The sequence below is a fragment of the Haloarcula sp. HT12 genome (assembly GCF_055271655.1).
The window spans coordinates 400,965-456,722 of the sequence record NZ_JBUXKW010000004.1 but is presented as its reverse complement, the minus strand read 5'-3'; the positions used below and the strand labels follow the sequence as shown (position 1 = coordinate 456,722).

Sequence of the window (55,758 nt, the reverse complement as noted above, 5' to 3'; positions counted from 1 at the left end):
CGGGTTTCTCGTACTGCGCGACTTTGAACGCTTTCCGAACCGACTCGTGAACGATGTCAGGGCTGTCGAGCTGGGTGTTCCACTTGGTCACGGCGCTGAACGTCCCGAGGACATCGATTGCCTGATGGCTCTCCTGGTGGAGCCGTTCGAGGCCGCCCTGTGCGGTTATCGCGACCAGCGGGCTCTTGTCGAGGTGCGCGTCGGCCACCCCGGTCAGGAGGTTCGTCGCGCCCGGGCCTAGCGTGGCGAGGCAGACCCCCGCGTTCCCGGTGAGTCTTCCGTGGACATCGGCCATGAACGCCGCCCCCTGTTCGTGACGGGTGGGAACGAACGTCACTGCCGAATCGCGTAGCGAGAACAGCAGATCCTCCATCTCCTCGCCCGGTAATCCGAAGACGTGATCGACACCCTCTCGTTCGAGACAGGTGACAAGAAGGTCGGAGACCTTCATCATTCTACCCACACCGTCTTGCGGTTCACGAACTCGCGGATACCGGCCCCGGCGAGTTCACGGCCATACCCCGAGTCACCGATGCCGCCGAACGGGACTCGCGGATCGGACTTGACGAGCTGGTTGACGTAGACACAGCCAGCGTCGATCCGGCTGGCGACGCGTTCGCCCCGGTCGCGGTCGTCAGTCCAGACGCTGGCACCCAGGCCGAACTCGGTGTCGTTTGCGAGTTCGACCGCGCTCGTTTCGTCGCTGACCTCGTACACCGCAGCGACGGGACCGAACGTCTCCTCGCTGTCGACCGGACAGCCGTCCGGAACGTCCGTCAGTATCGTCGGCGGGTAGAACGCGCCGTCGCGGTCGAGCGGTTCACCCCCAGTAACGAGCGTGGCGCCCGCGTCGACGCTGGCTGTGACCTGCTCGTGGAGGTCCGACAGCAATGCCGGACTCGCCTGCGGTCCGAGGTCTGAGTCCTCATTCATCGGGTCACCCACGACGAGCGACTCGAACTCGTCGACGAAGCGGTCGAGAAATTCGTCGTAAACGTCCGTATGGACGACGAAGCGCTTGGCCGCGATACAGGACTGGCCGCCGTTCTGGTTCCGTGCCCAGGCACCGGTTTCGGCCGCGGCGGCCACATCGGCGTCGTCGAGGACGACAAACGGGTCGCTGCCGCCGAGTTCGAGGACTGTCTTCTTGAGGTGCTCGCCGGCTGTGGCGGCGACCGCTCGACCCGCTGGCCCGCTTCCGGTCACTGTCGCCGCCCGAACGCGGTTGTCGGCGAGGACGGACTCGACACGGTCAGAGGGGATCAGCAACGACTGGAACGCGCCCTCGGGATAGCCTGCCTCACGAAATACCTCCTCGATGGCGAGAGCGCATCCCGGCACGTTAGACGCGTGTTTGAGCAATCCCACGTTGCCGGCCACCAGCGACGGCGCGGCGAACCGGAACACCTGCCAGAACGGGAAGTTCCAGGGCATGACTGCAAGCACCGGGCCGAGCGGCTCGTACACCGTCTTTGCGTCCGAACCTGGCGGACTGGGGTGGTGGTCGGCCCCCAGATACGCGCTCGCGTGTTCGGCGTAGTGGTCACAGCACCGCGCACACTTCTCTATTTCCGCGGCCGCCTGCGTGACCGGCTTCCCCATCTCCCGGGTCATCGTCTCGGCGTACTCCCGCTTGTTATCCCGGAGGACCTCGGCTGCGGATTCGAGGAGCCGTTCACGATCGCCCATCGGTCGCTCGCGCCAATCCTCAGAGGCTCTGCTGGCCAGTTCGAGGGCGTCGTCGACTTCCCGTTCGGTGTGTTCCTCGTAGGAATCGAGTTGCTCACCAGTCGCGGGATCGGTAGCGTCCATGATCCCGATACAGTACAACGACCTATAGTTAGGAGCAGAGTATTCGATCTGCCGGTGAGGACGGCGCTACCGAAACCCGTAGGGGCCAGATCTGCTTCCATGAATCCGTGCCGATTAAATAGCACCCGTCTGAACAGACAGACAGAATGATAGTTAGCGACCCCTCTCCGGGAGAAGGACAATTGTAGACATATCCGGTCATATCGCGTTCGGCCTGTTGTTCGCACTCCCGGCATGGTTCCGATGGGATGACAGACGCAGCGTCGGCTTCGTCGCCCTCGCCGTCGTCGCGTCGTTGATCCCCGATTTCGATCTGTGGCTGGTTGCGGCGTTCCCGAACGAGATCCATCACCACGGGGTGACACATACGGTTGTGTTCGTCCTGGGGACGAGCCTGGTCGGTGCAGCGCTAGTGACCGGTGTGTTTTCGGATCGGATCGACGAGTGGGTCGAAACTGAACGGTTCGAACCCAGTCAGGTGTTTTCGCTCGTGTTCTTCGCACTCTTCGCTGGTGGCCTGAGCCACGTTTTCGCCGACATGCTCTCGGCACCCGATATCTCTACGCCGATCGAACCGCTGTGGCCCCTTGTCGACGGGTCCTGGGGTATCGATGTCGTCTGGTACAACGCCTGGTGGATAAACTTCGGCTTCCTCGCGGCGATGGTGGTCGCACATATCGTCGCGGCGTACACGATGACGCCACCGGAGCGCCGCCATCTGCTAAAGCCGTTTTGAGACGGAACGGCCGAATCAATAGCGGGTGGGAAGCGACCGCTTGCGGAATCCGCCGTTCCGACACCCGTCAGTTGACCTCTGCTCTCCCGACTGGCGGTGCTAATCCGTCGAAAAACGTCGAACAAGCGTCGTTGAACGCCCCCGACTGGTCTTGGTTGACGAGGTGTCCGGAGTCCGGAATGGATTGAGCGGTCCCAGTCTGGACAGTTCGCGCGATTCGCTCGCCCTGTCGTTTGACGAGCGGTATCTCTTCGTCGCCGTACAGGACGAGCGTCGGCGTCGAAACGTGTGAGAGCGTCGGGGCCACGCGTTCGTAGAGCGCTGCAAATATCTTCTGGAACTCGGTTGCGGAAATCGATTCGACGGCGTCCATCGATTGCTTGCGGACCGTTTCGTCGAGCGAGAGCCAGTGGCCGCCGTTCGTCATCCGAATCGAGTCCAGCAGCGTCTTGAACGTCAATTTCGGCCCGACGGCAGTGAGAGTCCCCGAAAGCAGCGGGAGCGGTGAGAACAACTGCTTCGTTCCACGGGGCAGGGTGATCGGCGGCATCGTTTGCAGCGGTCCCCCGATGACCGCGCCGCGCGCCCGATCCGGATATCGGTCGAGATAGGTCTGCACCACCATCCCACCGGCGGAGATCCCGGCTAAAATCGGGTGCTCAACGTTCAGCGTCGAGATCAGTGCGTCGAGATCGTCCGCGAACAGATCCATAGAGTACCGTCGCGACTCGGTCGAGCCGGTCCGCCCGTGACCTCGAAGGTCGACCGTTATAACCCTGTACTCGTCCGCGAAGTGATCGACCTGTGACTGCCAGGACCGGTGATCCTGCCAGCCCCCGTGGAGGCAAATAAGCGGCGGCCCGGTTCCGGTCTCTTCGTACCAGAGGGAGCCGTCTTCGATCTGTACTGTTGGCATCGAGTGTGATTCGTGTCGCCCAACGGATAAGCCTTCGACCTGGATTGACAGGGGCCCGGCGAGAAACTCCTTTGTCCCTCGAACTGCCAACGAGGGTGAAAGTGGCGGGGAATGATATGCCTTCGTCTTGAACAGCAGGTATGGCACTCGCACAGGCAGCCACGGAAAGCGTGCTCACAGTACAGAACGTATTCCTACAGTTTAGCGGTGACCTCATCGGTCTCGCGGTACTGTTCTTGGTTCTCGCGCTCATCGCGGGAGTCCTGGGCGCGAGCGGCGTCGCCGGGCTCAGTATGGATATCGCGAAGTGGCTCGTCATCATCTTCGTCGTGCTGGCTGTCGTCAGCTTCCTGTTCTGATCCGACAGGAAGTGTCTACGGAGCTGGCTCGGTATCGAAGCAGCGGACGAAACGTTGGACCTCCGGTCGCGCGCTCGGGGACGACCGGGTAGGTATCCGAACGAACTGACGAGAGCGATACCAAGCCGCCACCGGAGTCACTTTCCGGTCTTGATGATCGGGCGGTTAGTATTGCGACCCAAGCCGGTGGGCGGCACAGACAACGCGACGCTCACCGATACCGGTGTATGTACCCATACCCCGCCTGAAGCGTCTTATCGAGGGGGGTACTTCGAAGGTCCGGGTCGACACGGCCAGCTTTGATGGCCGCGACCACGGTTTCGGGAGTTAGCTGTGAGGCCTCGATTCGAGTGAACGCGCGGCCGACTTCGAACGGATAGTGTGCGTCGCTCCCGCCGACAACAGGAAGCGACAGCGTCGCCGCGAGGTCCCGCACACGCTCAATATCCTCCGGATGCTTGCCGTTCACTTCGACGGCGTCGAAATCCGCGCCGCTCTCGCGGACAGCACTCCGGCGGAACGGATGGGCGATGATCGCAGCGCACCCGCGTTCGTGTGCCAGCGAGACGACGTCCGTCGGGGTAAGCTCACCCGGGGAGGTCCGCCGCGGCGGATCGGGACCGACGACCAGTACGTGACCCGCTGTCGTCGAGATCTCGATACCGGGGACGAACAGCGTCTGGGACGCCCCGCTCTCGAACCCGGGCGAGTAGTCGTGATTGGTCAGCGCCACACCGTCCAGGTCGTGCCATCGGCTGAAGAGTCCCAGGAGTCGCGCTCCGAGCGGATCGTAGGCGGTCGGCCTGCTCTCGAACCCGTGGAAGAAGCGCGTGTGCGTGTGGAGATCTACGGTGTACATGTACACTGTCGCGTTCGACGAGCAGTTGTATCCGACCGTTCTGTCGGATTCATTCCGGGTCCTGATCGTATCCGTCGCCCACTGCAACGGACAACGCAGTTGGACGAACACCGAGTGCGATCTCTCGGTGGCGGATGATCTCTCCGTCCAAACTGAACCTGATGGCCGATGGATCGTGGTTCGTAATCGTGAGTGCAGACGCCTTCGACCGGATGATATGCTCCGAGTCATTGCCGAGGAGACGTTCGGTGATCCGGTCGCTCATCAAATCCACTGCCGAGACGTCTTTGATCACCACGATATCGAGCAGGCCGTCTTCCATATCGGCCTGCTCACCCCCCGACGTGGTAAACCGCCGGCCGTTGCCGACGAGTACACAGATGGCGTCGCCGGCCCACGCTGGCGTCTGGTCCCCGTCGCCGGGGTCGATAGTAAGCCGGAGCGACTCGAAGTCGGACATCGACCGGAGGGCAGTGACGACGTACGCCAGGACCCCCAGTCGGTCCTTCATTGCGGGGGACGTTTCACCGCTGGATTCGGCGGTCAGTCCCGCGACACAGGAGTTGACGAAGGGTCGGTCACTGGCCCGCCCGAGATCGATCCGCCGCCGATCGCCGGCCACCAAGACCTCGAACGCCGTTTCGAGATCGGTGATCCCCAGCTGTTGTGCGAAGTTGTTTCCGGTCCCGAGTGGGAGAATCCCGAGCGTCACGTCGTCGAGTGCGCCCGCCTGGTCGATCCCCCGGACCACTTCGTTGACAGTCCCGTCACCGCCGGCTGCGACGACAGTGTCGTATCCCGCCTCGGTAGCCGCTTCCGCCATCGAAATCGCGTCGCCCGCTTCTTCGGTCTCTTTGATCTCGTACTCGTGTGCCGCCACCCGGTCCCGGACGGTGTCACCGTGATCACCGCTCCCGCTCCGAGGATTGTAAACCACGACTGTCCCGGCCATCCTCAAATCGCTCCTCTCGTGGCCGTACTGTGTAACGGTTGGAAGTCGGTATCGTGTCCATCACTGTCTGCTACGGTTCGACACATACCAACAGACAAAGTGTGATAGCTATTTTGTTAAGAGTCAAAAAATGTCGGCTCGCAGTTCTGTAGTGGCCTCAACCGAAGATAATATCAGCTTACTGTCATTGCGGTGGTCGGATGGAATCAGCGGCCGAGGGATGCCCCCGCCCAATTGAAAACCTAATCGCTGTGGGATGCCCATGTGACGGTGTCGAGTCTCCTAATCGAGGCGCAAGCAGCTCATCGAGCGTGCGTCGCGCAATCCGGGTTCCGCCCGTTGACTCACGACCAGTCTGTACCTCTCAAACACGCGAGGGCGTTACCGACTGCTGAGTATCCGAACAGCACTTCATCAGTCCTCGCGGACTTCGGAGAGCGCTTCCCTGGGAGCGTCACAACTCGGGCAGGCGGCAGGGATGCTGTCGTCGAGTTCGCCCATCTCTCCGCACTCCTCACACTGCCACATCAGATAGCCTTCACCGAACTCCTTCCCGGGGATCTCCTCTTGATCGACGCCGTCGCGGGCGTCTGTTTCGATCGTTTCGACCTCGAACCCGTCGGTAGTGACGCCGCTGACGCGTCCCACTAGTTCTCCGGCTTTCGTGTAGACGTATTCGCCCGGTTCGAGAGATTCATCGGCGGTCGATAGGTCACCATCCATGTCTAACTAGTTATCCGTATAACATATCAAACTATCGGCTGTAATTATCTTGCAACGATTTACATTCGAAAACATACACGCACTCGTAGTTGGTACTGGGTGCTGCACGGGCGAACAACCAACGTTCCATTTCTCCAGGGATACCACGGTGAGACGCTGTAGTAGCGAGAACGATCGTACGTTCACTACCGGGGACGCCCGCTACGCGATACAGCTATCATGACGGTCTAGCGCAGGCACCGATCCGGTATTGCCGGGATCCTCCAGGATGCTTTCTGCTCCCCGAATGGATCACCCACTCACTGAAGCGATCCTGCTAACGGTCCCGGCGTGCTTTTCGGCTCGACCGATGAGACTCTCGTAGTCACTCGCCGGTAGGCATACACAACATCGCCGGATCCGCTCATATCGTCGGTAGAGTGATGTAGCAATGGGTTTCCGACCAAGAGACCTCGACATGGGAGTCCTCGGCGCATGCCATCACCGGAACTTGTAGCTCCCGTAACATTCTTCGGGCTGGTCCCTGAAGAGAGTACATGGCAAACGATCAGTCCAATAGTAGTGAGACGGACGACTCACGGGAAATGGGCCTCGACTTCGGTTCCCTCGACGACGAACTGGCGGCCGAAACGTATCCTATTGAGCGGGAGACGCTACTCTCTGAGTACGGTGACTATGAAATAGAGACCGCTAGCGGCTCACAGTCGCTACGGTCGATTTTGGGGGGCCAAGAGGTGGAGACCGACAGTCACGAGTACGATTCCGCGGATGCGGTCCGTCAGGCCGTGCTCAACATGGTGGGATCCGGTGCGGTCGGCCGAGAGGAGTATTCCGACCGCGGCGGAACGAACCGGGATCAGGGCGACGAGGGGGAAACCCAGGACGAGCAGTCGCTTTGAGACCGGTCGGCGACGCTGTGCTGATTTGGCACTGACCGCGTACGGCACTGCTGTCAACACGTCCTTTTGTGGTGACCAGACACTCTGGTGAGGAACTCTCCGAATCACCCACTATTGTTACCCCGCCCGCAGTCCCTCCTGAGTGGTACTGACATCTTAGAGACCGGTAGTTCACAGAGTTATGGTTGCGAAAGTCTCCGCGACGGCGGCGGCTTATACAGTCGATACAATCCCTTATCAGTGGATTAATCGCCAGATATGCTGAGACAGGGTAGTAGTCACCTATGTCCGGGGCATTCCATGTATGAGTTTGAATCCCACGTCCGCAGCGGCCTCTGACGCGGTTGGTCTCCGAATATGGGGGGAGCTAAACAATAGTACGCTTGTTACTTCGGTTTTTGCTGGGGCTTACTTTAGAATATGGTTGGGGTAACAAGCCCCCCCGCTACATGGTGGACTCGATTTTTGGTCCATAGAGACTCTCACCATGACAATCTGCGATTCAGCCCACGGCAACAGGGCGAATCCGCCACAGACGGCGACGGACGTATTTAGTCAAAGAACCGCCTAGGGACACATCGTCCGGAACGTCACTGGTCCCGGATCCGTATATGTCAGGCCGCGTTTCACACCCACAGCTCGACTGGGGTCATTCGTGCCTGTCGACCCGCCGGTCCCGGTGTTATGACATATACCTCGTCCGGAAAATGAGTGTCTGACGCGTCAGTCGAGTGCTCAGCGACCAGCGTTACAGATACGAGCCATCCCACTCATCGGCGCGGTGGAGGTTCCCACAGTCGGCACATTCGATGCGGTCGAGTCCGTCGGCAGCGACGTCAGTACTGCCACAGCTCGAGCAGAAATACCCGTACGGGTCCGTATGATCCTCGCTCGCATAGGTGGGAAAGAAGGGAGCGTCTCGGCCAGGGATCGTCTCGTCCTGATCGATCGGGCGGTCAGCTCCATCGACCGTGACATACTGAGGGACCGACACTGATGGTTCGTTTGGGTTCTCAGTCCCCTGGCCCTCCGTAAACACCGCCACTGCGAACTCCTCGTTCCCGAAGCTCACCTGGGCATTCCCGTCGTTTTCGAGGCCGAAATCCTCGAGGAATTCGCCGCCCTCAACAGCATCTTCGAGCACTCTGGCAACGAGTGGCTTCCCGTCTTCTGTTGGGAGTCTGTCGAGCAGCGCGGTAGCGATGCCCTCGCCCCGTGCCTCGGGGTCGACGTGGAGCCAGCGGATCGTTCTCTCGCTTCCGACCGACACATCGACGAACCCCTGTACCTCCTCGGTGTCTCCGGCCGCGTGTTCGGCGACGAGCACCGTCGTGTCGGGGTCATCAATGCGGTCAGCCAGCGACTCGGCGTCGAATTCGTTTTCCATTATCGTATCGATCTGCTGTGGACTGAGCGCGTACGAATTCCGGAACGAATCCCGCGCGAGCGTTGCGACTCTTTGACGGTCTTCCGAGTCGGCAGGGCGAATCTCCATGTTCGATTTATTCAACGGAAGGGGATAAGTCATCGCACTGAACAGTAATGGTCGAGCCATCGTATCCACTGTCGCACGCGTCGGCGGATTACCCTCTTTCGCCTTGCCGGCCAACTACACCGGTATCGAGAGTACGTGTGGCGTGACAGGGCGCGCGACTTGGTTACCGGGACAGTACAGGCAAAATCGGATGTGCCATCGGAGGATCTGAACTGCTGAAACCGATGAGGGTGGCTGACCGAGCGTCGCTACTCTGTAGTCCGGGTTCCGAGCCACGCACCCAGTGTGATCCCGTAGAGAACGTGGCCGATGTGGAACGCGAACCAATCGTCAGGGTCGATATCGAGCACCGCCCCGAGGATGGCTTTCTCGCCGACTGCTGATAGGACCAGGCCATAAGCGAGGCCCAGGGCCGTCAGACGAACCTCACCGGAAGGGGACGGTGGACCCACGCCGGATTCCTCCTCGATGGGGTCACGTGACGGTAGTAAGAGCGCAAAGCCGATGCCGGCCAGGATACCGTACACGGCGTGCAATACGAGCGCGATCACAGGGTGATCGTACGGGTCGTCCCCGCTGACGAACGTCGACCAGAATTCGGCTGTCGGCGGGAGCGACCGGCTTACCGGAAGCCGGTAGGCGGTCATCACAAGCGTCGCGACCGCACCGCCCTCGGCCCCTCGTCGAATCCGGTCCCACTGTACACGCTCGGTCGGTTCGCTGGGGTTGGCCTCCGTCTCGTCGGCCGTTTCGATAGTGCTCATCTGGCTGCTCAACGGGTATGTTCACGGTCGGGTGTTAAAATGGTGGGGCACTGTTCGGTACTCCCATGTCTCGCCGATCACATGGCCGCAGGTCTCCGTCGCTCAGCCGGGAACCGACGGAGCAACGCGAATGCTGGCGGAAATTAACTGCGACATACTACGGGTAAGAGTGGAATATTCAGCGTATGTACGGAACGGGCGGGTGGTGCAGGCAACGAGAGATCACGTGGGCCACAGGGTAAACCAGCCGGCGAGGATTGCTGTGGAGCCGATAGTCGCCGCAGAGAGACTATCCGTCGACTCTGTCGTCGACCCGGTTCAGGATACCGCCACGATACTGCTAGCTGTGACCATCATCTACCTGACAGTCTACGGTGTGCCAGTCGGTCATCTCGACAGTGGCTGAGTCGCACTCTGCTATACGCCGCAGTTACTTAAATAACTCCAGTGTGTCCCGAACGGTATGGTTCCCGGTCTCCGGACGGCGAGTTCTGCGGGTAGACGTGACAAACTCCGCAATCGACTCAAAGAGTGGCTGTTCCTCGAGGGCAGCCGGCTTATCGTCGCTATCGGTATTATCGCGGTGTTCGTCGGTGCGCTGGGCACCCTCGTCTCGACCGATGTGATTGCTGTTGGGGCGGACAGTTCCGTCGCCAGTGTGTTCGCAAGCGGCATTATTTCCGGGGTCGTCACGCTCGTCACCATTGCCGCCTCAATAAACCAACTCGTCCTTTCACGAGTGTTCGGATCGCCTGGGAAATTACGCGACCGACTGGAGGGTTCAAGGGACCTTCGCGAGCGCGTCGAGCGGTTAGCCGGACAGTCGTCGAGCCCAAACGACCCTGCAGCCTTTCTATCGCTGCTCGCGACAACGTTGAGCGAACGCGCCACAGCGGCGCTATCGACGATAGAGCAGACCGCTGCAGATTCACCAGCAGCGGTCACCGATGCGCTGACAGACATTGCCGAGTACGGCCGGAGCATCAACACACAGGTCGAAGACGGGACGCCGATCATCGATATTCTCGGCGTCATCGTGGGACCCGAATACGCGACGAACATCACCGCAGTACGACACTTACGCAACGAGTACGGCGAGTCTTTTTCGGCGAACACGCGAGCGGAGCTGGAGGCGGTAGATGAACTCCTTGAATCTATCGCGGTCGTTCGACAGTTCTACAAGACGCTCGCCCTCCAGCAGGATCTCGCCATCCTGTCCCGACACCTAATCTACTCCGGGTTGACCGCACTACTTGTCTCGATCTCTATGGCACTGGTCTACCGGACCGATACCGTCATGCTCTCTCCATCCGCGCTTGCGGTCCTCGTCCCGATAGCGGTGGGTGTCGTGGTGGCCCCGCTTGCGCTGTTTGGCGCGTATATCATCCGCGCGGCAACAGTCGCTTATCAGACGCTCTCGGTCGGCCCGTTCGTCCCACCGGGCGAACGCTGACAAGCATCCCGCTGGGGCAGCGTCGTATTACTCACCGATTCAGTGAGCCCCCGGCTCGGTCAGTTCTCACCTCCGGAGTTGCCGGGGATGTCCACTCAATGGGATGAGATCGGTCAGTGCCCCGACAGCCGTTTTACAGCGGGGTCTCGTCTCACCCCGACTCGCTGTCGTCGCTATCGGCATTCCGAAGTGACCACACTACAATCTCTCCACCGCCATCGGCATCCCGTTTTCCGACAGTTTCGAGCGTCTCTGACACGACCGATTTCGCCTCCTCGGTCTGCACGTCCGATGAAACGGTTTCGAGCCGACCGAAAGCGATCTCCGCTCCGCTTCCCACGGCTACTGGTGTGGAATCAAAGACCTCTCCTTCAGAACCAACCTGGCGGAGACGAGCGGTCCCAGCGGCGTCATGTGTCGCGACGACAGCGTCCACGTCCGCGCTGTTGGCATGGCGTGCAGCGATCCGTGCCAGTTTGTCGATCTCCACGTCTTCTTCGTCCTCGATGCGCGAACTCCGGAGTTCGTTCTCCAACTGTCGGCGAAACTCCTGGATATCGCCCGTGTCTCCGACTGCGCCCGCACCGACACCGTCGAAGTCGAAAACCCGTTCGACGTCCTCGCTGGTGACGTTTCCGTCAGTTACTGCCTGGGAATCCCCGGCTATGACGACACCGTCCTGTGATTCGAGAGCTACTACGGTCCCCATGATCAACCGTAGTTTCAGTTCCCTTGCATAAATATGTCCGGTAGCGGAACCAATAGGTACAGAGTTGCGGCGAGGTGGGGACGACCGTCACTCCTTCTCGTTGAGCCGGGGATCAATCACTCTGACCCGCAACCCCCACTCTCGCCATGAAAGCCGCGGCGATTCACGCATTGCCTCGGGGAATGCATCTACCGTCTGACCGTAGTTCAGCAGCGAGACGAGTCCAACGCCACCGAACGTGTTGCCCGCCAGCACCGGCAGCAGGAACTCAAAAACGACCGTCGAAACCGATGAGACGCCGTGCAGGAGAAGGAACGTTGCGTCGGCCGTCGAGACGACGACGTGGTATAGCCCCGTCGCCGGAATGAGCAACATGAGGAGGTACACGAGGAAGAACCGAGTAACCGATTCACGAGCCGCGTGTTCGAGCCAGACCATACCCGCGACGATAGCCCCGGCAATAACCGCTCGCGAGAAGAGACTCCACGGCGTCTTTTCGAGCGCCTCTTCGCCGAACGTGAGCCCCGCCTCGATAGCCGGCGGATCGAGGACGGCACCGTAGACGATAAACGTGGTCCCGGCGACGACGCCGACGAGGTTGGCGGCTAAGACAAGTCCCCAGACCCGAAACAGCGCTGGAACACTCGCCAGCCTGGTCAGTACCAGTGATACCGGTGTGATCGTCTGTTCTGTAAACAACTGATAGCGACCCACGACGATGTAGAGGAACCCGACGGGGTAGAAGAGGTGATCGACCGGCGTAATTTCGGTACTCGCTGTTGCACCCGCGAGAGCGGCGTGGGCGACAAACGTGAGGGTGATAGCGAAGCCGGCTGCGACACCGCTGAGTGACAGTACCCGCAGCGAAGAGCTGATCTCTTCGCTACCGGTCGCCAGCACCCGCTGGAATATCTCATCCGTTGAGAAGCGGTCAACAACGATTTCGCCCTCCGAGGGCGCCCCGCTTTCCGCATGCTCATTACCGTCAGTATTGTCTGCCGACATGTAACTGGATATGGAAGAGACTGGCAAAGTTATTGTGCCCGTCTCTAATCCGGGGACGCTGCAACCAACGAGAGCAGAACTGTCCTCGCCCGTTGTGTTTTTTTTTATCGAACTGACGAGGTGGCCCTGGAGTAGGCCGGACCGTGGATCGCTTGTCGGAATCGTTCCTGGATTGCTGGGATCACTGAAGCGAGAAGATATCCGCCGACGAGGTCAGGCGGGCGACTGCCGCTACCCGTAGCATGTAGGCAGTCAACACGAGGTACGGCGCAAGCGAGATCGTAAACGTCGCAGCGACGAACGTTTGCAACGGCGGAATGTTGAAGAACCAGAACTCGGGGAGGACGCCGGCGTTGATTGCGAGAATGGTCGTGGCGTTGAGCAGGATGGCTGGGAGCGTGATGAGGAGTAAGGTCTGGGAGAGGCGAGATACTTCTTGCGTGTAGTACAGTGTTTTGAAGTACTCCTTTCCAATGGCGAACAGCTTGAGCGCCTCAATGAGACTGTCGAACCGTTCCTCGATCTCTCTCGATGATCCGTGGGTGGTCTTGAGACTGTGTGACTGTTCCAGTTGGGTGCCGTACTGGAACTCCATGCCTTTCCAGAGGACAGCGAACTCCGCGCCGCTAGTGTTCTCGATGGCTCCGAGCTGATCGGCGGCGTCCGAGAGCGATGTGGCGTGTTCCTCGACTTCCTCAACCAGATCGGATTCCATTCCGTCGATATCGTCGTCCAGCCGTTGTGCTCGTTCCTGAATCGTCCGCGACATAACTCTGAGAAACGATGTCGGTTCTGATGGGTCTTCGCCGGGCTTGGTTAACTCACTCAGGTTCCGACGGAACTTGGCAGCGCCGTCGATGCGGTTTCCCTGATTGTTGACGGAACTCATATCGTGTGAAAGCACGATCGAATTGATCGAAACGACGATCGAGACGAGCAGGATCATGCCACTCAAGAACGTGTTGAGAATCGTCTGGACTGCCGAGGTGTTATTCAAAATGTCCTGCATCTCGAAGGTCCAAACCATCGATAAGATTATGAACGCACCGAACACCATCGTAAGCAGCGCGCCGGTCACGGCCATTCGGTTGGCCTCTAATATCACCCACCGAGAGAGGTTGACCTGTCCGTTTTTCTTCGGCACCGGAAACCAGTCACGCCATCGGCGGACGCCGGGTGCAATTTTCATGTGGCTTCGGTTGCGACGACTCTCATAACTGGACCGGTAACTACTCGAACAATCATGGTTTTTAAACGACAGATGGGGATATAACGGTAATTGCGATTTCTTACCCAAGTCCAAACAGAGCCCTGAACTTTAACCCACCCTCGACTGGACGAGGGAGACTGTGGTCTGGATGGCATTCTGTCTGAAGAACTGTGTTCCGGGAGCGTACCTGACCTACATCTCGACTCTCTTCAAACGGTCTCAATACTGTTTGAAATCGTTCCGGGCCTTCCGCGTCGACCTTGGGTTTCTCTGCCTCCGGTCCGGCAAGCAGACCTGTTTACCCGCTTTTTCCTTGAGGCAAATTGGACAGTTTGTGTCACCCACTCTCAAAATGATGGTGTTGTAATATTCCACACAGATGCGACTAACTATTCTCCAACTACACCGGTGTTAGCCGGGGGATGTACACAGTTTGACCTAAATAACGGACAAACAGAATCTATGGTTTTATATGACCAGAATAGAGAGTCAAATTCGGAATAGTACATATTAATACTCGTTATCTATCTATGTTTTTTCCCAGACCTTCGTAGAAACGGACTCCGTGGATAGGGATGGCTATGTATTCACGTAACGCTGATCTGTTAGATATGACTATGCACAGCCCGAGGCGATGACCCGTAGCGTTGCGATCCATTTTATGATTCGAAACGACGATACTGTGTGCCCATCTCGGCGGTGAATTTAGCAAAATTTAGTAAATTGTTCCCCATAGCGCTTCTATGGCTGAAACGACACTCGCCACGATAGACGAGCTACTGGAGGGTGCTTTCGAGGATGTGGACGATCCGGAAGTCCGATACAAACTCAGAAGTGCTCGACAACTGCTCCAAGTGGTTCAGGAGCGTCAGGATATCATCGATGAGGCCATTGACACGGCCGTCGAGGATGACGAGATCATGAGCAACCTCCGTGATCTCGGCTATACTGACTGAATCGTCACTTGTAACCTGTTGGCATAAAACAAGTCTTTTGTCTCTCTCACCTAAGGTGTCACTATGACAGCGGATACTGCCGAGCAACTCAGGGCGGAACTAGAGGCGGTTTTCAACAGCGCAGAGTATCCAATCGAGGAGCCGATGGAACTGGTGCCAGTTCTGCCAGACGGTCCGAGCACGACGTTTGAGGCAGGTGATGTGAGTGTCGGAGTGATGGATTTCGGCGCAGAATACGCTGCGTATCAAGACTACCCATACGAGTCCGCTGAGGCCCTCATTGACGATCTGATGACCGGCTTTCGGGAAGAAGGACTGTTCGACTGACCGCCACTTCCGTTCACCCCGTGATAGGGAAGTGGTGCCTCGCTAACCGATAGTAGCGAACAAAATTGTCCTGACAACTACTGCACTGACCGTGACAAGCCTGGTTCAGGTCGACGCGTCGTAACCCGAATCTTCCACAGCGGCAACGAGTTGTTCCGGGCTGGCATTGCCGTCGACAATCACCTGGTCGGTTTCTCTGTCGGCTTCAGCGCTCTGGACGCCAGCGAGAGCTTCAATGGCCTCTTCTACGGTCTGTTCACAGTGACCGCAACTCATTCCTTCTACGGACAGCGTCGTTGACATGGCACTTTTCACGAGGGCTGGGCGGAACTTCCGGGTTACGACTTCGGACTAAACCCACAGCCAGCACAGCTGCCAGACAGTACTGTCCAGCTACATCTGTGTCTACATAGCTACATTCCTCCTCATACTGTTGGACGGAATTTCGGACAGCCTGGGGCGATGTCCCTGGGGGGCGTACGGCCGATAGTATCAGCTTCCCTGGTAACTCTGGTTACACTCTCCACGATGGAGTACCGTATTATCTTGGTCAAGCCGAGTGGATTCGCCCGCTTGCTCGTGAGAGTCTCCCCTTCCCAGCGTCATTTAACCAGGGTCCACCAAGCCGATGTGGGCATCAGATTGGCCGCGGCCTGAGCTACACGTACTATCTTCAGTTCCGGGGGCTCCGCGCTGATTCAAAGCCGAAATCGTCATCCACACGCGGCCTCAGGATAAAGAGCGTTTGAGTTGTGACTGAAAGTCACAAGAATTTTTTCTTCGATAGGCAAATCTGAGGGTGGGCTCTGATACCCGGGCTGCCTGTCAGTGTGTCTCCCCCAGTCCACTGACGTACCCGAGTAAAGTGCCTGTCGTCGCGGATGGCGACCCCACTCGGTGGGTTGCACCGGTTCTCCCACCCCCACAGCAACCCACCATTCATTTGGTACGAACGGCGGGTAGTGCGTTCCCCCTGCCGATAGTAAGGAGCTAATTGTGTCGGTTTCATCGGCGGCACGGATTCCTATCTAGCAGTTTTCGGTTGGAGGGATACGGTTCGCGTCAGTGGCGAGCAGTATGCTGTTTCGCCGGTGATTCGGGAATTCCAATTGCGGATATTAGCTCCATTCAAACCCATAAATCTACTAACTTTTATCCCATTATATAGGAGTACTAACACTCTGGAACCAAGCCGTTCCATTGTATAGATCCCACTTGAGGGCAGGATTATTTACTGGAGTCCCAGATATCGCATATAGAGAAACCGAGCGGTAAGTAGATATATAAAACACATCGTATGGGTTATTCCATCTTCGTTAGAAAAACAATCAGATTTTTTATATTCAGATAATATATGAGCAGCATCCTCTTGTAGATAAGCTACTCACAAGACTTTATCAAGAACGAGTCACTGACTTCCTTATACTTCTACACAAAATAATCAGATTTGATAACACTGGGGATAGCGATATATTGTTTGGCGGGCTCTTGAGCGCATGGGACAAAGCGACGTAACAAATGCAGGGCAAGTGAGACAGCAGGATACTGTCGTCAGTAGTGGTGGTCTGCTGTCGACGATTCCTGATGGGAGTTCCATTCCCGACGAGACATGGCAACGCCGACACAAGTATTTCATAATTACAGTTCTTTCCCATATTCCGTTCTTGCTCGCCTTGGGACTAGTTGAGACGTCTCAGAGTCCAGTTATAGGCGCAACAATTCCCTCCGTTCCCACTGGACGGGTACTGCTTCAAATCGGGTTGATTGCTGGGTTCGCCTTTGCAGCGGCAATTCCACAACTCAGCCGTCGAGTGCGAACTGTCCTGGCGGTCACGGGTTTAGCGTTCTGTACCGGCACGCTCGTGCATTTCAGCGGTGGGTACATCGAGGCACACTTTCATTTCTTCATCGCAATCGGTATCGCCGCTATCTACGAGGATTGGATTCCGTTCGGCATCGGCATCGCATATGTGGTTGTGAGCCACATCATTTTCGGGATCATTGACCCCACAGCAGTTTACAACCACACTGCAGCGCAACTGAACCCGATTGCATGGGGTGCCATTCACGGTGGGTTCGTTGCGATGTTGGCTATCTCGCTGACGATTCACCTGAGTTCCATCGAGAGGTCCCGGCAAAAGGCACAGGCTGAGATCGAGCGCGCCCGCGAACGGGCAAACCGGATCGACAACCTCGAAGAAGAGCGCGCTGCAATCGAACAACAGCGTGAGGAAGCCCAACGCCTCAGAGACGAAGCCGAACAAGAGCGTGAAGAGGTGGCTGCGCTCAACACTCATCTCGAAATGAAAGCCGAGATGTACAAAGACGCGATGGAGGAAATGGCGGATGGCGACTTCACAACACGCGTAGATGCAGGCAGTAAGAACGACTCGATGGCTGAAATCGGCGTTGCGTTCAACGATATGGCGGACGAACTCGAAGCGACGCTGGGCGAGATTCAGTCGTTTGCCGCCGCTGTTGATCGACAGGTCACGGAATCTGACTCGGCACTTCAGGAGGTCGCGACAGCAAGCGACGGTGTGAGCGACTCCATCCAGCAGATCGCCGCCGGTGCCGACGAGCAGCGGGAGATGGTTCAAGAGGCGAGCGCGGAGGTGTCGAACTTTTCCGCAGCGGTTGAAGAGATCGCTGCGTCAGCCGATGAAGTCGCACAAACGTCTGCGGAGACGGCAACGATTGCGACCGACGGGCAGGAACTCGCCGCTGACACGTTAACCGATGCCCGAGAAGTGAAGGCGTCAATCGACGAAACGGTGGAAACCGTGACTGAACTCGACGATCAGATGGCGGAAATCGCGACAATTGTGGACTTTATCTCCGACATCGCGGAACAGACGAACATGCTGGCGCTGAACGCGAACATCGAAGCGGCCCGTGCTGGTACCTCGGGAACAGGTGATGCAGGCGACGGCTTTGCTGTCGTCGCTGATGAGGTCAAGCAGCTGGCCGACGAGACACAGGAGTCTGCCGGTAACATCCGAACCCGAATCGAGAGCATCCAGGACCAGACTGGCACCGTCGTTACGCAGGTCGAACGGGCAAGTGACCTCGTCGAACAAGAGATTCGGGCCGTCGAAAAGGCCGTCCAGGCATTCGAACGGGTCGCTGAAAACGCGGCACAGACCGATACTGGTGTCCAAGAAATCAGCGACACGACCGATAGTCAGGCGGCAACCAGCGAGGGGGTCGTATCGATGATCGACGAAGTGGCAGAGATAAGCGTTGATTCAGCCGATGAAACGGAGTCCGTGTCCGCAACGGTTGAGGAGCAAACCGCCTCGATTAACGAAGTGAGCAACAGGATGGATTCACTGTCCGACCAGGCACAACAGCTCGAAACGCTGGTCGGTTCATTCACCGTCAGAACCGACGGCGCTCAGTCACAGTAACTGGCCAGCGCAACCGAAGTCCTAGATTCTGTCTGCCCCTCACAGCCTGTGACTACTGAGTGACCTCACTCTGACTCGGAGATGTTCACAGTGAGCACCGGAACGGACGATTTTGTGACAACCTTCTGTGCTGTACTCCCGAGCATATTCTGTTCGTACGTGTCCGCTTGTGTCCCCATCGTAATCAGATCGATATCGGCGTCGGCAACGTACGAAACAATGCGGTCCGCTGGGTTCCCTCGCAGGATGGCCGTGGAAACCTCGATTCCTTCCTGTTGTAGTGTCTCTTGGACTACTGACGTGGCTTCCTCGCCCTCAGCCCGCAAGTTCTCCAGCACCTCGTCTTGCATCTCGTCATCCATCGACAGAAACGCCCGGTCGTCGACGACATACAGGGCATGAACGGTGACATCCCGCCCGTCGGCAATATCGATCGTATGTTCCAGTACTTCCTTTATTGACGCGCTCCCATCCGTTGGAACGAGAATATCGCTATACATCGTCCGTATAAATCAAGTTGTGACAAACATCGCTTTCGATTCTGTGCTCCCGCGACTCACCACCCTTAGTGCTGAAGGCGGATTCAGAGATAGCCGAGTCGCTCCAGCCGCGACTTGAGATCTACATCGTCAAACCCATCGATATCGTATTCTGCCATTTCGTCTTCCCCGGCAGAGAGGGGCGTGATTTCGAGCGTCTCACTCTGCTCGGCGGAGTCGGCGATAACTGACGACGGCGGCCGGTCGATGGGTGTTCCGTCACTGGGCTCGGAACGGCGGCCCCGTACGACTGCTTCGTACTCATCCGCTCCCCATGCTGCACGCTTGTAAACAGTGTCTCCGGGTCCATCCTGATACACGAGCGACGCGGGCTGTCGGAAGCGGTCCGGTTCGTCGGTGTACTGATCGGCGTACGCCGCCGTCTGACCGGTCGGCGGTGCCTGGTACGCAGTCGTCTGTCCGTCGGGGGCGACGAACCATCCGGAATCGCCTTTCTCGCCGTCGAAGGCAGCCAGGACGGCGTCGGGGAACCGGGACAACGTCGCCAAGGACGTGACCCGACGCCCATCGGACTGTCCGGGGGCCCGAACGACCAGCGGGACGTGAAACAGCTCCTCTTGTGTGCCCATGCCGTGCATAACGGCCGCTGGCTCCGTGGCGGCCTGCGGCGGTTCTCCGAACCCGTCACCGTGGTCCGACGTGATGACCACGAACGTGTCGTCCAAAACACCGCGTGCTTCCAGGTCACCGATAACCCGCTCCAGAATGGCGTCAGTCTGTCGAATCGCCCCGTCGTACAGCGGTTCGAGCAGTTGTCCGACGCCGGCCGGGAGTTGCTCGCCGTAGACGCTCCATTCCCACTTTATCGGGAGTTCGTCGTGCATCGCCCAGTAAAACTCCGCCCCCCACGCATCGTAGGCGTCCCGCGTCGCGTACGGCATGTGCGCGTCCATCAGATTCAGACACGCGGCCCAGGACCCCCTCTGCTCGTCGATCCAATCAGTCAGCTCGTCAGCATACCAGAACCCGTCGACACCGTTGCGGGTCTCGGATGGGTCTCCAACGTCCGTCGAATCGGGTCGTTCCGTAACAACGGTCTCGAAGCTGTCACTGAGGCCGGATGGGTGAACCGTGAGATACGGGTTCTCGGTGAAGACGCCGGTCTCGTAGCCTTCGTCGTGGAGGAAATCAAAGATGGTCTGGCCGGGCAGCAGCCGTTCGGTTATCTGGAGCTCGTGGCCCTCGGCTGGGACACCGGTGAACAGACTCGCATGGGCCGGCAGCGACCAGCTCGCGGTTGTCCGTGCCTGTGTGTACACCGTCGCCTCACGGCCGAACCCTTCGAGAAACGGTGTCGTCCTGCGCCGATGACCTAACAGTGAGGTGTTCGCCGCACGCACGCAGTCAAGAACGACGAGCAACACGTTTGGCCGACCCATTGTCAGGCTTCAGGAGGTAGTCGCGGCAAAAGTATGTTCTGTAATCGCTCTTTTACAGGCCAGTACCGGTAAGCAGTATCTACTCACTTCCGAGGCTGAGCAAGGTGACCGGAACTCCTCGTGAGTATATTTTATATAGGTCGACAGTCTGATGATAAACACGTGGTCAAATCAACGGTCCGGTTTCCCGAAACGGTGATGGACTGCGTCGAGGAGATGGTAGAGGAGGGTGTGTTCTCGAACAAGTCCGAGTTTCAGCGTTTCGCCGTTGAGTACGTCCTTTCCGAAATCGAGGACTACGAACCCGAGATGGTTGATTTCGACGAGCTCCAGAAAGAGGTGTTTCAGCACCAGCCCGCGACAAACGGTGCCGAAATGTCACCGGAGATAAACGAGAACTTCTACGAGAACGCAGCGCGCGTCCGACAGTTCGCTATCCGCGGTGACATCGAGACTGCAGAGGAGTACATCGACACCGCGTACCCGGTGACAGACCCCCGATGTTTGCTCCTCGACGACTTGCTTGAACCCTACCGACAACGCGAAACAAAAGACGAGTAATCCGCGTTCCGTGTCGGCGTCTGTCCCGTCGCATCTTTGATCGGACTGCTCAAAGGCTATTTCCCGTGTGTGGCGTGAGAGATCATCGGACAGGACTCCGTATCTCCACACCGCGCACTAGCGATGTTGATCAGACGAATGTCCGTTTCCCGCCGCGTCAGTCGTCGTCAGCGCGGACCTCTGGTGCCTCAGCCGAGCGTGGCCCGGCGGCATGTCCCTCGTGTGTCAGCGCCGTCGCGAACAGTTCTTCCGAGACAGCGGGGACCTCGGTATCCTCGACTGGTCCCTCGGACTCGATATCGTCGACCGAGCGCGGGTACTTCCTGAGGTCCTTGTGGATAGCAATGCCCGCGTCCGCGCCCTCGCCCATCGCGACCGGGATCTGGTTGTGGCCCGGGGTGAGGTCACCGACAGCGTAGACGCCGGCAACGCTGGTCTCGCCGTGGTCGTCGACAGCCACTGTCCCGTCGTCGTTTCTATCGAGCCCCAGTTCGTCGGCCAGTTCCGCGTGGTAGTTCGACCCGAGCATCGGGAAACCGCCCTTGTACTCCCGAACGCTTCCGTCCTCGAACTCGTAGGCCGATAGCCAGCCGTCGTCGTCGGTCCGCTTGCCGGAAAGTTCCGTATCGACAATCTCGACCGGGTGATTGTCGAGCATCGTCTGCGTGTCGTCGCTCCACTCCGGCGCTTCGCCGCGAGTCAGTATGTCGACGTCCTCGGTGTAGTTCAGCATGATCATCGCGACGTGGGCCGCGGCTTCGCCGGTGCCCATGACGAAGACCGGCTCGCCGACGAACATGAACGCGTCACAGTGGAGACACCAGTGCAGCCCTTTGCCGGTGCGTGGCAGCGGCGGGTCCGGACGCTCGTCGGCGAAGCCGGTTGCCAGGACGACTCGCTTGACTGCCAGTTCGTCGTCGCCCGTCGTCACGCTGAAGCCGTCCTCGTCCCCGTCAGCGAGTGGTTCGACCGACTCGACGAAGCCCCGCTCGTAGGTCCCGCCGTAGTCCTGCACCTGTTCACGCGCCGTCTCCAGAAATTCGTTGCCAGAAACGTCCTCGGTGACGCCGATGACGTTGTGCGTATCGGTCATCATCGCGGCGCGGCCGCCACCGCGGTTGATGACGATCGTGTCCATTCCCAGTCGGGTAGTGTACAGTGCGCTCGTCAGCCCGGCCGGCCCGCCGCCGACCACGGCCACATCATAATCGTACTGCCCATCGGTGTACATTAACGGAGGCTACGCGCTCAAGGAATAAAAACAGCAGAACAGCGGACACCTACACAGGAACCTGCCACCCCGAGAGCGAGACGAACGACCGGGTCGCTGGCAGCCCTGTCTCATCCAGGGCCGAGGGCAGCGATGTCGGCGCCGACCGTCGCTTGCGCATCAGCCGGATTCGGGTCACTGTCGGCCAGGTGCGTCCACTCGTGAGCGGGCAGCGTCGACAGGTGGTCAGTGATCGCTGTACTGTACGGCGTCGCTTGCACAGTGCTCTCGCTGTCGCCCCAGATGTGGTTGATGACGGTCATCGAATCGATGCGGACCTCGACCGACTCCGGGTCACACCGTGTCGCCAGTGCTTGCAGCCCGAGATGGAGGGCGGCGTACTCGGCGATGTTGTTGTTCGTCCGAGAGCCGACCGGACGCCCGAGTCGGGCAATCGGTGTCTCATCCGCCTGCAGCACAGCACCGGCACCGGCCGGTCCGTTACTGTGCGCGCTGCCATCTACGTAGAGAACTACCCGTGACACGGCGGCGTCAGGAACCCCCTGCCGTGACGGGGGTGGACCGCTTTCGAGAAGCTCATCGACTGCGGTCCGTATCTCGTCATCGGTGGTCTCCGGGGCGAAGAGCCCACCGTACCCAGCGACGGCCCCGTTGATCGCATCGATGGCAGGGGTGAGCTCGTATCGATACAGCGCCAGCAGCTCGTCGACCCGTCTGGCCAGCGGCGAGAGCGTCTCCGCCGGCAACCGCGCCCTGTCACCCCCCGGCTGATCGTGACGGTCCATCAATGACGAGTACTAGGCGGGAGCGAGTACAAGACACTTCGCCACAACGGGGCCGTAGTTAACAGCGCCGAGACCGTAGTCGCGGCTACATGGACAGACGGACCTTCCTCGCTGTGAGCGGACTCGCGGTCGCTGGAACACTCACAGGCTGTAGTGCCTCCAGCGACGATCAGCAGGGGGACAGCCCAGCGACGGACGCCGGCCGGACCGACGGTTCCGAGACACCTGTGACTGTCGAGACTGTCGTCGATGGGCTGGAATCCCCCTGGAGCATCACGCCGCTGCCTGACCGTTCACGATTGCTGGTCACAGAGCGCGTCGGCCGCGCGGTGCTGGTCGATCCAGCGGACGGGACAGCCACGTCCGTCACCGGCGTCCCGTCGGTGTACGCGAGCGGCCAGGGCGGGATGCTCGATACGGCGCTCCATCCCGACTTTCCGGACCCGGCCTGGGTGTATCTGACATACTCAAAGGCCAATGACAGCGGTGCGTCGGCGACACATCTGGGCCGTGGTCGCCTGAACGTAGCCGATGCGCAGTTTGAAGCGTTCGAACAACTCCACGTCGCGGAACCGTTCGTCGACTCCGACGGACACTTCGGCTCCCGGGTCGTGTTCGGCCAGGACGAGTTGGTGTACATGACTGTCGGTGACCGACAGTTCAAGGACTTCGGGCCCGACCACGTCGCGCAGGACAGGACAAACGAGCTCGGGACCACGCTTCGACTGACGCCCTCGGGTGGGATTCCCGATTCGAACCCTTTCACCGACGACCCGGACGCGGTCGATTCGATATTCAGCTACGGCCACCGCAACGCCCAGGGAATGGCCGTCCAGCCCGACACCGGAGCCATCTGGCAGACCGAGTTCGGCGAGCAGGACGGCGACGAAATCAACATCGTCGAACGGGGCGGCAACTACGGGTGGCCCATCGCTGACGAGGGCTGTACCTACGGCGGCGGCGACCCAATCGGCGTCAGCCACGCGGACCGCGACGACGTCGTGGCGCCAGTGTATTCGTGGGACTGCGGGTCAGGGGGGTTCCCGCCCAGTGGCGCGACGTTCTACGCCGGTGAGGCCTTCCCGGAGTGGACCGGTGACTTGCTCGTCGGCGGGCTGGCCTCGCAGTACCTCGCCCGGTTCACCGTCGACGGGCGCACAGTTCAGGAAGCGACGCCCCTCCTTGCCGACCGAGGGTGGCGCATCCGTGATGTCGCGGTCGAACCCGACACCGGATACGTCCTCGCTGCTATCGACTTGCCGGACGCTCCTATTGTGCGACTCCGCCCGGCCTGAATCGGGTGATTGAGGGACAACTGGTGTGGGGGCCAGCGACCCATGGCCGGAATTTTGAACACCGATTATTCATACCGATGTAGATCCGAGCAGTTCGCTCCGTACCGCGTCATTTTTGCTTGTGAGTCCGCTACGTAGGCCGTGGATCAGACTGCGATTCTGCACACCGCGTTCGGAGTACTGATCGTCGCGGGGTTCCTCGTTTCGGGCCAACTCCTGAGCTATGGCCTGTACGGACTGGGGGCGGCGTGTTTCATAGCCGGCATACTACTCGCACGACGAGAGGACGACGGGTCCGAAGCCGCCGATAGCATCTGATCTCGGGAATACGACACGGAATCCGGTATCAGGTTAAGATAGAGTGGTTTGCAAGCCTGTACCGCTCTATCGATACGAACACCTACGGGGTCAGTCGTCGGCGGGCGTCTCGGCTTCCTCCGTAGGGCCGAGCGGTTCTTTCGGCTTGATCGGGTCGCCCGATTCGAGCCCCTTCTCGGCGAGTGCCATACTCCCCATCACCTCGATGATGAGTCGGTTGGCCAGTCCGCTGGTAACACCGCCGTTGTAGGAGCTACTGTCGCTTGTGTCGTAGGCCGGCGAGACCTCGACCACGTCGAAGCCGAAGTTCTCGGGGTCGAGCGCCTTGACGACTTCACGGACCATGTAGATGGCTTCCCGCGGGATGAGGCCGCCGGGTTCGGGTTCGCCGGTACCGGGCGCGTAGGCCGGTTCCATCACGTCCACGTCGAAGGAGACCCACACGGCGTCAGTGCCGTCGGTGGCGCGCTGGACCGCGTCGGCGACGATATCGTCGAGGTCCATATTGCCGACCTCCATCGAGGTGTACCACTTCATGTCGGCCTCTCGCATCTCTTCGTAGGTGTCCGGGCCGGGCCAGAACCCGCGCGGGCCGATGAGGGTGTAGTTCTCGCCGGCCATGAGGTCGTCGTCGAAGACGCGCTTGACCCACGCACCGTGGTCGTACTCGAAGCCAGTCAGTCCCTCGTCACCGGTATCGGCGTGACAGTCGAAGTGAATCAGCCCGATGTCGTCGTAGCCGTTCGCTTCGGCCCACCCCTTGATATCGGGGTAAGAGATGGAGTGGTCACCGCCGATGACGATGGGCGTCGCCTGCTCGCTGATCTCGTAGACGGCGTCCTCGATGTTCAGTTGACTCTGGCGGGTGTCGCCGGGGGAGACAGCCGCGTCGCCGGTGTCGGCGACGCTGAACGTGTCGAAGGGGTCGATGCCGGTCTCGATGTTAAAGTGCTCGTAGGGAGGCGAGGGGACCGTCGAGGCGGCCCGAACCGCACGCGGGCCGTAGCGAGTGCCCGGACGGATGGTGGTCGCCGTATCGAGTGGCGCGCCGAGAATACCGATGTCGACGTCCTCCTCGTCGAGGGCGTCGCGGTCGACCTCGGGGAGTTTGAGGAAGGTCGGGATGCCGCTGAAGATCGGTTCGTTCGCTTCTTTGTGCTTGTCGCCGTAGATATCGTCGCCATTTCGGTCAGTCATGATTTCGTAGTTTTTCGGATTCGAACTGGTCGAACCCAGCGCGTTTGTCGACATAAGTAGATGCTTGAGAACTACTGAAAAGCGTTCCTTCGGATGTGTAAAACCCACTCCTATGACCACGAGTGGACATGTACCGTTCGAGTTTCCTTAAGGAATTTAATGACACCGTCGCCCGACAGAGCCTGACGGCGATTACTCCCCAGTGACCAACGAGGGGTCGTTTCGGAAGGCCAGATGCGTCGCAACCGAGAGACTGTCGCGGGCGTGTCTGGCGCTTCGCTCCAGCAGGACGACGGCGCGTTGAAGTGCCAGCAGCGGCTCGGGGCGCTCGGCTTCGAGGTGGGCGTTCAGGTCGGCGATCCGGTCGTCGACCAGTTCGAACGCGTCGCGTGCGTCTTCGGTCGCGTCGTAGTCCGGCGTCGTCACCGCCGACCGGGTCGCGCTCGCGGCATCGTCGAGTGCCTCACCGAGGTCGGTGAGCTTCGATGCGGTCGTCGGGTCTGGCGTCGCCGACTCGCTGGCCAACCCTGCGATCTCGATGGCCGTGTCGGTCATCAGCACGACATCCTGTGCGACCGACCGGTAGCCGATGAGGGGGAAGCCGGTCTCCAGCCCGACAGCCTGATTCAGCCGCGGGTTCCGGTAGATGGTAAACACCAGGCGCAGGAACAGGTAAAACAGCTTCTCGACCTGTTCCTGGCGGCTGTCCAGCGTCTCGACGAGGGCAGTGTCGCCCTCGATGAGCGCAGTCAGTGCGTCCCCGCGTATCACCGCCTCCGTGCGGCTGAGCCGACCCAGCAGCGTCGGGAGGTCGAAGTCCTCCGGCGCGACCGAACACCGTACCGTCACCGTGGTTTCAGCCTGTTCGACGATACCGAGCCCCATTAGCCGCCGCTCGGCGCTTATTATGGCATTGCGGTGTTCGATGCCCAGCGGTGTTGTCGCCTCGACCCGGATGAGCTGTCGGCCCAGAACGTACTGCGTGATGATGGCCCGCTCCAGTGCGTCGGCGGTCAGCGCGTCGGCGTCGATGGTCGCCTCCACGTCCTCGATGGTGGGCTGTTCAGGGACAACGAGGAGCGACCCGCCGTTCTCGTCGCGTTGGACGATAACCTCGTCACCCTTCGAGATGTCGTGTTGGCGCGCCCAGTCGACGGGAACCGTCACTGCCAGCGTGGAGGAGCCCAGCTGCTGGACCTTCCGTTTCATTCGAATCGGGTCGGGTGTCACTGTCTAGTCCTCCTTTGGTTTCGAGGTATGTCCATCGAGTTCTCTACCTGTTGTCCGATTGGAGCGTATTTTCTACTTTGGGTTGATACAAATACTCCATTGTCGAGCAGAAGTGAAAGAAATTGCACTCCCAGCCGACAACAGTGTTAAAACAGTTCTAGGAAAATCAGGCGATAGATACTGTACATGTGTCCACCTATCTGTGCCTACAGTCCATGGGCGTTGCGGGATAACTCTACTGTGTAAACAATACTGTCACAACTCCTTTATACAGTGCTCAAAACGAAACTCATGTGACTGATAACCGCCCAAACCAAAATCGAACCGGGCCTAAAAATGTGGAAACGAGAGACAATACCGAGTACATCTGTTCAATCGTCAGTTGGGGGTGGTCGCCGTGAGCGTCATTCTCTATGGCCTCACTGCCACCATCGTGACGATGATGGCCATCGGGTTCTACGTCGCCAAGAAAGTCAACGGGGACAGCATCAACTACATCGTCGCCGGTCGGGGGCTCATCCTCCCGCTGGCCGCGGCGACGCTGATGGCGCAGTCGCTCGACTCGAACGCGACGCTCGGAAACACCGACCTCGCGGCCGGTTTCGGCTTCTGGGCCGGTGCGGCGCTGCCCGTCGGGCTGGCGCTCTGTCTGTTCCTCACCGGGCTGTTCTTCGCGAAACCGATGAACCGGCTCAACCTCACGACGCTGCCGGACTTCTACCGCCGGAAGTACGGCCGCACCGCCGAAATCGTCGCGAGTATCATCATGTCAGTCGCCTACGCGTTCCTGCTGGCAGGGAACCTCGTCGCCGGCGGCTACCTCTTCCAGATTTTCGTCGGCACGAGCTTTCAACTGGGCGTGTTCATCATCGCCGGACTCGTGCTCGCGTACACGGTCGCCGGGGGGCTGTTCTCGGTCGCCTACACCGACGTGATCCAGGCAGGGGTCGCGTTCGTCGGCTCCATCGCGCTCATCGTCTACATCACGGCCAACTATGGTATCACGATTCCGTCCGGAATGGGACCGACGAACCTCGGGCAACTCACCGACCCGAGCCAGGGGGCGTACATCAACCTCGCAACCATCGTCGCTCTCGGCCTCGGTGACATCGTCGCCATCGACTTCATGGAGCGCGTGTTCGCGGCTGATAGCCCCGAAACCGCACAGAAAGCCTGCTTCATCGGAGCCGCCGGCACGCTCATCATCGGCGTCCCGTTCTCCGTCGTCGCGCTGTCGGCAAACCCGATTCTCGCCTCGCTCGGCGTCGAGGCCGGGAACCAGGCCGTGCTGTACACCCTCCTCCAGAACGCCATTCCCCCGTGGCTGGCTGCACTTGTCCTCGCCGGCATCGTCGCCGCCTCGTTCTCGACGAGCGACGGCGCGATACTGGGCACGTCGGCAGTCATCGCCCGGAACATCGGCAACATCCGTGTCGACGAGGAGAGCGCTGGCAGCCCGGCGACGGCTGCGGACGGCGGCGTTGACGAGGGCTTCTTCGGCTCGGAGAGCGACAAACTGCTCACCGTCACGCGCCTGATGTCCGTACCGATCACGCTGCTTGGCGTGTTCCTCGCGATACGGGTGTCCGCGACCGGGATGTTGCTCGTGCTGGCGTTCGACATCATGCTGGCCGGCGCGTTCGTCCCGCTCGTGATGGGGCTGTACTGGTCCGATATCGCGACCACGCCAGCGGCGCTGGGCTCGATGCTCGCGGGCTCTGCGACCCGGCTCGTGCTCTTCGTACTGGTGCCGACGACCTACGCCTACGAGAACACGCTCCTGTACATCCCCAACGACATCTTCACCGCCGCCTTCGACGGCCTGCCGACGTTCATCGCCGCCGCGGCCGGTCTCGTGGCGTTCCTCGTCATCGCCTACGTCACCAAGGACGACTACCCGATATACAGCGTCGAGAAACAGAGCAATCCCAACATCGTGGCCGGCGGCGAAGAGGACTGAGCCGAGGGTATTCGCGCCCTGCCTGTCGATACTGTTCTCGCCCAGTACACAGCAGTGCCGATTCGATGCGCGCCTACAGCCACCTCAGACAAGCCGGGGCAGTCGGGTCGTTTCCTCGGCGGACTCTTCCGCCGTCACGGGGACCTCTCGCCAGTTAACCACGCCCAGTCGGAACAGCCGGTAACTGTAGGGGTCCCCGTGAGGGGCAAACACGACGAGCGCAAAGCGGTCACGGATGTTTCGTCGATCGGTACCCGTTAGGCCGGACGGCGTCGACGCCGACGTGTGTGAGTGATAGAACACGCGAGGCTCCGGCGGCACGTCGTCGGTGGCCGTGGCGACGAACCGACGCCGCGGTCTCTGAGAGACGTTGTCGAGGGGGACGTGGGCGGTCGCATACAGTCGGTCGTCCTGCCGCGTACACGCGAGGTAGCCGCCGGCCTCGTGGGGGTGACTCGCTGCGATATGTGCCGCTATCCCGTCCCGAATGTCGTCGGGAATTGTGAGGCTTCTGACCCGGTGACTGAAACGCACAGTACTACGGTTAGGTGATGTAGCCATAGAGGTGTTTCGACTGGCCGACCAGTGGATTCGGTGGGTACCGCCATCCTACAGTGACAGACGGGGGAGAGCGCTCTATGAGACAGCAAATACGCGGGTATCGGCAGCGATTTCGCGGGCAAAGTCGGCATCGGACGGCCAACTGCGGACCATCGACGAATGGACCGTTCTACTGACGGTTTCATCGGCCGGGACCGGAAACCGGATCGCCGCGTCCGCATCGGCAGCGCTGTCGTGTTTCGCGACCGCACGAAACACCCCATCGCGGTCGCCACGGTTCTCGACGGTGAGTTCGAGCGCTGTCTCGCCGTCTGCTTCAACCACATTCGCATCATGGAGATGAAACGCCGGAGCGACTGCGAGCCGGTCAGTGACGGCCTCCGGGAGCGTCCAGGCCGGCCGCTCCCCGGCCTGCAGTACCAGCGCGGCCTCTGTGACGGTTTCTACCGGCATTGACAGTGTATAGATTCGGTCATCACTGATTAGCCAGGTCCGTGCAGCAGCGTCGATGACGGTGCCATCAATCCGAGCCTGGAACTGAATATCGAACTCGGGGTCGGCGTCGTCCGGGATCTGGCCCGCAAGCACGAGCATCTGTGCGTCCACCGGCTCGTACACCTCGCGATAGAGGTGGTGGTGAATCACTGACCGCTGTACAGTCACTGACTCGACGGTGACTGTCCCAATGCCATCCACCAGCACTTCGTCACCGAAGCTGTGGTCGGCGTCCGCAGCCGATGTTTTGCGGTCTGTCCGGGTCGTCCCTGTCTGGGGACCGTCGGTCGTGACACACCCCGCTGCGGAGAGCGCAGCACCACCGAGTAACTGGAGGGCATGGCGGCGTTGCATAGCTGTATTTTTAAACCGATCAGTAAATCGCTTGTGTGTGCGGCTGGATGACATGTGGGCGATCAGTCGCTGATAGTCTCAGCGTCGATCAAAATTCCACGAATGCGACACAGAGTAGCGTTGACCCTGAAGCCGTGTATCGTGAGCCGCTCGTGTTCCGACCTCTCGCTCAGAGTCCCGTCTAATGTGGGTTCACCCGTTGCCCCCGCTGTTTGCTTTGCCCTGCAGGGAGTGGATATTATGGTTCCGACACTTGATGCCGAAGTATGGACCGGCGAACCCGGCTCACCGTCTATTATCTCGCTATCGTCGTCAGCGTTCTCTCCGGGTTCGTAGTTCTCTACAACTACGGGATGGCCACGTGGGAAGGGCGGCCCCAGCCGTTGTACCGCTCTGTCGAGGTCGTCGTTCAGACGGTCACCACCGTGGGGTACGGCGGGGACGCCCCGTGGACGAGCCCGCAGATGAACTACCTGGTTTCACTCATGGCGCTCTCGGGGCTTGTACTCATTTTTGCGGCTCTCCCGGTGCTCGTTGTCCCGCTCTTCGAGGACGCGTTCACCTCCAGTGCACCCTCCTCGGTTCGCGGGCTCGATGACCACGTCGTCGTCTGTAACTACGGGCCCCGTGAAGAGGTCCTCATCGACGAACTCACCGCGCGTGGCGTCGAGTACGTCATTATCAAGGAGGATCGAGAGGCAGCGGACGAACTCCACACATCGGGGTATACGGTGATATCCGGAAACCCCGAGTCAGACGCGGCCCTCCGACGTGCCCAACTCGAGCACGCCGACGCACTGATCGCCAACGTCGACGACGAAACGAACCCGAGCGTTCTCCTCTCGGCTCGCGAGGTCAATCCCGACGTACGGACAGTCAGCCTGACCGAAGACCCGACTACCGCGGACTATCATCGGTTCGCCGGGGCCGATCACGTACTCTCGCCGAAGCAAATACTGGGCAAACAGCTCGCGGGCAAAGCCATCGGCACGTTCGACCCCGGAGCCATCGAAGCCGTCGAAATCGACGAGGACTTCGACATCGCGGAGTTCCCGCTCCAGAACGGGAGCGAACTGATCGGCCAGACCATCGCCGAGAGCGGTATCTTCGAGCGGACGGGTGCCGCCATCATCGGGGTATGGGTTCGAGGGGATTTCCACAGTCCACCCCCGCCCGATACACGATTTGACGCCCGAAGTGTTCTCGTTGCGACCGGCAGAGAGACGGAACTCGAACGGTTGAAGCAGATGACTCTCTCCGAGGGCCGGCACCGCCGGGGAGATGTCGTCATCGCAGGGCTGGGTGTCGTTGGACGGTCCGTCGCGACCGCACTCACGAGGGCCGGGTTCAACTACACGACCATTGACTCTGACGATGGACCGAACGTCAACGTGGTCGGCGATGCGACAGAACGAGAATCGCTCCGTGAGGCGAGTATTATCGACGCCGGCACTGCCGTCCTCGCGTTACCGGACGATACGGCTGCGATTTTCGCGACGTTCGCGATTCGTGAACTGAATCCCCGAATAGAAATCATCGCCCGAGCGAGTGAACACGAAAACGTGTCGAAACTGTACCGCGCCGGCGCCGACTACGTGCTCTCGCTCGCGGCTGTCAGCGGTCGAATGCTCGCGTCAATCGTGCTTGACGAGGAAATCCTTTCACCGAGCACGCAACTGAAACTCATACGGACAACGGTCACGGACGCTGTCGGAAAATCGCTCGCTGATGCAGACATCCGTAACCGGACTGGCTGTACCGTCGTCGCCGCCGAACGAGACGGGCGCATCATTACCAACCCCGAAGCGTCATTCGTGATCGAATCCGGGGACGAACTCATCGTCGCTGGAATCGACGAGAACATCAGTCGGTTTCAGTCGGCGTTCGTCTGATAGGGTTCCCTGCGGACCGAGGACGATCACTGCGTCAAGGACTCTCCAGATCAGTTAAACGCCCGGTCGGGTGACCAGCTCACAGCAGGAGAGCGAAGAGTAGGTACGACCCGACGACAGATAGCGACGGCGTGAGGATCCAGAGAATGACGATTCGGCTCGTCGCTGCCGGATCGAACAGGTTCTCAGCGGTTAGCTCCTCGATGTCTTCCTCGCCGATGGAGGGGACTGAGGGGGACTTCTCGTACTGCTCTTCGGGATTGGGGGACTCCCGGGATGCGAGTTCGCCCACAGTTGGGCCCGCCGGTTTCTCATCCTCGCCCGACGGGGCGGCGAGAGCGCCAGTACTGAAATTCGGCCCCGGCTTGGATTCGGACGGTGGCGCAGCGAGTTCCGTAAGCGTGACGGCGCGACTCGCCCGGCCCCATCCCAGGCCGATGATACAGCAGGTCGTGCTCACTGCGAGGCTCGCCGGAATACCGTAGTACGAGAGGATGGTGATGATCGTCGCACCCACGGAGGAGACGATGAGGGCCGCCAGAATCGGAAGGTCGGTAATGCCGTCGCCGACGGTTGCGAGAGTGCGTCTAGCGATCGTGAACCCACCGAGGCTGATAGCCGCGACTGCGAGGAGTACGCCCTGATCGATGCTGACGGCACCGTTACCGACCAGCGGGGCGACTGCGTTCGCAGCATTCGAGGCCCCCGCACTGAAGCCCATGTAGCAGGCAATGCCCAGCACCAGCGCCGACCCGATGAGGTCACGGGGGGACGCGTTTCTGTTGAAGCGGATGCGGGGGAACCGTCCCGACCGGTCGATCTGTACCAACTGCCGTTCGAGGCGAGTAAAGGACAGGCGAGCCTCGAGTTGCGGATAGGCGTACCGGCCGATTACCGCACCGATGACGAGTCCCATGAGCGGGGCGACAATCCACGCGGAGACGATTGTGAACATCAGCGCCTCGTTGAGCGACCCCGTCGCGAGTCCGAGCCCCACGATCGCCCCCACAGCCGTCATCGAGGTCGAGGCGGGGACGCCATACACGTTTGAGACCAGTAGCGAGAGGCCAGTGAAAAAAAGGACGCCGACACCGGCTACTGGGGTGAACTGTGCGGCCGGTACGATCCCCTCGCTCATCGTGACGATGACGTTGCGGCCGACCGTCCACGCCCCGATGAACGCGAACACGCTGAAGAGTGCTGCCGCTGTTACCTTTCTGACCAGTTTGCTCCCGACGGCTGGCCCGAACGCGACGCCTGTTGACGAACCGCCGATGTTGAATCCTACGAACGTAGCGACGAGTAAGCCGAGGATGAGAAGCAGCGAGACCATGACGGTAATCCTATACGCACTATTTCGGTTACGGGCATAATGGCCTGCTCATCTGTCATTGGCGTCTGAGGTCTGTTCTGCCCCGAGGGGTACGCTATCGTTGTCTGCGGAGTTGGCCACACATCCTGCCGGCGGTTTTATCCGACAGGTGAAACTATCTCTATCATATGACAGAACAGCCCGTCGACGTGGAACCAGGGGGCGAGAACGTCGCCGGTGAAGCGCCCGCCGAGGAGCCGGAAGCCCTCACCGACGACGCGACCGTCCACGACGATGACGTTGAACTCGAACGGACAATCGGGCTGGTCGGCGGGCTGGCAATCGGCATCGGGACGATGATCGGGGCCGGAATCTTCGTTTTTCCGGGCCTTGCGGCCGCCAACGCCGGGCTCGCGGCCACACTCTCGTTTGCGATTGGCGGTCTGATCGCGCTGCTCGTGGCGCTTCCGACCTCCGAGCTCGCTACAGCGATGCCCCGAAGCGGTGGTGGGTACTACTTCATCTCTCGGGGGATGGGGACTGCCTACGGCGCAATCGTCGGTCTCGGGCTGTGGCTGGGTCTGATGTTCGCCTCCGCGTTCTATCTGGTCGGGCTCGGCCACTACGCGAGCGCGGTCTTCGCCGAACTCAATGTCGCGCTTCCGTTCAGTCCGGTCATCGGCATCGGGCTGTTGTTCGGGGTCGCGCTGACGGCACTCAGTATCGGCGGCACGGAAAACACCGCGAAGATTCAGAACGCAGTGGTCGGGATTCTCCTCGTCGTGCTCACGGGCTTCCTTTCCTACGGTGTTCTCGACGCTGTGGGCGTGTTCGGTGGCGGAACCGTTCCAGAGCAGTTCTTCTCCAGAGGATACGTGCCGGTGTTGACCACCGCGGCGCTCGTGTTCACGTCGTATCTGGGATTTGCCCAGGTCGCAACTGTCGCGGGCGAGATCAAACAGCCGGGTCGGAACCTTCCACTGGCGATGGTCGGCTCGGTCCTGATCGTCACCGTCTTTTACGTCGTGACGATTTTCGTCGCGACCAGCGCGTTCGGCGCTGAACGGCTTGGGGAGTTCGGGGAGACCGCGATGGTCGAGGTCGCCCGTGACTTCCTCGGGCTGCCCGGCGCGGTGGCGATTCTGGGTGCCGGGCTGCTGGCGACGTTTTCGAGCGCGAACGCATCGATTCTCAGTGCCTCGCGGGCGGTGTACGCACTGAGCCGCGACGCCTTGCTGCCCCGGAAGGCGAGCGAGGTCAACCTCCGGTACGGCACACCACACGTCGCGTTGCTCGCCGCTGGCGGTCCGATTCTCGTCCTCGTCGGGACTGGGCGGGTCGAACTCCTCGCCGAAGTCGCCTCGTTTCTTCACCTGATTATGTACGGGCTGATGTGTATCGCCCTCATCGTGTTGCGCCGGCGGAATCCCGACTGGTACACCCCCAGCTATCGGGTCCCGGGCTATCCGGTGGTCCCGGCCGTCGGTGCCATCGCCAGCTTCGGACTGATCGTCTTCATGCAGCCGGCGTCAATCGGTATCGGTATCGTGGTCATGCTCGCCTCGTACCTGTGGTACCGTTATTACGCTGGGGACGTGACACTCAAAGGAGATATCTGACTATGACGAATCGACCATCGATACTCGTCCCGCTTCGCGTGCTCGAAGGGGAATCGGTCCCCGAGGGCGTCCCCGAGCTTCTCGCGGACGCCCACGTCGTCCTGCTGGGGTATCACGTCATCCCGGAACAGACCGCTCCCGGGCAGGCACAGATGCAGTTCGAGGACCGGGCCACGGACCGGCTCGACGAGTACGAGGAGATGTTCGAGGAGGCCGGGGCGACCGTCGAGCGACGGCTCGTGTTCACCCATGACGGCCAAAAGACCATCGACCGTACGATCGCTGAGCACGACTGCCTGGCCGTTCTCGTTCCGAACGCCACGGGGCCGGTCGAAGACGTACTGGTCCCGGTCCGCGGGGCAGTCGGCGTGGACCGCCTTGCCCGTGTCGTCGCCAGCGTCTTCGGGAACACAGAGGCCGACGTGACGCTGTATCACGTCGCGGACGAGGACACGACGGACGACGATATCCAGACGCTCCTTGACGGGATGACGGATCGACTGGCGGAGTTCGGGATGGACCAGTCGACTATCGAGACGCGGATCGACCGCGACCAGGACCCCCTTGACGCGATTGTCGAGATGGCTGACTCGTTCGATACGGTCGTCATGGGCGAATCAGATCCGTCCCTGGCGACGTTCGTGTTCGGGATGCCGGCCGACCAGGTCGCCGACCGGTTTCTCGGACCGGTGTTCGTGGTCCAGCGCGAACCGGCTGCGGACGATGCGGACGCGTAAGCGAGGGGGTCTGATTGAAGCTTCGCCGGTCCCCAGCGCGACTCGTGTCCATGTTGCTAAGAAGGATTCGTGCCAGTCACGGACTCAGTGCCCTACTGCCCACGGATATCCACCGGCCGCCGTATGGGCGTGGTCGTGCCCAGCGTCCCTTGTGTGGTCGTCAGCGCTGGTCTGCACGACGTCATCGACCCGAAGGATCTGTGTCACAACGGCGACTGCCCGTTGCAGCGCGCTCTTGAACACTGTGGCTGGTTCGAGGATACCCGCGTCAGTCATATCGCAGGGATGGCCATCGGGCCCGACACCGACGGTCTCCGACCCGTTGTCGTGTCGCTGTTGTATCGCCGTCAGCGTACCCAGCGGGTCCGTGCCCGCGTTCGTGGCCAGTGTGCGTGGAATCGCTTCCAGCGCAGCCCCGAACCCTTCGAAGACAAGCTGTGTCCGGTCTGGTATCCCATGGGACAGCGCGGAGAGATCCATTGCCAAGCCGGTCGGCACCGCACCGCCGCCCGGAACGAGCGCTCCGTCGTCAAGTGCGACACGGGTAACGTCGATGCAGTCAGCGACGATACGGCGGACCTCCTCCGCGACATGTGGCGTGCCACCCCGGAGCAGTAGCGTCGCCCGTTGTTCCTCGGGGCAGCCCTGCAGTAGGAGTGTTCGTGTGGTCCCGACCGTCCGCTGCGTGACCGATTGGACGGTGCCGGTGTCGTCTTCGGTAAGTTCGTCGACGGACATGACTGGCGTGCTCCCCGTCGCCCGGGCAATCACATCGAACTCATCCCGTCGGGTCCGCTCGACAGGGAGCACACCGCGCTGCGCGAGTGCGGTTCTGACCGCCTCATCGATGGATTTCTGGCAGAGTAGCACGGTCGCACCTGATTGAGTCACCTGTGTCACGAGCTCCGTTCTGCGGTCCTGTTCGTGGTCCTGAAACGCGCGCCGCTGTGTGGCGTCCTGGAGGGTCACTGACTGGATGCGGTCCGGTTCCTCGATGCCGATTTCCGCGTCGACCATCGCGATGGCAGGCTCGTCGTGCGTCCGGATGCGTGGGTGATCGAGGGCTTCAAGGGATGTCGAAGAGGTTTCCAGATCGACCACAACGCCGTCGAGGCATTCTGACTCGCGGAGTTCACCGCCGGGATAGGACTTGAGTGTGAGCTTCGACGTGTCGAACTCGACAGCTTGCAGTGCACTGAGGGTCAGTTCGGCGAATCGATCAGTCGAAGCGTCGTCCCACCGCCCCGTGACAGCGGTTTTCGCGATAGCCGCGAGCCGGTCGTCGTGCCGACTACGCAGGTCCTGTTCGTACTGCTCAAGCCGGTCGACAGCGGCCTTGCCAGCCCTGACGTAGCCATCTACGATTGTTGTCGGATGAAGCCCATCCGAACGGAGCGTCGCGGCTTCCTCGAGCAGTGCGCCGACCAGTACGACCGCCGTTGTCGCCCCATCTCCGACGGCACTGTCCTGTGCGGCCGCAGCCTGTTCGACCAGCCGGCCGACCGGATGCGTGATATCCATCCATTCGATGACCTTCGACCCGTCGTTGGTGACGATGACCGTCCCGTTCTCGCCGACGACCATCTTGTCCAGCCCGTTGGGTCCGAGCGTCGTCCGGATCGCGCCGGCGAGTTCCCCAGCGGCGGTCTGTAGGGGGTTCGGCTCGTCGCTGCCGTCGTCTTCGGTCATATCTCCCAGCATTAGCGTCGACAGTCGGCGTTGGCTCTATTCCTCATTCCAGCGGGTCCTCAGTGACACAGAGGTCACCGCGGTCTGCGCTGTTGTGCTCGATGCCAGCCGGGGACGCGTCGAAGTCGAACGCGCCCGTCGGGAGCGCCAGCGTCGAACAGGCGTTTGGCACGTCCACGACGCCGCTCTGTCGCCCTTCAACCGGGACGGTCCCGAGGATGTGCAACGCCTGCTGGCCGGTGTAGCCGAACTGCTTGAGGTAGTCGATAGCCTGGAGACAGGCCCGCCGATAGGCCGTGTGGGAGTCGATGTACTTCTGCTCGCCGTCCTCGGTCACCGAGTAGCCACAGAAGGTCACGTAGTCCTCGAAGTTCGGTCCGCGGTGACCCGGTTCGAAGATCGGGTGGTCGACGCCGAACTTCTCCATTCCGTCTTTCACGAGGTCGAACTCGAGGTCGACGTAGGCGGCCATCTCAATGGCGCCACAGAAGGATATCTCGCCGTCGCCCTGTGAGGCGTGGAAGTCGCCGATGCCGAACTTCGCGCCCTCGACGTAGACCGGGAAATACACCGTCGAGCCGATGGAGAGGTCCTTGATGTCGTGGTTCCCGCCATGTTCCCGGGGCGGAACGGTTCGGGCCGCGACCTCCGCGGCCGCTTCGGCCTCGTCGGGGTCCATCTCGCCCATGAGCGCCCCATCGGGCGTCGGCGGGTTCGCCACGCCGGGCTCTTCTTCTCCGGTCGGATGGTTCGGTATCGATTCGGGGTCTTCGGCGTGTTTGTCGATGAGTTCCTGTTCCCGTTCGTTCCACGCCTCCAGTAGTTCTTCGCTGGGGGCACACCCCGCGAGACCGGGGTGGATCTTCCCCTCGTACTCGACATCAGGGATGTGGCGCGAGGAGACTGTGTAGCCGTCGATGTCCCAGATTGATTTGGCCGCCTTGGGGAAGTGGTCGGTCAGAAAGCCGCCGCCGTTTTGCTGGGAGAACGTGCCGGTGAACCCGAACTCCGAGCGGTCGTTGAGCGGCCCCATGTCGTGGAACTCGACTTTCAGCAGGTCACCCGGCTCGGCACCGTTGACGTGTACGGGGCCCGCGAGATAGTGCACTTGCGAGAGATCTACATCTCGGACCTCGTTGGCGTCGTCGTTATCGGTTATCTGTCCCCCGGTCCAGTCCAGAGCTTCCAGCCGCATACTCTCGCCAGGGTCCGCTTCGACGACTGCCGGGATGTCCGGATGCCACCGATTGAACGGGTTCGCTCCCGGCTGTTCGTCTGGCGCACTGTCGACATCTACCTCGAACTTCGTTTCGGGCATTACGGCCACAGTATCGGATAGGTTACACATAAGTGTTCGGCTAGTTGACGTTTAGTAATTACAGTTTCAGCCAATAGTCCACAGTATTCAAAAGAGTATATTCGATAGAATGCCACATATCAATATAGGTGGCCACGATAAGTGTACATAAGCCTTCCTGAAAATCCGCATAGAGGACTGATTAGTTTTTATTTATGATAGAAGTACTTGCCCACCGATTATGGAAATTTCTGTCACAACCCACCACACACTATCTTGCTGGTGTCCGAGGTTGTGCGGTACGCAGGGCCAGCCGGACCCAGCCGCTCGCCGAAGCCGTCTCATACCGGGAACGCCGCAGTGTTGGTACATACCACAGCCTGAGACCATGCGAAAGCAGGCGTGAGACCGTTTACGAGAGTCACACCAGATTACCCAAATATTCGAGGAGGTAACTATCGAGTATGCGACGACGGACTGTTCTCAAATCGACTGGTGCAGTTGGGACGATTGTCGGGATCGCCGGCTGTCTCGGCAGCGGTCCCTTCGGCGATTCGAATCCCGATGTCGTCCTCGAAGAGCCCGACCGGGAGTTCGAGAGCAGCGACGTTCCGTACCCCGCCTGGGGCGAACAGACTCCGGACGTACGTGTCCCCGATCCGACCGACTCCCGGGAAATTCGGTTGCGCGATATCGACACACCGGCACTGCTCACGTTCTTTTACAGTCACTGCCAGACTGTGTGTCCTGTCCTCATCTCGACGCTGCGGAACGTCCAGAGCCACGCACAGAACAACGGCTACGCCGATGCCGTCAGGTTCCTCCCAATGACCTTCGATCCCGCTCGTGACACTGCAGAACGCCTCGGGGCGTATGCCGACGAGATGAACGTCGACGCCGAGAGCGACAACTGGCAGTTCCTCCGGCCGGCGTCGAAACAGCGCGCGAAGGACGTCATACAGGACCAGTTCGGGGTTGTGTTCCAGCGCACCGAACCTGCGGACATGGATATGTACATGTTCACGCACACAGCGCTGACGCTACTGGTCAATGCTGACGGGTTCGTCGAGCGTGCCTACCGCTCGAAATCGCCCGACGAAGAAACTATCATTGCTGATCTGAAAGCGGTGAGAAACACGTGAACCGCCGGCAGGTCGTTACGGCGATGACAGGGCTGGGGCTCACTGGGGGGAGTCTGTGGGTTGCCCGAAACGGACTGTCGGGTATCCAGCCCCGGGAGACGGACCAGCTTCCGGTTCGCGTGGAGACGCTAGAGGCAGAGGGGTCTTCGGCTGGAGAGACGCCCGTACCGACCCCGGACACTGTCACGGTGGTCGACCTCTTCGCCACGTGGTGTGCCCCTTGTGACGACCAGCTCGAGATTCTGGACGCTATCCGGCCCAAGTACCCGGCGGTGTCGTTCGTCTCAGTGACGAACGAGCGGCCGAGCGAGACGCTGACGAGAGCTGACATCAGCGAGTGGTGGAATCGCAACGGCGGTGCCTGGACCGTCGGACTGGACCCCGGCAGCGAATTGCTGGCGGCATTCGGAGCGGACGGGCTCCCGTATATCGCGATCGTCGACGAGAGCGGAACCGTCCAGTTCGGTCACAGCGGACTCGCTGGGGAAGAGACGCTACGGGACGAACTCGACGCAGTGGTGTAAGATGGCTGGCGTTGCCGTACTCGGGACACTCGCGTTCGCCGCCAGCGCCGGTGTCGCGACTTTCTTTGCTCCGTGTGCGTTCCCGCTTCTCCCGGGCTACGTCGGATACTACCTGCGTGAGAGCGACGGGGACGTGGGGATGCTGCCGCCTGCCACCGCCGCTGCGTTCGGGGCGCTTGGTGCGCTCACCCTCGTCGCTCTGCTCGTCCTCGGACTCGGGCAGCCACTGAAAAACGCACTCCCAATGCTCGAACCGGTCATCGGAGCCGGTCTGATCGTATTCGGCATGGTGATGCTCCTGAACAGGGAGCCCGAACTCCGCGTCCCACTGCCGCAGCGACCGGCATCCGTAACCGGATTCGGTGTGTTCGGGGCTGTGTACGCAGTCGCCGCAGCCGGATGTGTCGTGCCGCTGTTCTTCGGTGTGGTCACCCAGGCGCTCGCATTGCCAGTCCAGGCAAGCGTTCTCGTCCTCACAGTGTACGCGCTCGGGGTAGCGCTGCCGCTTGTCGGCGTGACACTGCTTGCGGGCGTTGGCATCGGTCTCTGGCGCACCTTCGGCACGTACCTGCGACGAATGCACCAGGTCGCGGCCGTCGTGATGATACTTGCTGGTGGCGGGCAGATTTACCTCGCAGTGTTCGAACTCGGCGTGTTGTAGGTTCAATCCAGTGGTGACTGGCCCCTCTCCAACGAGGACTCGTGTGGCAGTCGCACGGAGGCACGCAGTTTACACCACAAGCAATTTATCGACATATTAACTACTTCGGCACAGCAATGCGTTGTTCCCGCCGCCACGCCCTCCGACTCATCGGCGCGTCCGGGGTGATCACCGCAACCGCTGGTTGCCTCAACCCTGGTAGTCTCGAAGACTACGCCCTCATCGCCAGCGAACTGGACCTCTCGTCAATCGGGCGGCCGTATCTTTGGCCCGACCCGACCGCGATTGATGCGACCACCAGGGTCGACTTTACTGCCGAGCGGAAACAGCAGTATACGTCCGAACTGTTCGACACCGGCAGTGTCACCGTCCAACAGTGGCCGCTCGTCGGACGAGACCGGTGGGGCACCGACACGCGGCCGCGCCCGACGTTTCTCCGGCGGGACGGCATCTTTTATCAGGTCCAGATCAGCGAGGAACGATCTCTCGAACGGGAGCGCTGGCATTTTGCGGTCACACGGACTGACGAGACACCGCCAGATGACGCCACGGTCGAACGCACCCCCTTCGACCGCTCGACACAGGACAAACGCATTCTCGAGGCAGCGCTTGAGGCGGTCTACGCGGGCAACGATGGGTTTCTCGGCGACCCGCAGTTCGAGGACCTCCAGACCGTCGAGTATCACCAGCATCTCGACGCCGAGGCCAGTGAACTCGTCCCATCGCCGCCGTTCGACTACGTCGAGCAGGGGGATGAGTCCTTCCGGCCCGTCACGAAGCAGCGGACGGTAACTGTCCCGGAGTGGACGTACACTCTTGAGGAAATCTCGGACAACCGAGCGGCGTTCGAGGAGTACGCGCGAACGGCGATTCTGGAACTGGATCTGAGTTCACGCGACCTCTCGGAGGCCGCTCGTGGCGTGATCGACGACGCGATCAGCGAAGACCCTCGCCGCTACGAAGAGGGCGCACCACCCTCCGACGGACTGACTGAGGTCTTGGACGCGCTCGGTATCGCCGGCGATCTCCAGCCGATAGACAGCTACGACGACCGGGTCGACTTCCGGGGTGTCGTCGCCGAATACGAGGGCGCAGTCTATCGGTTTAGTTTGATCGTGACGCCCTGACTGGCTGTCACCGGCCGGAACGCCGCGAAATCACGTGGGGCTGGGCGGGTGTCGACGTGCGGCGCTCTCGGTCGCGTTCTCTGAAGCGACCGCTCGGGCTGTGCCGACCCAACTGTGGTCCGGGAACGGAGCGGGACGAACGTCGTACGTGTACCGGTCCGCGCGTCCGTCTCTGTCAAACGTGATGTCGAACGCGTAGACGATTCCGTCCTCGGCGCCGAGCGAGAGCGTGCCCTTGCGAAGTGATGGGGCGTCGTCGGCAGCGGTCGCTCGCTTGCCCGTGACGCGATACGTGATGACGGGGACGCCGTGGTGGGTCGTCCTGTTGGTGGCTGTCCACGTGTACCCGTCGAGGAGGTCAGGATGTCGACCGATGTTCGTGGGCGCAATCTGTCCGTAGTGTGGGTCGTACCGATAATACGCGTCTGTAGCGTTGTGGTAGACGTAGCTGTCGTCCGATTCCAGTTCCTCCCGCTGGCGTTCGGTCGGAATACTATCGGCTGGCTGAACAGCCGCGTACGTCGTCCCGTTGCGATAGACTGTCGCGTTGTGCCACCGGTCGGCGAGTATCTCCCCAGTGGCGGAGTTGATATAGTAATCCCCTTCTATGAGCGGGCGGTCGGGTGGTGCGGTGAACATGATCGCGTACGAGTCCCAGTATTCTCGGGGGGTATGCGAGACGTTCGCATCGTTCGCAGCAAGTGCCGAGAAGTTGATGTGGTCCGGTCCTGCCCCGGCGGGATACGCCCCGGCTGACCCAGGTGATGTTGTTTGCGGAGACCAGAGGGCCGTGAAAGCGACCAGTCCGACACCGATTGCTACGAGCGCGACGGCGAGGCCGATGACGTAGCGACGGTCCATACCGGGTCAAATCACAGCGTCAGTAAGTAAGTGCCCAAGACTCAAAACAGAGCTTGTGTGTTACGGCGGGCCACGTATAGGCCTCCGCTGGGTGCGATACGTTCTATATGCTGCCCATACCGCTACCGAATGGCCGTTCACTCTTTCTCAGCACCGGCGACAACGGACCAGTTATGTCTGGCAGATCTAATGGACTCTGTGCCGAACTACGGCAAATTCGCGTCGCTGGCCGATACTTATGAACGAATATGAATGGTGGCGGCGAACCGCGTTTCCCAGAGGCTCGCGCACTCCAGTACTCCCCGGAACGCTGGTGGGCTTATCTTCCGTGTTCGGGATGGGTACGGGAGGCAACCCCACCGCTGTGGCCGCCTATACACTATCTCTGACGGCCACGGTTATAAGGGTAGCTACTTAGAGACGGAAGCCATCGGAACATGGTCCTGGGAAGCTCTCGACATCACGGCGGAGTGCATTGGTGTCGTCGAGGCCCGGACGCGGTACCGCGCACAGCCGGTCGGTTCGGACGGCGATCCTGAGCTGTTTGAAACACGTCCAAGCTAGACACCCGGTCAGCGAGGCGACGGAGAGATACCGAGGGATACGCCGACGAGGAAGATCGGGAGGCCAGCGATGGTAACGGCGACGGCGCAAACTGTGGCGACAGGGACGAAAAGCACGCCCAGTCCAACCGGCGTCGGCAGCACCGGGAGTACCGGCACCACTGACAGTGCGAACCCGATCACGGCCGTTTTCATCGCCAGCCGGCGGTTTCCGTGGCCGACTGCGTATCCAACCGGGAGGAGCACGAAAACGGGGCCAAGACCTAACAGCGCGGACAGCACTTGGAGCGAGAACCCATCCGGAGCGAACAGCGGAGCCCCCACCATCGTCGCACCGAGCGCGATGCCCGTTCCGACCACTGCACCGCCAACGAGCGTCCAATAGCCTGCGCGTTCGCGAACACGCCGCCGTGAGAGTACGACACCACACAGCAACAGCGCGATGCCACCACCGAACAGTGGCGCTGCTATGCCACTCAACCGCAATAGTCCCACGGCTCCGAATAACGACAGGGCTGTCGCTAACGCGCCGAAACCGGCGAGTACGGTCCCCGCGGAGTCCCGTATTCGTCGGAAATCCCAACCTAACCAGGCGACGCCCCCGGCAGCGGCGCCAGTCGAGAGGGTAAACACTGCTGCGGGAAGCGTGATATATGCGAGTGCCTTCACCGCTATGACGGGACCGAGTAGCGATCCGACAGCGAGCAGACTCAACAGCGGCCCGAACGCCGTATCGCGGGGAACGAACGTCACGACACTCCCCTCGTTGAGGGCGGTCAGCGTCATCCGCCGTCCGTCGTCTGAGACGGTCGCACCGTCGATAGCCCACCCGACCCTCGTCCCTTCGGGAGCGACGACAACGAGCCGGTCAGCACCGAGCCCATCGAGGTTTCGATAGCCATAGTTTTCGGTAAACTCGCCAGTACGGACCGCTCCGCCGATGGATCTCTCGGCGAAGTCGGTTTCGCGGTAGCGCAACGTCATGACGCCATCCGACACGTTCGCGCTCACCAGTTCGGTGTCCCACATCGCTCTGTCGGCGATAGCGGTCCTGAGGCTCTCGTTCGCTCGAAGGCGTGCAGCCCCGTCCGAATCAGACAGGCGGTTGTGGACGACCCACGTTGCGCTTCCGTTCCCGTGGACGCCAAGGGTTGCGTTGCTGTGGGTAACGGTGACCGAAACGCCGTGGGACTGGGCTGTCGATGCAAACGAGTCACCGCAGGCGTCACACAGGGGCCGCGGCGGTGGTGCCGCGCCAGCAGGTAAGGCGGTGCCAAGGAGGATCACACAGACCAGACAGAGGAGGGCGAGGCGCTGGAGTCGACGCGGGGCCATATAATATCCCTATCCTGTCATGTGTTAAGAACCATCGGTTACTCAAACCTGAACTATACTCACCGAAACGGAGTGAGAAACGTTGGCTGGTGTTTTATAGCAGCCCGCTGTCCCGACTGCACCTGTCGCCGAATCATCGAATGCCTGCTCGGCTAGCCGTATTAGTCGTAAGACAACGACGATGGAGAGACTCACGGGGTAGCTCATCCCGGATAGTGGCTAGACTGCGGTACTGGATGTCGACCCCGCGACGCAGCCAACCCTCCTCGATAGCGACCGTCGGTAGAGGCCGACGCCGACGAGCAGGATTGCCTCGACGAAGTCGAAATACTCCCGTGGCGTCATGTAACTCGGCGGTGGCTCCTTCTCGGGGAGGATCCCCGCCCGTTCGCGGATCGCTTCGAAGCGCTATCAACAGACATGAACAGCCCACAATGGGAGAATGCGACCTAACACAACGGCTCGGTAATGCGGTCACCGCAACTGGGTGCGAGTCCAGCGTGCTATCTCCTGTTGTTGGATTCCGACCCTGAACATATTCGCACAAAGCCTCTCCGAGCCCGCCATTGATTGACAGACTAGTATGGCAGAACAACAGCTCGATTTACGAGAGATTCCACCGCCGAAGCGACATCCGAAGATCTTCGACGCGTTCGACGAACTCGACGGCGGGGAGGCGCTGACGATCGTCAACGATCACGAACCGACGCCGCTGTATCACCAGATGGCCGCAGAGATACAATCGTTCGGCGCCGAGAGATACACCGTCGACCGCATCGGTCCCAACGAGTTCATCGCGACGCTTCCGAAGAAGTAGTCCGTTGTCCGATAGCAGATTTACCGTCGGCCACGCCGATTGAACGAGGGTCTGATCTACACGGGTCAGACTGACGGGTGACGCCCCGCGAACGTACGAACTTTCCTTCGTGTTCGATTCGGGCGAGACGAGGGTGAATCGGCCGGCGTGGATCGCTGCGGTCCGAACCGATTTGTAGTCGCTGCATCGCAGTGAAACTCGTTCTGGCACCAGGGCTGTTCCGGATTGGGCGTAATAAAACCAGCACTGGCGATGTGTTTCGGCGACTGCAGTCTGCGAAATCTTTTTGTCATATATAGGTGAAATGTATGGATAATTATGTTGAATACAGCAGGCAACCACGACGCGTCCGAGAAGTCAGACGGTGAGACTACGCGGACGGTTAACCGACGGACCCTGCTCGCCTCGGGGTCTGCCGTCCTCGGCAGTACGTTGCTGGCAGGCTGTAGCGGCGACGGTGGCGATGGTGATAGCGGCGGCGACGGCGGGGATACTGATGCCAGTGACGGCAGTGACGGCGACGGTGGGGGCGAAACAACGAACATCGCAATCGTATCGAGCCCGGCGGGGTTCGACGACAACGCGTTCAACGATCTCGCGCTGGAAGGGTTGCAGACGGCCGCCGAGGAGTACGATATCAGTATCAACCAGGTCGAAGAGACCGAGCAGTCCCAGTACCAGTCCGTCCAGGCCGAACTCGCACAGAGCGGCGACTACGACCTCATCGTCCTGGTCTCGTACAACCACACGGAGGCGCTGTCACAGAACGCACCGGAGTACGACGACCAATACTGGATGCTCATCAACGACCACGTCGACGAGCCGAACGTGGCGGGGTACACCTGGGCGAACCACCAGATGTCCTATCTCGCGGGCGTGCTCGCGGGGACGATGACTACGGAGGAGTTGTCTCACGAGGACAGTTCGACCGCGCCGGACAGCGCCCAGGTCGGCTTCGTCGGCGGCGTCGACGGGTCACTCATCAACGCCTTCGAGCGATCCTACGTCGCCGGCGCAGAATGGGTCAACGAGGATGTAGACGTCAACGTCGGCTACATCGGCAACTACACCGACACCGACACCGCGGCGGACATCGCCAGTTCGCAGTACAACGACGGTGCGGACATCGTCTATCACGCCGCGGCCGCTGCTGGTCGGGGCGTGTTCGAGGCCGCCCAGGACAACGGCCGCTTCGCTATCGGCGTCGACGCCGACCAGTCACAGACGTTGCCGGATTTCCAGGATGTCATTCTCGGCTCGGCAGTCAAGTACATTAACGAGGGGACCCGCGAGGTGGCCATCGGGGTCGCCGAGGACAACTGGTCGGCTGTCTCGGGCGCTAACACGCTAGGCCTCGAAGACGAAGCCGTCGACTGTGTTATCGGGCAGGCGTTCCAGGACCAGCTGCCGGATGCCGTCGACCAGAACCTCTCGGAGGCCAAGCAGGCCATCGTCGACGGCGATATCGAGGTGCCGTGTACCGCCGCCGGCTGTAACTAACCACCTTTCTCCCATCCGATGTCCATCCACTTCTACCATGGCCGAGAGTGAGCGGGACGACGACCAGACAGTGCCGGACGTCCGGCTGAGCGGGATAACCAAGCGGTTCGGCGACGTCGTCGCCAACGACGGCGTCGATCTCACGCTCGAAAAGGGGTCGGTCCACGCGCTGCTCGGCGAGAACGGCTCGGGCAAGACGACGCTGATGAGCGTCCTCTACGGGCTGTACGATCAGGACGACGGCGACATCTACGTCCGTGGGGATCGACAAGAGTTCAACTCCCCCCGGGACGCCATGGACGCCGGCATCGGCATGATTCACCAGCATTTCCAGTTAGTCGAGCCGATGACCGTCCTCCAGAACATCGTCCTCGGCCACGAACCGACCGAGCGCGGTCTGGTCGATATCGACAGCGCCCGCGCGGATGTCGAAGCGATAACCGAGCGCTACGGGTTCGACATCGACGAGTATCTCGACGTCCCTGTCCGGGACCTGGACGTGGGCGTCCAGCAGCGCGTCGAGATCGTCAAGAGCCTCTACCGCGGCGCGGAAATCCTGGTTCTGGACGAACCGACGGCCGTTCTCACGCCACAGGAAGTCGAGGGACTGTTCGACGTGATGGCGGAACTGACGGCGTCGGGCCACTCGCTCATCTTCATCACGCACAAACTCGACGAGGCACTGACTGCCGCCGACGAGATCACCGTGTTACGCGACGGCGAAGTCGCCGGCACTGTCGACGCCGCAGACGCGACCGAACAGGAACTGGCGCGGCTGATGGTCGGCCGCGAGATCGATTTCGACCGGAAGCCACGCGAGACCGCTATCGGCGACTCCGTCCTCGAAGTCAGGGACCTGCATGTCAGCGGCGACCGAGGGCTCAAACAGGTCCGCGGCGTCGACTTTGCCGTTCGAGAGGGCGAGATACTGGGCATCGCGGGCGTCCAGGGCAACGGCCAGACAGAACTGGTCGAGGCGCTGACCGGGCTTCGGCCAGTCGAGTCGGGGACGGTCAGATTCGACGACGAGGACATCACCGGAACGAGTCGCCGGGACCGCATCGAGGAGGGGATCGCCTACATCCCGGAAGATCGTCAGGAGGAGGGGATCGTGATGGACTACGATCTGGTCCGGAACTCCCTGCTGGGCTTTCAGACGACTGCGCCGTACGTCGAGCGCGGCGTCATTGACTGGGCGGCCGTCCGGGACCACGCCGAGGGGATCGTCGAGGAGTACGACGTCCAGCCTCCGGATGCCACGACGGAGGCGTCGTCGCTGTCGGGCGGCAACCAGCAGAAGTTCGTCGTCGGCCGGGAGATAGAGCACGATCCGACGGTGATGATCGCCTCTCACCCCACGCGGGGCGTGGATATCGGATCGATAGAGTTCATCCACGACCGTCTCCTGGAACTGCGAGACGCTGGTCTCGCGGTCGCGTTCGTCTCATCGAAACTGGAGGAAATCCAGAAGCTCTCCGACCGTATCGCCGTCATGTACGAGGGGGAGTTCGTCGATATTGTCGATCCCGAAGCTGTCACTGAAGAGGACCTGGGCCTGCTGATGACAGGGGCTGACCTCGACGGGTCGGCGGACCGACCGACTGCCACGGGCAGTTGGATCGACGGCGGCACCTCAGCAGATGAGCGAGGTGAGGGGCCGTGAGCGCTGCCGGATCGAATCGGGCACGTGCCCTTTTAGATCGGATCGCTGCTCGGATGCTGAACGCCTCGGTCGGTGAACGCATCGCCATCGCGGCCGCGTCGACGACGCTGGCGATACTGATCGGCTTGCTGGTCGTCGCGTTCGCGGGCTACGATCCGGCGCAGTTCCTCGGGAACGTCGCCGTGGGGGCTTTCGGGGACGCGAACGCGCTCGCGCGGACGCTGAAGTTCACGACGCTGTTCATTCTGACGGGGGTCGCCGTCGCTATCGCGTTCCGAGCGGGCGTGTTCAACATCGGCGTCCAGGGCCAGTTCGTGGTCGGCGGCTTCGCGACCGTCATCGCCATTCTCAACCTTGCGCCGCTACTTCCGACGGGAACCACCGGTGGCGTTCTGCTGATGGTCCTCGGAACCGTTGCGGGCGTCGTCGCTGGCGGTGCCTACGGCGCACTGCCGGGGATTCTGAAGGCCTACGGCGACGCGAACGAGATCGTCACGACCATCATGTTGAACTTCATCGCGACCGGCGTCGTGGGCTATCTCGTCGACGGGCCGTTCCGCGGCGAGGGGAACCGTGCGCCCAACACGGCACGGATTCCCGAGTACGTCTCTCTTCCACGGATTGTGTTCGACGTGCCCGACTTCTCGGTCGTCGGCCTCGCGGTGACGCTCGTGGTCGTGGTGGGCATCGCGTGGGTACTGGCGCGAACGCGGTTCGGCTACGACATGGTGACGAGCGGCCATCAGGTGTCCGCCGCGGCTTTCTCGGGGGTAAACGCCAAGCAGACCGTCGTCGCGACGATGACCCTCTCCGGGATGGTCGCCGGCGTCGCGGGCGCGCTCTTTGCCATCATGATACAGGGCTACTACAGCGACCCCGCCGGTATCGGTACGTACGGGTTCGACGCTATCGCGGTGAGCCTGCTCGCGGCCAACAACCCGCTCGGTGTCGTGCCCGCTGGCTTCCTCTTCGGTGCCCTCGACTCGGCCGGGAGCCATATCCGGATCAACAGCGACGTGCCGGTCCAGTTGATCGACGGCATCATCGGCCTGGTCGTCCTGTTCGTCGCCGTGCCCGAACTGTTTCGCATGGCTGCCGCACGCACGGGTCTGGGTGGTGAGAACTGATGGATCTCGACGACCGCGGAACGCGACGCCGACTCGGAGCGGCAATCGGGACAGTCCTGCTGGCGCTCGGGGCAGCGTTCGCGCTCGGCTGGCCACTCGCGGATATCGTGACCGTCGGTTTCGTCGAGCGGACGTTACAGGCGGCGACTCCGATTGCCCTAGCGTCTATCGGCGGCCTCTATGCCGAAAAGAGCGGCGTGTTCAACATCGGCCTCGAAGGGTTCATGATCTTCGGGGCGGCCAACACCGGCGCGCTCGTGTGGATTATCGGCGGTGAGTCGCCCACCCAGGCGGACCTGTGGGTGGCAATGGGACTGGCAGTCGCGCTCAGTGTCGCCTACACGGTGCTGTTTGCCGTCCTGCTCATCCGGTACAAAGCCAACCAGATCGTGGCGGGGCTGGCCGTCTGGTTCATCGGACTCGGATTCGGTCCGTTCACGGCCGTGCTCGTCTGGGGGAACCGCAACAGCCCCGGTCTGGTGAGTATGACTGACGTGACCGTGCCGGGCCTCGCCGAGATACCGGTCGTCGGCCCGGTTCTGTTCGACACGTCGCCGCTCGTGTTGCTCACGATACTCGTCGCGGTCGCGGCCTGGGTGTTCCTGTACCGGACCCGCTACGGGTACTGGCTGCAGGCGGCCGGCGAGAATCCGGAGGCGCTAGACACCGCCGGCGTCAGCGTCAACCGCGTCCGGTACGCGGCGGTGATTTTCTCGGGCGCGATGGCCGGACTCGCCGGTGCCGTGTTGCTCGCCCACGCGGGGTCCTTCACGGGGACCGGCCAGACGATGGTCAACGGCCGCGGCTGGATCGGTATCGTCGCCTACCTGTTCGGTAACTACAACCCGCTCGGCGCGGCCGCCGCCGCGCTGCTTTTCGGCGGTCTCGACATGCTCCAGATCCAGTTCCAGACCGTCGGTATCCAGGTCCCGAACCGGCTCGTCAATCTGTTCCCGTACGCCGCTGTCGTCGTTGTACTCACGGTCTGGAGTTCGACGCGGATGCCGTCGGCACTGGGCGAACCCTACGAGAGTGAAGACTGAGCAATGCGACCCACTGGTGTAGCAGGCAGTCGGGTCGAGTCTGTGTTTCGGCACCGCTCGCGGGCTGAAAGTGCCACGTGTGGCCTGTGTATGGCCGGTTTTATTTCCTTCCCCGCGAACGTTCGGTTAGAATGGCATCCTACGACGCGTTTGACCGGACTGTCGAAATCAACGGTCAAACGGTGCTTACGATAGTCGAGGAGGCGATGGGGAAGTTCTCAGACGAGTACCGGGAACGAGCGCTAACAGCGCTCGATGAGGAAGGCATCACCGAACCGGCGGCCGAGGAGTGGTACCCCCAACAGGCCTGGCTGAACGCGTTCGAAACGATCGCCGAGGACCTGCAGCCCCACGTCCTCGACCGGCTCGGCGAACAGATCCCCCGCGTCGCTGACTGGCCGAACGATTTCGACTCCGTTCCGGAAGGGCTCCAGTCGATAGACGAAGCCTACCAGCGAAACCACCGTGGCGGGGACATCGGGCACTACCGCTTCGAATCCGTGGGGGAGCGGACCGGCGAGGTGAGGTGTGAGAACCCGTATCCGTGTCCATTCGACCGGGGCCTCGTCCGGGGCGTCGCTCAGCAGTACGCGCCGGTCGACGCGTTCGTCTTTATCGAGGAGACGGGCGAGACGTGTCGCCGGAACGGGGACGATACGTGTACGTACACCGTCTATTGGTAACGCGGTGACTACCGCTCGTAGGATTCGAGCGCTTCTCGGAGTTCCGCAGCGGAGTACTCCGACGCGAGTTGCACGATCTCCTCTACGTCTTCGTACGTTTCGCGGAGGTTTCGAACGCGCTCTTGCTCACGGGCATCTGCCGGCATCTGCTCTTCCGCTCGACGGATCGTCCTGAGTGTCGTCTGGATTTCCCGCTGGATGTATTGCTGGAACACGTCCTGTAGGATAAACCAGACCTCCCGTTCGGCCTCGAACCGAACTCGTCTGCCGCCCCCCGCAGACGACTTGCGGTGAACGAGCCCGATACGCGACAGCGTTCGCGTGACGTTACTCACCGTCGATTTCGCGTAGCCGGTTTCTTCGACGAGTTCCGGGATGGAGAGTGGGTCCGCAGCGAAGTACAGCACACCGTAGATACGCCCAGCACTTCGGCTGAGGCCGTACACTTCGGCCGACTGCTCCATCGATTCGATGACTCGCTCGCGTGCGACCGCGCTGTCGTCATCACTCATGTATCCGAACTGGCTGCCCTGTTTGCCGCGTGCCCTGCTGCATCATATCTGTCCCCTTGGATTCCGTAAGTATTAAATTGTTTGATTGGTTTGTTCGGAATGAGCCGAACAAACGAAAACACCCGACAATCTCCCTGCACACAACCCATGGCAAGCGTCTACCCCTATCACCCGCCGGTTGACTATGTACCCCGAGAGCAGACAAACGTCGTAGTCAACGGTACCGAACCGACCGATGTCCTCCAGATCCTCTCTTCCGAGGCCGCCCAGGAGATACTGGGAGCGCTCAGAGACAAACCGAGGACCGCATCGGATATCGCGGACACCCTTGACCGCTCGCTCCAGAGCGTCTCGTACCACCTCGACCGTCTCTGTACGGCTGACCTCATCGAACCTGTCGAGACGTGGTATTCGGAGAAAGGCACAGAAATGACGGTGTACGCCCTCGCCACGGAACGACTCGTCGTACAATTCGGCGAGCGCACTGAACGGTCGGCCTAAGTGGACGTTGTGTCTGCCGAGCGGCCAAATCCGGCGGTAACGCCTTCAGTTGTGACGGTAGACACCAAAAGGCCGACAGTGCAGCAAAGCGTGCCGGGTTTTAAAATCTGAACAGTATGGATTTACCGCCCGTTCCGATATGCAACCCTCAGTCAGCCATCGAAATGTTCTGCCGGAGGTCTTCTTCGATTGCCTCCAGCGTCCGTCCTTTCGTCTCGGGGACGAAGCGGTGGACAAACACCAGGCCGACGAGACTGCAGAGGCCGAACAGCCAGAACGTCGCGGACGTTCCCACCCCGTCGGTTAGCATGGGGAACGTCAGCGACACGAGGAGATTCGCACCCCAGTTGGCGACGGTGACGACGCCCATCGCGGACCCGCGAACGGAAAGCGGGTATATCTCCGAGATCAGGAGCCAGAAGACCGGACCGAGACCGATTGCGAAAAACGACACGAACAGCATCAAACTGATCGTGGCGATGATGCCGAGTCCCCCGCCAAGACCGGGGAGGTAGAACACGGTGCCGAGCACGGCGAGGGTCGCAACCATCCCCCCGACGCCGACGAGCAGGAGTTTCCGGCGGCCGACACGGTCGACGAGCATGATCGCCACGACGGTCATAACCACGTTGATCGTCCCGATACCGACCGTCGCAAGGATCGAGGCCACATTTCCTAAGCCCGTGGATTCGAGGATCGTCGGGGCGTAGTAGATGACCGCGTTGATACCGGTAATCTGCTGGAAGACGGCCAGACCTAGCCCGACCACGAGCGCTGGGCGGAGCCACGGTGCCAGCAGGTCCCGAACACCGGTTTCCGACTGTGTCTCGACGGTCTCTTTGATCTCGCCAAGCTCTTCATCGACACCGCCGGAACGCGTCCGCTTGAGGACCGCTCTGGCCTCGTCTTTTCGCCCGTGTTCGAAGAGCCAGCGCGGGCTTTCGGGCATCTTCAGGATGCCGATGGCGAGGATGACGGCCGGGACCATCCCGGCACCGAGCATCCAGCGCCACGCGCCGGCGTCGGCGAACGCGTAATTGACAAAATACGAGAGCAGGATGCCGGTAGTCACCATGAGCTGATTGAGCGAGGTGAGTCCGCCGCGGATCTCAGGCGGCGCGAGTTCGGAGATGTACAGCGGGCCGACGATCGACGCGAAGCCGATAGCGACGCCGTCGATAAGCCGACCGGCGACGAGGACTGGGACGTTCGGCGCGACAGCCATCGTGAACGATCCGACGAAGAATACGATGGCCGCGATGAGGATGAGCCGACGCCGACCGAGGCGGTCGGCTAGCTGGCCGCCAACGGCTGCACCGGCCGCGGCACCGGCCATCGCGCCACTGACGATGATTCCCTCGACGAGCGGCGACATGACGAACGAGTCCTGTATGAACAGGAACGCGCCCGAGATGATCCCCGTGTCGAACCCGAACAACAGCCCGTTCAGTGCGGCTAACGCGGAGACGACGTAGACGAACCGGTCGCCGTCACCGCCGAGGACGTTTCGTATGGTAGCTGTGGACATCTGTGTAAAAATGAACTCGAATCTGTGTAAAAATCTTTCCAAGTCTATTCGCACGACAGCGAAGCCACTGGGATTCGCCTGTGGGGCGGAGGCTCCGGAACGCAGTCTGTCCAGTCATTGGTCGCAGACGAACGTGACCGGGCACGGGGCGTTCAACATCACTTCCTGTGCCGTGCTCCCAAAGATGGCTTTCCCCGCCGGGGAGCGCTGTCGCCCGCCGACGATCACGCGGTCTGCGGAGACGTCCTTGGCGATGGAGACGATTCCTTCGCCGCTCGTTCCAGTCGTCGCACGGGGGACAGTCGTGACCGACTCGGCTTCGAGCTGCTCGGTTATTTCCTGTGTGACCGTTAACTGCCCGGCCAACTCGTCGGGTTCGATGGCTCCGTCCGTTGTTTCGAGCATCTGCTCGACGACTTCCCGGTACGAGTCCGAGTCGAACACGTGCGCGACGATGACCGTCGCATCCGTCGGCACCGCGACGTTTTTGACTGCGTCGACGAGTGCATCGACGCGGGTGTCGTCGCGGTTACCCACCGCGAGCAGCACGGTTTCGATACCGCGCGTATCGGCCGTCGCTGTCACTCCGTTCATCACCGCGGGGGTTCGCCGTCGAGGTAAAAAGAAGCTGCTATGAGTTTACTATAATTATAGTAATTATCTATATTTCACTATGGGTTGTGTTCGCAACCGCTGCTGTCCGTCGATTCGGACTGCCGGAGTGGGGCTGTGAGTTGCTCGATCATTCCTCTACACCCTCTGTGATAATCGCGGCGAGGTGTTCACGATCAAACAGCTCCGGCTCGGTGAACTCCTCGGGGAAGTACCGTTTCGCGTACCGTTCGATCATGAAGAGATTGTGTAGCGGTCCGGCGTAGATCGGGCCGCCGCGAAACACTCTGTCGTTCCGGACGGCCGTTAGCTGGCTGCCGATTTCGTGGTCTTTCATGTACGCGAGCACGGAGTTCTCGAACTCCTCCCGGGTCTTCCCCTCGCGGTGATATCGCAACAGAAGCGAGTCCGGATCGATCTCCAACAGCGTCTCGTAATCGAGCGATTCCGACCCGGAGTACCCCTCGATTCCGCTATCGGCAAACGCGTCGGAGATTCCAAG

General features: G+C 60.9%; 55 protein-coding genes, 1 rRNA gene and 1 pseudogene (2 of these 57 running past the window's edge). 26 read left to right on the top strand and 31 right to left on the bottom strand.

What is annotated here, in order from left to right:
* Together ACY9XZ_RS15200 and ACY9XZ_RS15195 are read right to left on the bottom strand one after the other, a co-directional pair.
* On the bottom strand, positions 1–451 hold the beginning of the coding sequence (locus ACY9XZ_RS15200; RefSeq protein WP_463458099.1) for an acetolactate synthase large subunit. The gene continues 1,130 nt to the left of window position 1, outside the view; the window shows 451 of its 1,581 coding nt (coding positions 1–451); it begins with the start codon at positions 449–451; its stop codon lies beyond the left edge, outside the window.
* Complete coding sequence (locus ACY9XZ_RS15195; protein ID WP_463457863.1) at positions 451–1,812, bottom strand: NAD-dependent succinate-semialdehyde dehydrogenase; 1,362 nt, start codon at positions 1,810–1,812, stop codon at positions 451–453. The genes ACY9XZ_RS15200 and ACY9XZ_RS15195 overlap by 1 nt, the downstream gene beginning before the upstream one ends.
* 181 nt (positions 1,813–1,993) lie before the next feature.
* Between ACY9XZ_RS15195 and ACY9XZ_RS15190 the strand changes: the two genes are divergently transcribed.
* The gene (locus ACY9XZ_RS15190; RefSeq protein ID WP_463458098.1) at positions 1,994–2,548 is read left to right on the top strand and encodes a metal-dependent hydrolase; all 555 of its coding nucleotides are present in this window, start codon (positions 1,994–1,996) and stop codon (positions 2,546–2,548) included.
* Between the two features lie 67 nt (positions 2,549–2,615).
* Here the strand turns inward: ACY9XZ_RS15190 and ACY9XZ_RS15185 are convergent, their stop codons facing one another.
* Entirely contained in the window at positions 2,616–3,464 is an 849-nt protein-coding gene (locus ACY9XZ_RS15185) for an alpha/beta fold hydrolase (RefSeq protein ID WP_463457862.1), read from the bottom strand.
* A gap of 140 nt (positions 3,465–3,604) precedes the next feature.
* Here ACY9XZ_RS15185 and ACY9XZ_RS15180 point away from each other — a divergent pair, with 140 nt between their 5' ends.
* Complete coding sequence (locus ACY9XZ_RS15180) at positions 3,605–3,823, top strand: DUF1328 domain-containing protein (protein WP_463457861.1); 219 nt, start codon at positions 3,605–3,607, stop codon at positions 3,821–3,823.
* 211 nt (positions 3,824–4,034) lie between these two features.
* Here ACY9XZ_RS15180 and ACY9XZ_RS15175 read toward each other — a convergent pair whose 3' ends face one another.
* The 3 genes from ACY9XZ_RS15175 to ACY9XZ_RS15165 all read right to left on the bottom strand — a co-directional run bounded on the left by ACY9XZ_RS15175 (position 4,035) and on the right by ACY9XZ_RS15165 (position 6,357).
* Complete coding sequence (locus tag ACY9XZ_RS15175) at positions 4,035–4,682, bottom strand: PHP domain-containing protein (protein WP_463457860.1); 648 nt, start codon at positions 4,680–4,682, stop codon at positions 4,035–4,037.
* 49 nt (positions 4,683–4,731) lie between these two features.
* The gene (locus ACY9XZ_RS15170) at positions 4,732–5,634 is read right to left on the bottom strand and encodes a diacylglycerol/lipid kinase family protein (protein ID WP_463457859.1); all 903 of its coding nucleotides are present in this window, start codon (positions 5,632–5,634) and stop codon (positions 4,732–4,734) included.
* 414 nt (positions 5,635–6,048) lie between these two features.
* Entirely contained in the window at positions 6,049–6,357 is a 309-nt protein-coding gene (locus ACY9XZ_RS15165) for a DUF7130 family rubredoxin-like protein (protein ID WP_463457858.1), read from the bottom strand.
* A 536-nt stretch (positions 6,358–6,893) separates the two neighbouring features.
* On the opposite strand from ACY9XZ_RS15165, the gene ACY9XZ_RS15160 reads away from it, so the two are divergent.
* Positions 6,894–7,256 (top strand): DUF5789 family protein, encoded by a 363-nt coding sequence (locus ACY9XZ_RS15160; RefSeq protein ID WP_463457857.1) that lies wholly within the window; start codon positions 6,894–6,896, stop codon positions 7,254–7,256.
* A 748-nt stretch (positions 7,257–8,004) separates the two neighbouring features.
* Here ACY9XZ_RS15160 and ACY9XZ_RS15155 read toward each other — a convergent pair.
* Positions 8,005–8,751 carry a GNAT family N-acetyltransferase gene (locus ACY9XZ_RS15155; RefSeq protein WP_463457856.1) on the bottom strand — a complete coding sequence of 249 codons (747 nt, stop codon included), beginning with the start codon at positions 8,749–8,751 and terminating at the stop codon, positions 8,005–8,007.
* Positions 8,752–8,999: 248 nt separating this feature from the next.
* A complete protein-coding gene (locus ACY9XZ_RS15150) occupies positions 9,000–9,515 on the bottom strand; it encodes a hypothetical protein (RefSeq protein ID WP_463457855.1) in 516 nt (171 codons plus the stop codon).
* A gap of 130 nt (positions 9,516–9,645) precedes the next feature.
* Here ACY9XZ_RS15150 and ACY9XZ_RS15145 point away from each other — a divergent pair, with 130 nt between their 5' ends.
* Complete coding sequence (locus ACY9XZ_RS15145) at positions 9,646–9,921, top strand: hypothetical protein (protein ID WP_463457854.1); 276 nt, start codon at positions 9,646–9,648, stop codon at positions 9,919–9,921.
* Between the two features lie 57 nt (positions 9,922–9,978).
* The gene (locus ACY9XZ_RS15140) at positions 9,979–10,968 is read left to right on the top strand and encodes a hypothetical protein (RefSeq protein ID WP_463457853.1); all 990 of its coding nucleotides are present in this window, start codon (positions 9,979–9,981) and stop codon (positions 10,966–10,968) included.
* Between the two features lie 151 nt (positions 10,969–11,119).
* Here the strand turns inward: ACY9XZ_RS15140 and ACY9XZ_RS15135 are convergent, their stop codons facing one another.
* From ACY9XZ_RS15135 to ACY9XZ_RS15125, 3 genes are all read right to left on the bottom strand, one after another.
* Positions 11,120–11,677 (bottom strand): 20S proteasome subunit A/B, encoded by a 558-nt coding sequence (locus ACY9XZ_RS15135; protein WP_463457852.1) that lies wholly within the window; start codon positions 11,675–11,677, stop codon positions 11,120–11,122.
* An 87-nt stretch (positions 11,678–11,764) separates the two neighbouring features.
* Positions 11,765–12,682 carry a formate/nitrite transporter family protein gene (locus tag ACY9XZ_RS15130; RefSeq protein WP_463457851.1) on the bottom strand — a complete coding sequence of 306 codons (918 nt, stop codon included), beginning with the start codon at positions 12,680–12,682 and terminating at the stop codon, positions 11,765–11,767.
* A gap of 181 nt (positions 12,683–12,863) precedes the next feature.
* Complete coding sequence (locus ACY9XZ_RS15125) at positions 12,864–13,871, bottom strand: hypothetical protein (RefSeq protein WP_463457850.1); 1,008 nt, start codon at positions 13,869–13,871, stop codon at positions 12,864–12,866.
* A 764-nt stretch (positions 13,872–14,635) separates the two neighbouring features.
* Here ACY9XZ_RS15125 and ACY9XZ_RS15120 point away from each other — a divergent pair.
* Positions 14,636–14,848, top strand: a complete 213-nt coding sequence (locus tag ACY9XZ_RS15120; RefSeq protein ID WP_463457849.1) for a hypothetical protein — start codon at positions 14,636–14,638, stop codon at positions 14,846–14,848.
* A 63-nt stretch (positions 14,849–14,911) separates the two neighbouring features.
* On the top strand, positions 14,912–15,175 hold the full coding sequence (locus ACY9XZ_RS15115; RefSeq protein WP_463457848.1) for an MTH865 family protein: 264 nt from the start codon (positions 14,912–14,914) through the stop codon (positions 15,173–15,175).
* 105 nt (positions 15,176–15,280) lie between these two features.
* Here ACY9XZ_RS15115 and ACY9XZ_RS15110 read toward each other — a convergent pair whose 3' ends face one another.
* Positions 15,281–15,478 carry a heavy-metal-associated domain-containing protein gene (locus tag ACY9XZ_RS15110; protein WP_463457847.1) on the bottom strand — a complete coding sequence of 66 codons (198 nt, stop codon included), beginning with the start codon at positions 15,476–15,478 and terminating at the stop codon, positions 15,281–15,283.
* A 1,508-nt stretch (positions 15,479–16,986) separates the two neighbouring features.
* On the opposite strand from ACY9XZ_RS15110, the gene ACY9XZ_RS15105 reads away from it, so the two are divergent.
* Positions 16,987–18,585 (top strand): methyl-accepting chemotaxis protein, encoded by a 1,599-nt coding sequence (locus ACY9XZ_RS15105; RefSeq protein WP_463457846.1) that lies wholly within the window; start codon positions 16,987–16,989, stop codon positions 18,583–18,585.
* Positions 18,586–18,650: 65 nt separating this feature from the next.
* On the opposite strand, the gene ACY9XZ_RS15100 is transcribed toward ACY9XZ_RS15105, so the two are convergent.
* Positions 18,651–19,085 (bottom strand): universal stress protein, encoded by a 435-nt coding sequence (locus ACY9XZ_RS15100; protein WP_463457845.1) that lies wholly within the window; start codon positions 19,083–19,085, stop codon positions 18,651–18,653.
* 83 nt (positions 19,086–19,168) lie between these two features.
* Entirely contained in the window at positions 19,169–20,524 is a 1,356-nt protein-coding gene (locus ACY9XZ_RS15095) for a sulfatase-like hydrolase/transferase (protein ID WP_463457844.1), read from the bottom strand.
* Between the two features lie 162 nt (positions 20,525–20,686).
* On the opposite strand from ACY9XZ_RS15095, the gene ACY9XZ_RS15090 reads away from it, so the two are divergent.
* Positions 20,687–21,085, top strand: coding sequence for a ribbon-helix-helix domain-containing protein (locus ACY9XZ_RS15090; RefSeq protein ID WP_463457843.1), 399 nt, complete (start codon positions 20,687–20,689; stop codon positions 21,083–21,085).
* Positions 21,086–21,242: 157 nt separating this feature from the next.
* Here the strand turns inward: ACY9XZ_RS15090 and ACY9XZ_RS15085 are convergent, their stop codons facing one another.
* The gene (locus ACY9XZ_RS15085) at positions 21,243–22,316 is read right to left on the bottom strand and encodes an NAD(P)/FAD-dependent oxidoreductase (protein ID WP_463457842.1); all 1,074 of its coding nucleotides are present in this window, start codon (positions 22,314–22,316) and stop codon (positions 21,243–21,245) included.
* Positions 22,317–22,426: 110 nt separating this feature from the next.
* Positions 22,427–23,101: a ribonuclease HI family protein gene (locus tag ACY9XZ_RS15080; RefSeq protein WP_463457841.1), complete on the bottom strand. Its 675-nt coding sequence runs from the start codon at positions 23,099–23,101 to the stop codon at positions 22,427–22,429.
* A gap of 89 nt (positions 23,102–23,190) precedes the next feature.
* On the opposite strand from ACY9XZ_RS15080, the gene ACY9XZ_RS15075 reads away from it, so the two are divergent.
* Positions 23,191–24,396 (top strand): PQQ-dependent sugar dehydrogenase, encoded by a 1,206-nt coding sequence (locus tag ACY9XZ_RS15075; RefSeq protein WP_463457840.1) that lies wholly within the window; start codon positions 23,191–23,193, stop codon positions 24,394–24,396.
* A 141-nt stretch (positions 24,397–24,537) separates the two neighbouring features.
* Positions 24,538–24,714, top strand: a complete 177-nt coding sequence (locus tag ACY9XZ_RS15070) for a hypothetical protein (RefSeq protein ID WP_463457839.1) — start codon at positions 24,538–24,540, stop codon at positions 24,712–24,714.
* A 90-nt stretch (positions 24,715–24,804) separates the two neighbouring features.
* Here the strand turns inward: ACY9XZ_RS15070 and ACY9XZ_RS15065 are convergent, their stop codons facing one another.
* A complete protein-coding gene (locus tag ACY9XZ_RS15065) occupies positions 24,805–25,911 on the bottom strand; it encodes an agmatinase family protein (protein ID WP_463457838.1) in 1,107 nt (368 codons plus the stop codon).
* Between the two features lie 192 nt (positions 25,912–26,103).
* On the bottom strand, positions 26,104–27,120 hold the full coding sequence (locus ACY9XZ_RS15060) for an AbrB/MazE/SpoVT family DNA-binding domain-containing protein (RefSeq protein ID WP_463458097.1): 1,017 nt from the start codon (positions 27,118–27,120) through the stop codon (positions 26,104–26,106).
* Positions 27,121–27,538: 418 nt separating this feature from the next.
* Between ACY9XZ_RS15060 and ACY9XZ_RS15055 the strand changes: the two genes are divergently transcribed.
* Positions 27,539–29,101, top strand: a complete 1,563-nt coding sequence (locus ACY9XZ_RS15055; RefSeq protein WP_463457837.1) for a high affinity choline transporter 1 — start codon at positions 27,539–27,541, stop codon at positions 29,099–29,101.
* 84 nt (positions 29,102–29,185) lie between these two features.
* Here the strand turns inward: ACY9XZ_RS15055 and ACY9XZ_RS15050 are convergent, their stop codons facing one another.
* Positions 29,186–29,662, bottom strand: coding sequence for a M67 family metallopeptidase (locus ACY9XZ_RS15050; protein WP_463457836.1), 477 nt, complete (start codon positions 29,660–29,662; stop codon positions 29,186–29,188).
* A gap of 75 nt (positions 29,663–29,737) precedes the next feature.
* Positions 29,738–30,511, bottom strand: a complete 774-nt coding sequence (locus ACY9XZ_RS15045) for a hypothetical protein (protein ID WP_463457835.1) — start codon at positions 30,509–30,511, stop codon at positions 29,738–29,740.
* Between the two features lie 266 nt (positions 30,512–30,777).
* On the opposite strand from ACY9XZ_RS15045, the gene ACY9XZ_RS15040 reads away from it, so the two are divergent.
* Complete coding sequence (locus ACY9XZ_RS15040) at positions 30,778–32,403, top strand: potassium channel family protein (RefSeq protein ID WP_463457834.1); 1,626 nt, start codon at positions 30,778–30,780, stop codon at positions 32,401–32,403.
* 79 nt (positions 32,404–32,482) lie between these two features.
* Here the strand turns inward: ACY9XZ_RS15040 and ACY9XZ_RS15035 are convergent, their stop codons facing one another.
* The gene (locus ACY9XZ_RS15035) at positions 32,483–33,736 is read right to left on the bottom strand and encodes an anion permease (protein ID WP_463457833.1); all 1,254 of its coding nucleotides are present in this window, start codon (positions 33,734–33,736) and stop codon (positions 32,483–32,485) included.
* A 167-nt stretch (positions 33,737–33,903) separates the two neighbouring features.
* Between ACY9XZ_RS15035 and ACY9XZ_RS15030 the strand changes: the two genes are divergently transcribed.
* Positions 33,904–35,334: an APC family permease gene (locus tag ACY9XZ_RS15030; RefSeq protein ID WP_463457832.1), complete on the top strand. Its 1,431-nt coding sequence runs from the start codon at positions 33,904–33,906 to the stop codon at positions 35,332–35,334.
* Positions 35,335–35,336: 2 nt separating this feature from the next.
* Positions 35,337–36,071 carry a universal stress protein gene (locus tag ACY9XZ_RS15025; RefSeq protein ID WP_463457831.1) on the top strand — a complete coding sequence of 245 codons (735 nt, stop codon included), beginning with the start codon at positions 35,337–35,339 and terminating at the stop codon, positions 36,069–36,071.
* An 84-nt stretch (positions 36,072–36,155) separates the two neighbouring features.
* On the opposite strand, the gene ACY9XZ_RS15020 is transcribed toward ACY9XZ_RS15025, so the two are convergent.
* Both ACY9XZ_RS15020 and fmdA read right to left on the bottom strand, forming a co-directional pair.
* Positions 36,156–37,760 carry a TCP-1/cpn60 chaperonin family protein gene (locus tag ACY9XZ_RS15020; RefSeq protein WP_463457830.1) on the bottom strand — a complete coding sequence of 535 codons (1,605 nt, stop codon included), beginning with the start codon at positions 37,758–37,760 and terminating at the stop codon, positions 36,156–36,158.
* Between the two features lie 43 nt (positions 37,761–37,803).
* A complete protein-coding gene (gene fmdA, locus ACY9XZ_RS15015) occupies positions 37,804–39,078 on the bottom strand; it encodes a formamidase (RefSeq protein WP_463457829.1) in 1,275 nt (424 codons plus the stop codon).
* Positions 39,079–39,521: 443 nt separating this feature from the next.
* On the opposite strand from fmdA, the gene ACY9XZ_RS15010 reads away from it, so the two are divergent.
* The 4 genes from ACY9XZ_RS15010 (at position 39,522) to ACY9XZ_RS14995 (ending at position 42,511) form a co-directional block, all read left to right on the top strand.
* The gene (locus ACY9XZ_RS15010; RefSeq protein ID WP_463457828.1) at positions 39,522–40,199 is read left to right on the top strand and encodes an SCO family protein; all 678 of its coding nucleotides are present in this window, start codon (positions 39,522–39,524) and stop codon (positions 40,197–40,199) included.
* Positions 40,196–40,723, top strand: coding sequence for a TlpA family protein disulfide reductase (locus ACY9XZ_RS15005; RefSeq protein WP_463457827.1), 528 nt, complete (start codon positions 40,196–40,198; stop codon positions 40,721–40,723). The genes ACY9XZ_RS15010 and ACY9XZ_RS15005 overlap by 4 nt, the downstream gene beginning before the upstream one ends.
* A 1-nt stretch (position 40,724) precedes the next feature.
* On the top strand, positions 40,725–41,384 hold the full coding sequence (locus ACY9XZ_RS15000; protein ID WP_463457826.1) for a cytochrome C biogenesis protein: 660 nt from the start codon (positions 40,725–40,727) through the stop codon (positions 41,382–41,384).
* A 116-nt stretch (positions 41,385–41,500) separates the two neighbouring features.
* Entirely contained in the window at positions 41,501–42,511 is a 1,011-nt protein-coding gene (locus tag ACY9XZ_RS14995) for a hypothetical protein (RefSeq protein ID WP_463457825.1), read from the top strand.
* 30 nt (positions 42,512–42,541) lie between these two features.
* Here ACY9XZ_RS14995 and ACY9XZ_RS14990 read toward each other — a convergent pair whose 3' ends face one another.
* The 4 genes and pseudogenes from ACY9XZ_RS14990 to ACY9XZ_RS14975 form a co-directional block, all read right to left on the bottom strand.
* The gene (locus ACY9XZ_RS14990) at positions 42,542–43,372 is read right to left on the bottom strand and encodes a hypothetical protein (RefSeq protein ID WP_463457824.1); all 831 of its coding nucleotides are present in this window, start codon (positions 43,370–43,372) and stop codon (positions 42,542–42,544) included.
* Between the two features lie 253 nt (positions 43,373–43,625).
* A 5S ribosomal RNA gene (gene rrf / locus ACY9XZ_RS14985) occupies positions 43,626–43,748 on the bottom strand.
* Positions 43,749–43,944: 196 nt separating this feature from the next.
* Entirely contained in the window at positions 43,945–45,270 is a 1,326-nt protein-coding gene (locus ACY9XZ_RS14980) for a hypothetical protein (protein WP_463457823.1), read from the bottom strand.
* Positions 45,271–45,576: 306 nt separating this feature from the next.
* Positions 45,577–45,669, bottom strand: a pseudogene (locus tag ACY9XZ_RS14975) (ABC transporter ATP-binding protein); the annotation flags it as partial.
* A gap of 184 nt (positions 45,670–45,853) precedes the next feature.
* On the opposite strand from ACY9XZ_RS14975, the gene ACY9XZ_RS14970 reads away from it, so the two are divergent.
* From ACY9XZ_RS14970 to ACY9XZ_RS14945, 6 genes are all read left to right on the top strand, one after another.
* The gene (locus ACY9XZ_RS14970) at positions 45,854–46,087 is read left to right on the top strand and encodes a DUF2249 domain-containing protein (RefSeq protein WP_463457822.1); all 234 of its coding nucleotides are present in this window, start codon (positions 45,854–45,856) and stop codon (positions 46,085–46,087) included.
* A gap of 396 nt (positions 46,088–46,483) precedes the next feature.
* Positions 46,484–47,587: a BMP family lipoprotein gene (locus tag ACY9XZ_RS14965; protein ID WP_463458096.1), complete on the top strand. Its 1,104-nt coding sequence runs from the start codon at positions 46,484–46,486 to the stop codon at positions 47,585–47,587.
* Between the two features lie 37 nt (positions 47,588–47,624).
* Positions 47,625–49,250: an ABC transporter ATP-binding protein gene (locus tag ACY9XZ_RS14960; RefSeq protein ID WP_463457821.1), complete on the top strand. Its 1,626-nt coding sequence runs from the start codon at positions 47,625–47,627 to the stop codon at positions 49,248–49,250.
* Positions 49,251–49,303: 53 nt separating this feature from the next.
* The gene (locus tag ACY9XZ_RS14955) at positions 49,304–50,377 is read left to right on the top strand and encodes an ABC transporter permease (protein ID WP_463458095.1); all 1,074 of its coding nucleotides are present in this window, start codon (positions 49,304–49,306) and stop codon (positions 50,375–50,377) included.
* Entirely contained in the window at positions 50,377–51,420 is a 1,044-nt protein-coding gene (locus ACY9XZ_RS14950; RefSeq protein ID WP_463457820.1) for an ABC transporter permease, read from the top strand. The genes ACY9XZ_RS14955 and ACY9XZ_RS14950 overlap by 1 nt, the downstream gene beginning before the upstream one ends.
* 131 nt (positions 51,421–51,551) lie before the next feature.
* Positions 51,552–52,103 (top strand): hypothetical protein, encoded by a 552-nt coding sequence (locus ACY9XZ_RS14945; RefSeq protein WP_463457819.1) that lies wholly within the window; start codon positions 51,552–51,554, stop codon positions 52,101–52,103.
* 8 nt (positions 52,104–52,111) lie between these two features.
* Here the strand turns inward: ACY9XZ_RS14945 and ACY9XZ_RS14940 are convergent, their stop codons facing one another.
* Positions 52,112–52,615 carry a GbsR/MarR family transcriptional regulator gene (locus ACY9XZ_RS14940; RefSeq protein ID WP_463457818.1) on the bottom strand — a complete coding sequence of 168 codons (504 nt, stop codon included), beginning with the start codon at positions 52,613–52,615 and terminating at the stop codon, positions 52,112–52,114.
* Positions 52,616–52,762: 147 nt separating this feature from the next.
* Here ACY9XZ_RS14940 and ACY9XZ_RS14935 point away from each other — a divergent pair, with 147 nt between their 5' ends.
* The gene (locus ACY9XZ_RS14935) at positions 52,763–53,116 is read left to right on the top strand and encodes an ArsR/SmtB family transcription factor (protein ID WP_463457817.1); all 354 of its coding nucleotides are present in this window, start codon (positions 52,763–52,765) and stop codon (positions 53,114–53,116) included.
* Positions 53,117–53,264: 148 nt separating this feature from the next.
* Here the strand turns inward: ACY9XZ_RS14935 and ACY9XZ_RS14930 are convergent, their stop codons facing one another.
* The 3 genes from ACY9XZ_RS14930 to ACY9XZ_RS14920 all read right to left on the bottom strand — a co-directional run.
* Positions 53,265–54,644, bottom strand: a complete 1,380-nt coding sequence (locus ACY9XZ_RS14930; protein ID WP_463457816.1) for a sugar porter family MFS transporter — start codon at positions 54,642–54,644, stop codon at positions 53,265–53,267.
* A gap of 114 nt (positions 54,645–54,758) precedes the next feature.
* Positions 54,759–55,238 (bottom strand): universal stress protein, encoded by a 480-nt coding sequence (locus tag ACY9XZ_RS14925; protein ID WP_463457815.1) that lies wholly within the window; start codon positions 55,236–55,238, stop codon positions 54,759–54,761.
* A gap of 148 nt (positions 55,239–55,386) precedes the next feature.
* Positions 55,387–55,758, bottom strand: partial view of an ABC transporter substrate-binding protein gene (locus tag ACY9XZ_RS14920; protein ID WP_463457814.1) — the end only. It continues 789 nt past the right edge of the window; only the last 372 of its 1,161 coding nucleotides appear in the window; its start codon lies beyond the right edge, outside the window; its stop codon occupies positions 55,387–55,389.

What these genes read in the sequence shown, in the direction of transcription:
- ACY9XZ_RS15030 (WP_463457832.1), top strand. Translation starts at nt 33,904, where the DNA reads ATGACAGAACAGCCCGTCGACGTGGAACCAGGGGGCGAGAACGTCGCC.
- fmdA (WP_463457829.1), bottom strand. Translation starts at nt 39,078, where the DNA reads ATGCCCGAAACGAAGTTCGAGGTAGATGTCGACAGTGCGCCAGACGAA.
- ACY9XZ_RS14940 (WP_463457818.1), bottom strand. Translation starts at nt 52,615, where the DNA reads ATGAGTGATGACGACAGCGCGGTCGCACGCGAGCGAGTCATCGAATCG.
- ACY9XZ_RS15170 (WP_463457859.1), bottom strand. Translation starts at nt 5,634, where the DNA reads ATGGCCGGGACAGTCGTGGTTTACAATCCTCGGAGCGGGAGCGGTGAT.
- ACY9XZ_RS15080 (WP_463457841.1), bottom strand. Translation starts at nt 23,101, where the DNA reads ATGGACCGTCACGATCAGCCGGGGGGTGACAGGGCGCGGTTGCCGGCG.
- ACY9XZ_RS15115 (WP_463457848.1), top strand. Translation starts at nt 14,912, where the DNA reads ATGACAGCGGATACTGCCGAGCAACTCAGGGCGGAACTAGAGGCGGTT.
- ACY9XZ_RS15140 (WP_463457853.1), top strand. Translation starts at nt 9,979, where the DNA reads ATGGTTCCCGGTCTCCGGACGGCGAGTTCTGCGGGTAGACGTGACAAA.
- ACY9XZ_RS15010 (WP_463457828.1), top strand. Translation starts at nt 39,522, where the DNA reads ATGCGACGACGGACTGTTCTCAAATCGACTGGTGCAGTTGGGACGATT.
- ACY9XZ_RS15135 (WP_463457852.1), bottom strand. Translation starts at nt 11,677, where the DNA reads ATGGGGACCGTAGTAGCTCTCGAATCACAGGACGGTGTCGTCATAGCC.
- ACY9XZ_RS15000 (WP_463457826.1), top strand. Translation starts at nt 40,725, where the DNA reads ATGGCTGGCGTTGCCGTACTCGGGACACTCGCGTTCGCCGCCAGCGCC.
- ACY9XZ_RS15130 (WP_463457851.1), bottom strand. Translation starts at nt 12,682, where the DNA reads ATGTCGGCAGACAATACTGACGGTAATGAGCATGCGGAAAGCGGGGCG.
- ACY9XZ_RS15120 (WP_463457849.1), top strand. Translation starts at nt 14,636, where the DNA reads ATGGCTGAAACGACACTCGCCACGATAGACGAGCTACTGGAGGGTGCT.
- ACY9XZ_RS14945 (WP_463457819.1), top strand. Translation starts at nt 51,552, where the DNA reads ATGGCATCCTACGACGCGTTTGACCGGACTGTCGAAATCAACGGTCAA.
- ACY9XZ_RS14955 (WP_463458095.1), top strand. Translation starts at nt 49,304, where the DNA reads ATGCTGAACGCCTCGGTCGGTGAACGCATCGCCATCGCGGCCGCGTCG.
- ACY9XZ_RS14980 (WP_463457823.1), bottom strand. Translation starts at nt 45,270, where the DNA reads ATGGCCCCGCGTCGACTCCAGCGCCTCGCCCTCCTCTGTCTGGTCTGT.
- ACY9XZ_RS15195 (WP_463457863.1), bottom strand. Translation starts at nt 1,812, where the DNA reads ATGGACGCTACCGATCCCGCGACTGGTGAGCAACTCGATTCCTACGAG.
- ACY9XZ_RS15180 (WP_463457861.1), top strand. Translation starts at nt 3,605, where the DNA reads ATGGCACTCGCACAGGCAGCCACGGAAAGCGTGCTCACAGTACAGAAC.
- ACY9XZ_RS15165 (WP_463457858.1), bottom strand. Translation starts at nt 6,357, where the DNA reads ATGGATGGTGACCTATCGACCGCCGATGAATCTCTCGAACCGGGCGAA.
- ACY9XZ_RS15065 (WP_463457838.1), bottom strand. Translation starts at nt 25,911, where the DNA reads ATGACTGACCGAAATGGCGACGATATCTACGGCGACAAGCACAAAGAA.
- ACY9XZ_RS15060 (WP_463458097.1), bottom strand. Translation starts at nt 27,120, where the DNA reads ATGAAACGGAAGGTCCAGCAGCTGGGCTCCTCCACGCTGGCAGTGACG.
- ACY9XZ_RS15050 (WP_463457836.1), bottom strand. Translation starts at nt 29,662, where the DNA reads ATGGCTACATCACCTAACCGTAGTACTGTGCGTTTCAGTCACCGGGTC.
- ACY9XZ_RS14925 (WP_463457815.1), bottom strand. Translation starts at nt 55,238, where the DNA reads ATGAACGGAGTGACAGCGACGGCCGATACGCGCGGTATCGAAACCGTG.
- ACY9XZ_RS14935 (WP_463457817.1), top strand. Translation starts at nt 52,763, where the DNA reads ATGGCAAGCGTCTACCCCTATCACCCGCCGGTTGACTATGTACCCCGA.
- ACY9XZ_RS15160 (WP_463457857.1), top strand. Translation starts at nt 6,894, where the DNA reads ATGGCAAACGATCAGTCCAATAGTAGTGAGACGGACGACTCACGGGAA.
- ACY9XZ_RS14970 (WP_463457822.1), top strand. Translation starts at nt 45,854, where the DNA reads ATGGCAGAACAACAGCTCGATTTACGAGAGATTCCACCGCCGAAGCGA.
- ACY9XZ_RS14990 (WP_463457824.1), bottom strand. Translation starts at nt 43,372, where the DNA reads ATGGACCGTCGCTACGTCATCGGCCTCGCCGTCGCGCTCGTAGCAATC.
- ACY9XZ_RS15150 (WP_463457855.1), bottom strand. Translation starts at nt 9,515, where the DNA reads ATGAGCACTATCGAAACGGCCGACGAGACGGAGGCCAACCCCAGCGAA.
- ACY9XZ_RS15185 (WP_463457862.1), bottom strand. Translation starts at nt 3,464, where the DNA reads ATGCCAACAGTACAGATCGAAGACGGCTCCCTCTGGTACGAAGAGACC.
- ACY9XZ_RS15045 (WP_463457835.1), bottom strand. Translation starts at nt 30,511, where the DNA reads ATGCAACGCCGCCATGCCCTCCAGTTACTCGGTGGTGCTGCGCTCTCC.
- ACY9XZ_RS15075 (WP_463457840.1), top strand. Translation starts at nt 23,191, where the DNA reads ATGGACAGACGGACCTTCCTCGCTGTGAGCGGACTCGCGGTCGCTGGA.
- ACY9XZ_RS15155 (WP_463457856.1), bottom strand. Translation starts at nt 8,751, where the DNA reads ATGGAGATTCGCCCTGCCGACTCGGAAGACCGTCAAAGAGTCGCAACG.
- ACY9XZ_RS15145 (WP_463457854.1), top strand. Translation starts at nt 9,646, where the DNA reads ATGCTGGCGGAAATTAACTGCGACATACTACGGGTAAGAGTGGAATAT.
- ACY9XZ_RS15035 (WP_463457833.1), bottom strand. Translation starts at nt 33,736, where the DNA reads ATGGTCTCGCTGCTTCTCATCCTCGGCTTACTCGTCGCTACGTTCGTA.
- ACY9XZ_RS15020 (WP_463457830.1), bottom strand. Translation starts at nt 37,760, where the DNA reads ATGACCGAAGACGACGGCAGCGACGAGCCGAACCCCCTACAGACCGCC.
- ACY9XZ_RS15095 (WP_463457844.1), bottom strand. Translation starts at nt 20,524, where the DNA reads ATGGGTCGGCCAAACGTGTTGCTCGTCGTTCTTGACTGCGTGCGTGCG.
- ACY9XZ_RS14960 (WP_463457821.1), top strand. Translation starts at nt 47,625, where the DNA reads ATGGCCGAGAGTGAGCGGGACGACGACCAGACAGTGCCGGACGTCCGG.
- ACY9XZ_RS14950 (WP_463457820.1), top strand. Translation starts at nt 50,377, where the DNA reads ATGGATCTCGACGACCGCGGAACGCGACGCCGACTCGGAGCGGCAATC.
- ACY9XZ_RS15110 (WP_463457847.1), bottom strand. Translation starts at nt 15,478, where the DNA reads ATGTCAACGACGCTGTCCGTAGAAGGAATGAGTTGCGGTCACTGTGAA.
- ACY9XZ_RS15085 (WP_463457842.1), bottom strand. Translation starts at nt 22,316, where the DNA reads ATGTACACCGATGGGCAGTACGATTATGATGTGGCCGTGGTCGGCGGC.
- ACY9XZ_RS15100 (WP_463457845.1), bottom strand. Translation starts at nt 19,085, where the DNA reads ATGTATAGCGATATTCTCGTTCCAACGGATGGGAGCGCGTCAATAAAG.
- ACY9XZ_RS15125 (WP_463457850.1), bottom strand. Translation starts at nt 13,871, where the DNA reads ATGAAAATTGCACCCGGCGTCCGCCGATGGCGTGACTGGTTTCCGGTG.
- ACY9XZ_RS14930 (WP_463457816.1), bottom strand. Translation starts at nt 54,644, where the DNA reads ATGTCCACAGCTACCATACGAAACGTCCTCGGCGGTGACGGCGACCGG.
- ACY9XZ_RS15040 (WP_463457834.1), top strand. Translation starts at nt 30,778, where the DNA reads ATGGACCGGCGAACCCGGCTCACCGTCTATTATCTCGCTATCGTCGTC.
- ACY9XZ_RS15025 (WP_463457831.1), top strand. Translation starts at nt 35,337, where the DNA reads ATGACGAATCGACCATCGATACTCGTCCCGCTTCGCGTGCTCGAAGGG.
- ACY9XZ_RS15175 (WP_463457860.1), bottom strand. Translation starts at nt 4,682, where the DNA reads ATGTACACCGTAGATCTCCACACGCACACGCGCTTCTTCCACGGGTTC.
- ACY9XZ_RS14995 (WP_463457825.1), top strand. Translation starts at nt 41,501, where the DNA reads ATGCGTTGTTCCCGCCGCCACGCCCTCCGACTCATCGGCGCGTCCGGG.